A 56,885-nucleotide genomic window follows, 5' to 3' on the forward strand; every position below is an offset into this window, starting at 1 on the left:
AAGAGATTTACAGGCGCCGGCAGGAGACAGTTGAACGCAGCTTCGCTGATGCTAAACAACTACACGGTTATCGATATGCTCGCTACACCAGGCTTAATAGAGTGGCTGGTCAGTGTCTGATGGCTGCAACTGCCCAAAACATCAAGAAAATTGCTCAGATGGCGGCCTGAGCCTCTATTGAGCCCTCTCTACACTCCAAACCCCTTGCTTAGCCTCTGTAAATGCCCCAGTACGGTGTTTGCGAGGCTCAACCTAGATTCGAGAAACTCTCCGGCTTTTGGGTTAGCAATGCCCAGAAACAACAAACCCCAGCAAAAATGCCAGGGTTTGTCAGCGATCTGAAACCGGGGCCTTGGCTCCGGTTTTTTTATTTGCAGTACACAATTCTGGCTGTTAGCGTTGCAGCAGAAAATTCGTGGAGTGACCATGAAATACGCCAGCAATGTTTTTTTGGTGGGCCCCATGGGTACCGGCAAAACCACTATCGGCCGTCAGTTGGCCAGCCATTTGGGTATGTGCTTTATCGACCTGGATCAGGAAATTGAGGAGCGCTGCGGAGCGGATATCCCCTGGATTTTTGATGTGGAAGGTGAACAGGGTTTCCGGCGCCGGGAATCCCAGGTGCTGGAAGATCTGGTTGAGGAAAAAGGCATCGTGCTCGCCACTGGTGGCGGGGCAGTGCTGGCTGAGCAAAATCGCCAATTGTTGAAACAACATGGAGTCGTTATCTACTTGAGTTCCACACTTGAACAACTGCTGGAGCGAACCCAAAAAGACCGCAAGCGTCCGCTGCTGCAAGTGGATGATCCTCGCGAGGTATTGGAGCGCCTGATGCAAGAGCGGGAACCGCTGTATCAGGAGGTGGCGGATATTGTGGTCACTTCGCGCAACCAGCGTCCGCAGGTGGCTGCGGAAGAACTGGCGGAGCAACTACAGCCGTATCTTTAAGTACCACCTGAATCCGTGACTCCAGAGCGGCGCATAGTGCCAGCTCTTGATTCCACAGCGGTTTCAAAAATACCCACTTAACCTACGGGTGAAGCTAAGATTTTTCAATTCCACTGTGAAACCAATATCTTGCACTCTACACTCGCTCTGAAGTCACAGATTCAGGTACCTCTGTGGTAAAGTGGCGCCCCCAATAGCCGAGCCAATACGATCCGTATATGCGAACTCTTACCGTTGACCTGGCCGACCGCAGTTACCCGATAAAAATCGGTGCAGCGCTGTTGTCACAGCCAGATAGCTACACCCCCTATATCCGTGGTCGGCGCGCCTGTGTTGTCAGCAATACGACAGTGTCTCCTCTGTATCTGTCTGCTCTCAAAAACGCACTGTCAGATTATCAGGTGGATGAAGTCATTCTGCCGGATGGCGAGCCCTATAAAAACCTCGATACGCTCAACCAGATTTTCACCAACCTGCTGGAAAAACAACATAACCGCCAGACTACCCTGATTGCCCTGGGTGGTGGCGTGGTGGGTGATATGACCGGCTTTGCGGCGGCCTGCTACCAGCGGGGTGTAGACTTTATCCAGGTGCCCACCACTCTGTTGGCCCAGGTGGATTCATCCGTGGGGGGCAAGACTGCCGTCAATCACCCTATGGGTAAAAACATGATTGGTGCGTTCTACCAGCCCAAAGCGGTGATTATTGATACCGATGTGCTGGCGACTTTGCCAGCGCGCGAATATGTTGCCGGCGTGGCGGAAGTGATCAAATACGGTGCTATTAACGACGCCGATTTTTTTCAATGGCTGGAGGAAAACAGCCAGCAGTTGTTGAATCGTGATAAGGAAGCGCTGGCTTACGCCATCGAATGCTCCTGCCGCAACAAAGCGGATATCGTCAGCCAGGATGAGCGCGAAGGTGGTGTGCGAGCGCTGCTGAATTTTGGCCATACCTTTGGTCACGCTATCGAAGCGGCCGGGGAGTACAAGCAATGGCTTCACGGTGAAGCAGTGGCGGCCGGTATGGTGATGGCGGCGGATTTGTCGGTGCGCCTTGGTTGGCTGCCAGGCGAGCAGCTTGACCGCTTGCGCGGGTTAATAGAGCGATTCGGCCTGCCTGTGGCTGCACCGGCTCAGTTCGCCACTGACCAGCTGCTGGAACTGATGGCCGTCGACAAAAAAGCCACTGATGGCGGCCTGCGCCTGGTGTTGTTAAAAGCCATTGGCAGTGCGGTGGTCACCACCGATTACACCCGCGATCAGCTCTGCGAAACTCTCAATTCGGTGCGTAACTAATTCTGTATTCCTATGACTGAACTGTCTCCTGTTAAATCGAAATCTGTATTAAAAAATGACCGCTTTTTGCGCGCCCTGATGCGCCAGCCTGTGGATGTTACCCCTGTGTGGATGATGCGTCAGGCTGGCCGTTACCTGCCTGAATACCGTGCTACCCGCGCCCAGGCTGGCGACTTCATGTCTCTGTGCCAATCCCCGCAGCTGGCTTGTGAGGTGACACTACAGCCTTTGGAACGCTACGATCTGGATGCGGCGATCCTGTTTTCCGATATTCTCACCATTCCCGATGCCATGGGGCTGGAGCTGTATTTCGAAGCAGGGGAAGGGCCGCGGTTTCGCAAACCGGTCCAGAATGCTGCTGCCATTGAGCGCCTGGAAGTGACCAACACCGAACGAGATTTGTCTTATGTCACTGATGCGGTAGCGACCATTCGCCGGGAGCTGAATGGTCGGGTGCCGTTAATTGGTTTTTCCGGCAGCCCCTGGACACTGGCCACCTACATGGTGGAAGGTGGCAGCAGTCGCGATTGGGCGCGCACCAAGCAGATGTTGTACCAGCAGCCTGAAGTGTTGCACTTGCTGCTGTCGAAACTGGCAGACTCGGTCACTGAGTATCTCAATGCCCAGATTGCCGCCGGTGCCCAGGCGGTGCAAATCTTCGACAGCTGGGGCGGAGCGCTGTCACACAGTGCCTACCAGGAATTCTCCCTGGCTTACATGAAGCGCATAGTTGCCGGCCTTACCAGGCACTCTGAAGGCCGTGAGGTGCCGGTGATACTGTTCACCAAAGGCGGTGGCCAATGGTTGGAAATGATGGCTGACAGCGGCTGTCACGCTCTGGGGCTGGATTGGACCACCGATATTGGCCAGGCTCGCCAGCGAGTGGGGCAGCGTGTCGCCCTGCAGGGCAATATGGATCCGGCGGTGCTGTACTCATCACCAGAGCGTATTCGCCAGGAAGTAGGGCAGATTCTGGCCAGTTTTGACCACCACAATGGCCATATTTTTAACCTGGGCCACGGTATTACTCCTACGGTGGATCCCGCTTGTGCCGGGGCATTTGTTGACGCAGTTCACGAATTGTCTGCGAAGTATCACGCGGCTGCAGGCCAGTGAATCCCACTTAAGCATGAAATGTGACCGGTTGACTCTACTACCTTGTTTTGACTGTCTGACGCTCTACTCTTAGCGTTGTAAAGAAGTACTTTGCTGGTGGTATGTCCCACCGCAGAGTTGAACAGTCACTAAGATAGTCAGTTGCCATGAGTATCAAGCCGGTTCAAGTCAATGTGAACGAGCTGCAGTTGGGTATGTTTGTATCCGGGCTCGATCGACCCTGGACCCAGACGCCCTTCCCCATCCAGGGCTTTCTGGTTCGCTCAGCGCTGGATATTGAAAACCTGCGCGCCTACTGTGATTACGTCTACATTGACGTCACCAAAGGTCGCGCTGCGGCACCCGCAAAGCCCAGCCCGATTCCGCGCATTCACCGGGGCGAGGCGCCAGATAAAAAACTGAAATCTGCGCCTGCCCGGCCAACCGTTGCCAAATCAGCAGCTTCCGGGCGCCGTGTCGGCCAGGTTCCCCTGAAAGTACAGTACGGCGTCTATCGTACCGTAACGCCCATGCGCAAAGAGCTGGTTCAGGCCAACCGCGCGTTTAACACCCTCAAAGGTAACCTGAGCCTGTTTGCCAAGCAGCTGTCGAAAGGCAAGCAGATTGATTACGACACAGTACGCCGCTCGGTCAACTCCATGGTTGATAGTGTGCTGCGCTGCCCGGACGCCTTTACCTGGCTGATGCGCCTGCGCCGCAAAGACCAGGAAACCTACGACCACAGCTTGCGCTCCGCCTTGTGGGCAGTGCAATTTGCTCGTTTTATTGGCACTTCCAAAGAAGATATTCAGACACTGTGCACTGCTACTCTGCTCAAAGACATTGGCAAAATGCGTTTGCCCAAAGAGCTGCTCAAAAAGACCAATCGCAGTCCAGAAGAAGAACATCAATACCGCCGCTTTGTGGAATACGGTGTTGAGATGCTGCGCAATACCCACCAAGTAGAAGCGAAGGTCATTTCCGTAGTGCGTCACCACTGCGAGCGTTTTGATGGCAGTGGCTACCCGGAAGGTTTGATCGGTAGCAAAATTCCATTGTTGGCACAGATGTGTGGTATCGCCTCGGTGTACGATGCCATCTCCAACCCCCGCGAATCCGCCAAGCCGGTAGCTGCTTCCCGTGCCATCAGCCTGATCTACAACATGCGCGACCGTCAGTTCCGGGAAGACTTGGTACTGCAGTTTATTCAGTCGATTGGCCTGTACCCCACCGGCACCATGGTGGAATTGACCACTGGTGATATTGGTGTGGTTGTGGAGCAGGATCCAGATTCCCGTCTGACGCCGAAAATCGCCTTACTGGACAATCGTCAAGGTGAGGGTGAAAAAATCGTTGTTGACCTCAAGGATCAAAAGGCTGTTACAGCGGTCCTGGAACAGCGCCAACAGTTGATGCGCACGCCTGGCAAGGTGGCCATTGCCCGCGATCTGGAGCCCTCGCGTTTTGATTTTGATGTGTCAGACCTGACGCCGGAATTCCTGCAGCCCAAAGCAGAGTCCAGTGGTGGTGTTCTGGGCAACCTGAAAGATCGATTGCTGCGGCGTTAGGGGTTAACCTTACGCCGTCAGCCCCAACGCTTCCCCCATTTTTACCTCTTCTCCCTGGCCCAGCTGCTGATGCCAGTGCATGGCGTCTTTCTCGAACAACATGATGACCGTTGAGCCAAAGTTGAAATGGCCCAACTCGTCGCCTTTACTCAAGACAACCTCCGTTTCACCATCAAACGTTTGCTCGACCACAGTTCGTGGGTTGGGCGCATATTGGCCTTGCCAAACCGTGCCGATACCAGCCACCAGCATGGCCCCCACCAGAACGATAGCCACTTTGCCAGCCGGTGTTTGAAACAGGCACACCAGACGCTCGTTGCGAGCAAACAATCCGGGTATGTGGGTGGTGGTGGCCTTGTTGACTGAAAACAGGTGACCCGGAATATAACGGCTGTGAAGCAGCTGGCCGTCAACGGGCATATGCACCCGGTGGTAATCTTTCGGGGACAGATAAATGGTGGTAAAGGCGCCTTGTTCAAACAGATTGGCGTCCTGCTCGCAGCCCAGCAGAGTGTTGGCGCTAAACGTCTTGCCTTTTGCCTGTATCAGCTGGTCGCCCTGCAAATAGCCTATCTGACTGATGGCGCCATCCGCCGGGCTGGTGATGGTATTGCTGGCGCTGTCCAGGGGACGTGCCTCCGCTTGCAGCTGACGGGTAAAGAAAGCGTTAAAGCTGGCATATTTATCCAGGTCTTGCTCCAGCGCTTCTTCCACATTGATGCCATAAGCCGCCACAAAGCGTTCAATCAGCCAGCGCTTGAGCCACGGTGTTTCGCTGTCAGCCAGTTTGGCGATCAGTCGCGACAGACTGTGTTGGGGGAGTAAACGCTGCAGCGCAGCAAATAACTCGCCGGGTAGATTTTTCACGGCAGGGTTCTGCAAAGGGGTTGCCACAGTTACACCTCTACCGGCGTGTCGTCGCGGTTTCCCCAGTCAGACCAAGAGCCGGCATAAGCTCGTATGCGCGGGTAGCCGAGAATTTTTGCCACCAGATAGGTAAAGCCGGAGCGGTGGTGGGTCTGGCAGTGAGTGACAATATCTTTGTCGGTGGTGAGGCCCAACTGCTGCAGTATTTCTTTGGCGTCTTCCCGCAGGCGCAAGCTGCGGTTGGGATCCATCAGGCTGGTCCATTCGCAGTTGATGGCGCCAGGAATGCGACCGCCACGCTGAGCCAGCACTTTAGTGCCGTTATGCTCACCGGGGCTGCGAGCGTCCCAGATTGCAAAATCGTTGTTGTCCAGGCTGGCCATAATATCTTCGGCGCTGGTGAGCTGGCTCTGGTCGATAGTGACAGAAACCGGCTGGCTCTGCGCTTGATGGGGCTCGGTTTCGGTATCGAGACCTTCACTGCGCCAAGCGTGAATGCCGCCATTGAGGTAGGAATAACTGTGGTGGCCGATTACATCCAGTGTCCAGATCAGGCGCCCGGCCCAGCCGCCACCCTCGTCGTCGTAGCACACCACATGGGTGTGTTCAGACAGTCCCAGGCGGGAAAACAACGCGTCCAATTGCTGTTTGTGAGGCAAGCGGCCAGGGGCGGGTGGCTCTCCCAAAACAAGCTCTCTCGGAGCCACATGGACAGCCCCGGGAATATGCCCCAGGTTGTACTGCTCGTCGGAGCAGAGATCGACAATCAGCACGTTTTGGTCGTGCAAGTGTTGTTGAAGTTCTGTAGCTTCAAGCAGCAGGGATAAGGTCATGAAAGTGCTCAACATCGGTTAGCAATTAAGATCGCAGAGTATAGCAGTGAAGCGGATTTTGGAATTAGCTGCTCGCGCAATTTTTAGGGTCATACTATTTGGCTTTTGGTATTAACACCCTGAGCCAGTGAGGTTTCCAGACCTTTGGCCGCAGGGATAGCGGCCAAAGAGCGTACATGGACGTATTAACAGCGTGTCTGGAAACCTCACTGGCTCAGGGTTTGGGTGCATTGTGCTGCCCCCCAGTCTACAAACTCCCCAAAATCCGCCGGTAGCTTTCCAAACGCTGTGGAGAAATGTCGCCTCGTTGTTCCGCCGCCAGCAATGCACAACCCGGTTCCTGTTCATGGCGGCAGTCGCGGAATTGGCAATGGCCGAGCAGAGGGCGCAGCTCTACAAAACCCTCCGCTACCTGTTGGGGTTCCAAATGCCAGAGGCCAAATTCTCGAATACCGGGGGAGTCGATCAGACGGCCTGCGTGGTTGTCATTACTCAGGTTGAGATGAAACAATTTTGCAGTGGTGGTGGTGTGGGTACCTTTGGCCCGGGCTTCGGATAGTTCGCCGACCGCAGTGTCCACGCCCGGCAGTAATGCGTTGATCAGCGACGATTTGCCCACCCCGGATTGCCCCACAAAGACACTGGTTTTGCCAACCAGCATTTGCTTCAGAGGCTCTATTTCAAAGTCATCACCCGCTGCTGTTTTGGCGGAGAGTTTCAGCAGTGGGTAGCCAAGCTTTTCGTAAGGCTCGACCAGCTGCTCAATGGCGTTGCCATTATTGCTACTGAGAAGGTCGCATTTATTGAGCAACAAAATGGCTTCGATATTCTGATTTTCTGCCGCTACCAGATAGCGGTCAATCAGGTTGGCGAATGGCTCTGGCTCCGGTGCCACCACGATAAAAATGCGGTCGATATTAGCCGCCACCGGGCGCAGAGCACCGCGATTGTCTGGGCGGTAGAGAGCGGATTGGCGCGGCTGGGTGGCGACAATCACGCCATTATCATCACCGCTACTGTCGCGCCACACCACTTCATCACCAGTGACCACGCTGCCGATATTGGCGCGCAAAAAACAGCGTTTCAACGTACCGTGTTGCCCACGAGGCTCTACATCTGCCTGTGCACCATAGCGGGAAATGATTATGCCCGGCTGCTCTGGGCCCAGCTGGCTGTCGTCTGGCAACTGCGTTGTATCTTGCTGGGCTCGCCTGGCGCGTTGCTGTTGATTTTGTTGAACGCGGCGCTGTTGGTTTTTGGTGAGCTTGCGAGCCATAGATGGGGCTGAAAATTGCTGTAGGTTGAAACGCTAGGATATAGCATAATCCGGAGAAGGGATATGGAGACGCCGATGCTTGCCGACCTGTTGGAACAATTAAAAGACCTGCTGTTGCCACTGTCATTGATAGCGGTGGTGCTGTTGGGATTATGGTTTAGCCACTGGTTGCTGTTGCGCCGCTCTGGTGTCCATGCGGGCAACCATATGGCCCGTCAGCTGAGTTTTATGGTGTTGGTGGCGGTAGCGGTTGTGCTGATTATTCTCGCCCTGCCAGTGCCCCACGAAACCCGTAATCAGCTGCTCAGTCTGCTGGGTTTGGTGCTGACCGGTGTTATCGCGTTCTCTTCCACCACCTTTGTGGCCAATGTGATGGCCGGGCTGATGCTGCGTTCAGTACGCAGCTTTCGTACCGGGGATTTTATTCGCGTGGCAGAGCACTTTGGCCGTGTTACGGAGCGCGGTTTGTTTCATATTGAAATCCAGTCGGAAGAGCGTGACCTGATTACACTGCCAAATCTCTATGTGTCTTCCAATCCGGTGAAGGTTGTACACAGCAGTGGCACCATTGTTACCTGCGATCTGTCACTGGGGTATGACGTACCTCATTACAAAATAACGCCTTTGTTGAAGAAGGCGGCCAAGCAGGCGGGCTTGCAAGAGCCTTTTGTGCATGTGCGCGAGCTTGGTGACTTCGCTATCAGTTATCGAATTTGCGGGTTTTACGAAGAGGTGAAACAACTGCTCAGCAAGCGCTCGGAACTGCGCACGCTGGTTCTCGACAATCTTCACGGCGCCGGTATTGAAATTGTCTCGCCGACCTTTATGAACCAGCGTCAGGTGAACGAGGAACACTTTATTGCGCCCCCTCAACGGACAAAAACGGTTGACCTGAGCGACGCCAATGCCGAGACCATGATGTTTGATAAGGCGGAACGGGCGGAAAAACTGGAAGCGTTGCAAAAGGAATTGGCTCAGCTTCAGGACACGGTAAAAGCTGCCGAGTCTCAACAACAAATAACCACCGAAAATGGCGACCTGGCGGCCCAGAAGGATCGCATTGCCCTGCTGCAGCGCATTATCGAAGTGGCGGAAGAAAATGGAAAACAGCATGACTGAGCATCACAAAGACGATTTGAACCTGATATGGATCGATCTGGAAATGACCGGGCTGGATCCGGAACAGGATGTGATTATTGAAATCGCCACCATTGTTACAGACAAAAATCTCAATGTGTTGGCGGAGGGGCCGGTTATGGCTATCCACCAGCCGGACGAAATTATGAACGCCATGGACGACTGGAACACCCGCCAGCACGGCCAGTCTGGCCTTACTGAACGGGTGCGCGACAGCACCATTTCCAGTGCGGATGCGGAACGGGAAACCATCGCGTTTCTGGAAAATTATGTGGAAGCGGGCAAATCCCCCATCTGCGGCAACAGCATCGGCCAGGATCGCCGCTTTCTGGTTAAGTATATGCCGCAACTGGAAAATTACTTCCACTACCGCAATCTGGATGTCAGCACCATTAAAGAAATTGCCCGCCGCTGGCAGCCGGAATTGCTGGATGGCTTTCACAAAAAAGGCGCCCACCTGGCGCTGGATGATATTCGCGATTCTATTGAAGAATTGAAGTACTACCGGGAAACGTTTTTTAAATAGCTGCAGAACGACGGTTGTCGTGTTGTTTTAGTGCCCATTCAATATGTTCCCAAACCATTTCTGACACTTTCCCTCGTCTGGCTTCCAGGGCGATAATAATTTCCTTGGAACTTGGCGCATTACCCAAGCCCACCGCCAGATTTCGCAGCCAACGTTCATAGCCAATACGGCGGATAGGCGACCCGGCAGTGCGTTCCAGAAACTCCGCTTCTGTCCAATTAAACAGATCAACCAACCGGGTACTGTCCAATTGGTGGCGAGGTAAAAAATCCAGCTCCTGGCTGGCCTTGGCAAAGCGGTTCCAGGGGCACATGGCCTGGCAATCGTCGCAGCCAAACACTCGATTGCCCATGGGTTCACGAAACTCTTCCGGTATGGCGTCTTTGAGTTCGATGGTGAGGTAAGAAATACAGCGCCGTGCATCCAGAACGTAAGGCTCGGGGAAGGCATCGGTGGGGCATACGGTGAGGCAGGCTTTACATTTACCGCACTGATTCTGCTCAGTGGATTGATCAATGGGCAGTGGCAGGTTGGTAAAAATTTCCCCCAGAAAAAACCAGGAACCCGCGTGACTGTTCAATACCAGAGAATTTTTGCCTACCCAACCGAGCCCGGCTTTTTCCGCCAGGGCTTTTTCCATGACCGGTGCACTATCTACAAAGGGGCGCTGTTCCACGGAATGGGGCACGCTTTGTTCAATTTTTTGAGCCAGTTTGGCTAGCCGCTTGCGAATCAGCTTGTGGTAGTCCCGCCCCAATGCATAGCGGGAAATGTAGGCTTTGTCCGGTTGTTTGAGCACAGCAATCATATTGCTGTCAGCGGACAGGTAATCCATCCTTACGGAAATCACCCGCAGAGTGCCGGGGTGGAGATGCTCAGGGCGGTAGCGTTTGTCACCGTGGTCAGCCATCCAGCCCATTTCTCCCTGATAACCTTTATCCAGCCAATCCCGCAAACGCTGGCCTGCTTCGCTTAAATCCACATCGGTAATTGCCACCTGCTGAAAGCCTAGCTCCTGGCCCCAGGTTTTAATCTGTTGGGCCAGTTCGGTGTAATCAATGGCGGACGTATCTTTCATAGTGGAGTGAGCGAATGATATTGGCGAGGATATTATCATGGGGGATTCCGTATAATGAGCCTGACAATCTTGAGGGTAGGGCTTGGTTGTACTTTCTGCGACCGTGGCCAGCATGGATGCTGGCCTCGAGTCCCCAGAGATGGGTTCACGACGAGTCGCAGAAAGTACAACCGAGGCCTTGCCTGGCACCAAGCCTGAATTTAGATGAATCAAAAAAATGATAAATAACCAAATTGCCAACCAACTCTACCGCCCAAGCCAGGTTCGCGAACTGGATCGGGTGGCTATTGAAGAGCGTGGCATTCCCGGTTTTGAGTTGATGCAACGGGCGGGCAGGGCGGCCTTTGAATTGTTGCTGGAATGTTGGCCGAAACCTGAAAAACTGCATGTGTTCTGCGGTTCCGGCAATAACGCTGGTGATGGTTATGTGATAGCGGCGCTTGCTGTGCGGCAAGGGTTGCCGGTTCAGGTAATTTATCTGGGCGACCCGCAAAAACTGACGGGAGACGCTCAGCTGGCCTATGGCCATGCAATTGCTGCGGGTGTTCCCTGCCAACCGTTTGGCGAAGACAATTCTCTGCAAACTGGAGTTGTGGTAGATGCGCTGCTGGGCTCTGGTTTACATGGTTCGGTGCGGGAACCCTTTGGCAAAGCTATCCGGCAGATTAACTCCAGCCAGTTACCGGTGTTGGCGGTGGATATTCCTTCTGGCTTGTGCGGAGACAGCGGCGCTGAGTTGGGGTTAGCCGTACAGGCGGATGCCACCGTCAGCTTTATCGGCCACAAGCGCGGTTTATTTACCGGGCGCGGCCCGGCCCTTTGCGGCGAGGTATTTTTCGACTCTCTGGATGTGCCCGCAGATATTTACCAAAGTCAGCAACCTGTTGCGCAGTTGTTGGAATACGATCGATTGCGGCAACAGTTTCCACCCCGGCGACGAGACGCTCACAAAGGTGACTTTGGCCACCTCATGGTGATTGGTGGCGATAGCGGTATGGGCGGTGCGGTGATGCTGGCAGCGGAAGCCGCCTTGCGCTGCGGTGCTGGCCTGGTGAGTGTCGCCACCCGCCCGGAACATGTACCAGCGCTACTGGCGAGACGGCCAGAAGTGATGGCACTAGGGGTCAATTCCGGGCAGGAGCTGGTCCAACATTTGGCCAAACCCACGGTGCTGGTAATTGGCCCCGGCTTGGGTCAATCCCCCTGGTCGCAGCAATTGTTGCAAGCGGCGCTGGGTTGTGACTTGCCGATGTTGCTGGACGCGGATGCGCTTAATCTGCTGGCCCAAGGCCCACTGTCTTTTTCCAGCCACAATAATGACCGTGTGATTACGCCACACCCAGGGGAAGCGGCCCGTCTTTTGGGGGTTGAGACAGCGGCGTTACAAAAAGATCGCTTTAGTGCCGCCCAACAGCTTGTGAACCAAACCGGGGCGGTAACCGTTCTTAAGGGAGCAGGGACTTTGGTGTGCGATGGGGAAAACACCACAATTTGCACAGCAGGCAACCCTGGTATGGCCAGCGGTGGTATGGGAGATGTGCTTTCTGGAGTTATAGGTGCGTTGCTGGCCCAGGGTTTGGCGCCAATGGACGCTGCCCAATTGAGTGTTTACCTACACGCCGCGGCGGCAGACAAGGTAGCAGAACAACAAGGCGAGCTGGGCATGATAGCCAGCGACCTCTTTCAGCCGTTGAGGGACTTGTTTAATGAGGGAACGGGTTAATTGTTGATGGAATCGGTCGATACATACTTTGAGATAGTTGGCGAAGATTCAATGGTTGCCTTTGGAGAAAACCTCGGCAACCAATTGCAGGGCGGTGGTGTGGTGTTTCTGGAAGGTGAACTGGGCGCGGGGAAAACCACCCTGAGCCGTGGAATACTCGCTGCCTTTGGTCACGTTGGTGCAGTGAAAAGCCCTACCTATACGTTGGTGGAACCTTATCAATTTGATGACACCACAGTCTGTCATTTTGATCTCTACCGTTTGGGCGACCCGGAAGAATTGGAGTACATGGGTATTCGCGACTACTTTACGGAAGGTAATTTGTGTTTGGTGGAGTGGCCTGTGCGCGGCGAAGGCTTTTTGCCGGAAGCGGATTTGCGAGTGCGCATCAGTGTCGGTAAAGTGGGCTCTGGCCGCCGGGTTTGCGTGCAGGCGCAAACCGCCAGGGGCCAGCAAATAATAAACGGGTTGTCTCCTTGCTAAAAAGACGCATTACAGCTCAATTTGTTTTTCTTTGGCTACTGCTGTGTTCAGTTGCCTCTACCGCTTCCACTGTGGATGGCGTGCGGGTTTGGCGCTCGCCGGACAACACCCGTCTGGTATTTGACCTCAGCGCTGCAGTGGATCACCGTATCTTTACCCTGGAAAACCCCAGTCGCCTGGTCATCGATATCGAGGACGCTACCTCCAAAACCCGATTCGACAAACTGCCATTGTCCAACACGCCCGTATCTGCCATTCGCAGTGCTGCCAAAAAAGGTGGTGATTTACGGGTGGTTCTGGATTTAGGCAGCGTGGTGTCGCCGCGCAGTTTTACTCTCAAACCCAATAAGCAGTACGGCCACCGCCTGGTTATTGATCTTTACGACAAAGCCAAAGCGGCAAAAACTGTTAAAACTATTTCCGATGCGGTTAAAAACAAAGAGCGGGATATCGTTATTGCCATCGATGCCGGCCACGGTGGGGAAGACCCAGGAGCGCTGGGCAAACGTGGCATCCACGAAAAGCATGTGGCGCTGGCGATTTCCAAAGAGTTAAAGCGCATCGTCGATCGTGCTCCCGGCTTTCGTGGCGAGCTGGTACGCAGCGGGGATTACTACATTCCCCTGAAAAAACGCCGCGACATTGCCCACCGCATGCGGGCAGACCTGTTTGTTTCTGTTCACGCCAACTCGTTTACCTCGCCAAAACCCCGAGGAGCGTCGGTGTATGTGTTATCCACCAAAGGTGCTACCAGTGAAATGGCTCGTTATCTGGCCCGCAAAGAGAACAGCTCCGACCTGATCGGTGGCGTGGAAAACGTCAGCCTGAAAGACAAAGACGATGATCTGGCGCGGGTGCTACTGGATCTGTCCATGGACGCCACCTTGAACAGCAGCCTGGATGTGGCTTCAGAAGTGCTCAAAGGCATGGGGCGTATTTCCAAGCTGCACCAGAAAAACACCGAGCAGGCCAATTTTGTGGTGCTGCGCTCGCCGGATATGCCCTCCATTTTGGTAGAGACCGGTTTTATTTCCAATCCCAGTGACCGCAAGCTGTTGGTGCAAAGTGGTTTCCAAAAGAAAATGGCGAACGCGATTTTTACCGGTGTTCAAAGTTACTTTTACAAACGCCCGCTTGAAGGTACCTGGCTGGCGGCTAACCGCAATAAGGTAGAGCGGACCTACGTGATTGGTCGCGGCGACACTCTGTCGGAAATCGCCCAGCGCCATAAAGTCAGCGTTAAACGGCTGATGAGTTATAACGGCCTGAAAAGCAGTCGCATTCGCATGGGCCAGCGCCTTAAAATACCGGCTTCTTGATCCCATTGTCATCCTGAGCGCAGCGAAGGATCTCTTGGCCGCTACAACGTCGAGATCCTTCGCTGCTCAGGATGACATTAATCTGAAAGTTACTTATGTCCCAAATCCATAAACTTAGCCCCCGCCTGGCCAACCAGATTGCCGCCGGTGAGGTGGTGGAACGCCCCGCATCCGTTATTAAAGAATTGCTGGAAAACAGCATCGATGCCGGTGCCAACAGGGTGGATGTTGAAGTTGAGGCCGGTGGCGTTAAGCTGATGCGCATTCGCGACAATGGCAGTGGGGTGGATAAAGATGATCTGCCCCTGGCGCTGTCCCGGCACGCCACCAGCAAGATTGTTGAGTTGGAAGACCTGGAAGCGGTGCAAACCCTTGGCTTTCGCGGCGAAGCGTTGGCCAGTATCTGCTCCGTCTCGCGGCTCGCCATGACGTCGAATAGTAGTGAGGGGCAATCTGGTTGGAAGGCGGTGTCTGAAGGCCGGGAAATGGAAGTTAATCTGGAACCGGCTCCGCACCCCCAGGGCACGACGGTTGAAGTGCGCGATCTGTTTTTCAATACCCCGGCGCGGCGCAAGTTTTTGCGCACCGAAAAAACCGAATTCAATCGCATCGATGATGTGATGAAAAAGCTGTCCCTGAGCCATTTTGATGTGGCCTTTTCCCTGCGCCACAACAATAAGACCTTGTTCAATATGCGGCCGGCGGAAAACCAGCTGGAGCAAGAGCGTCGGGTGGCGCAAATCTGCGGCCCAGCTTTTATGGAACAGGCGGTCTATCTCGATATTAATCGTGGCGGTTTGCGTTTGTGGGGGTGGATGGGATTGCCCACCTTTTCCCGCAGCCAGGCGGATATGCAGTATTTCTTTGTTAACGGCCGCGCCATTCGCGATAAGGTGGTCACCCACGCGGTGCGCCAGGCCTATCAGGATGTGCTGTACCACGGCCGCCACCCGGCCTACGTACTGTTTCTGGAATTGGACGCCGCCGATGTGGATGTCAATGTACACCCTACCAAGCACGAAGTGCGTTTTCGCGACAGCCGTTCGGTACACGGCTTTATTTACAGCACGTTGAACCAGACGGTAGCGGAAGTACGCCCCGGTGAATCCCTGACTGCCAGCGAGGAACAGCTCACTCCCACCTCTGCCAATCCGGTATCAATTGCCGATAGCAACGACGGCTTGCGCAGTACCATCGGCCTGGGTTTGGGATACCGGCCGTCTGCGCCGTCGACTCAGCAGATTCAGGAGCAAGTAAGTCATTACGGTGCGCTGCACCAAGCTGCACCCGTAGCAGATCAGCCAGCCATTGCCGATACCGATGGCAGTGAGGAAGTTCCACCCCTTGGTTACGCCATTGCCCAGCTCAAAGGCATCTATATTGTGGCGGAGAACGCTGAGGGCATGGTGCTGGTGGATATGCACGCCGCTCATGAACGCATTACCTATGAGCGCATGAAGGTCGCCTACGAGCAGCAGGGCATGGCATCTCAGCCACTGTTGGTGCCAGAGACTCTGGCTGTGAGCCAGCGGGAGGCAGACAGTGCCGAACAGCACCACAGTGTTTTTGAAGCCCTGGGTTTTCAGTTGCAGCGGGCGGGCCCGGAAAGTCTGTTGGTGCGGGAAATCCCGGCACTGACTCGCGGTGCTGATGTGGAACCGCTGGTGCGAGATGTGCTCTCTGATCTGTTAGAGCACGGCAGCAGCGACCGCATTGCCGCCCACATTAATGAAATACTCGGCACCATGGCCTGCCATGGCTCGGTGCGCGCCAACCGCCGCCTGACCATTCCTGAAATGAACGCCCTGCTGCGGGACATGGAACATACCGAACGCAGCGGCCAGTGCAACCACGGCCGCCCCACCTGGACGCAAATGAGTTTGGCGGAACTGGATAAGCTGTTCTTGCGTGGACGGTGATGTTTTGCTGCTCGTAGCGATACCGCAACTGTTGTTTCAAAGTAATGGCTACTAAGGCCAGAGAAAACGTGACTGAATCCCCCCAAGCTATCTTCCTAATGGGCCCAACCGCCTCAGGCAAAACCGACCTGGCAGTGGCACTGTGGGATCATTTGCCGGTGGAGTTGATCAGTGTGGATTCGGCGTTGGTGTATCGCGGTATGGATGTTGTCAGTGCCAAGCCGGATGCCGCCACGCTGGCAAAGGCGCCGCACCGTTTGATTGATATTCGCGATCCAGGGGAAAGCTACTCCGTGGGGGATTTTGCCCGCGATGCCCGTCGGGAAATGGACGCCATCAGTGCCACCGGCAAAATTCCGCTGCTGGTAGGGGGTACCATGCTGTATTTTCGGGCACTGCTGGATGGCTTGGCAGAGTTGCCGCCATCCGACCCAGCAGTGCGCGCTGATATTGAAGCCCAGGCTGCGGAGCTGGGTTGGCCCGCCATGCATCAACGCCTGGCCGAGCTCGATCCTCAATCTGCCGAGCGTATTCACCCCAATCATTCCCAGCGCATCCAGCGGGCGTTGGAGGTCTGCCTGACTACCGGCAAGCCGTTCTCGCAACTTCTGGATCAGCAGGACAGTAGTTCTGTTCAGCCCATTACCGATAGCTACCAGATTACCCAACTGGCTATTGCCCCAAGGGATAGAGCGGTGCTGCATCAACGTATAGAAAACCGTTTTGAAACCATGATGGCGGATGGTGGTTTGGATGAAGTCAGGCAGTTGTTTGCGCGAGGTGATCTGCACCCGGATCTGCCGGCTATACGTGCTGTGGGCTATCGCCAGGCCTGGCAACACCTGAGTGGGGAATTAAACTACGACCAGATGGTCACAAAGGCCGTTGTTGCCACCCGGCAGTTGGCAAAGCGCCAGCTTACCTGGCTTCGCGGCTGGCAGGGCTTGAACTGGGTGTATACGGATACCCCACAGGGAGTGTCGCTAAGTTTCGACGAAATCCTGCAAAATGCCTTGAAAATTCTGAGAAACAGTCCCATATACAAGGGTAGTGGCTAGCGTTATCATAACTTTTCGCGACTTTTTACACCTTTAGCCGTGCAGATGACGTTTTTGGGTGCCACAATGACAGTTGCAACACATTGTTTTTATATTGCAGTTACCAGTAGCAAGCGGTTGGTTGGAGCTGTCGTCAGTTTATGACAACGGCCGATTTCTAAAAATAAGGAGAATCCCATGTCAAAGGGGCACAACTTACAAGACCCTTTCCTGAATGTCTTACGGAAAGAGCGTATCCCGGTTTCAATATTTCTGGTCAATGGCATCAAGCTGCAGGGGCAGATTGAATCCTTTGACCAATTCGTTGTTCTGCTGAAAAACACGGTCAGCCAAATGGTGTATAAACACGCCATTTCCACGGTCGTTCCGGCGCGCCCGGTTCGCCTGCCTCTTGGTGCTCCCACTCAGGGCCAGCAGGGCGGTGCGGATTACAGCCAGGGCCAGGCCGGCGCTGACTATAACGACTGAGTCTGAGTCTATAACCCCTATGGAGGCACTGGTTGTTCTTTGATCGCCCGGAATCCGGTGAACTGGCCATCCTGGTTCACCTTGATTTACACAGTGAAAATGAGCCGGAAGATCCCCGTGAATTTGAAGAACTGGTGCTGTCTGCAGGTGGTGACCCCGTTGACTTCGTCATGGGGCAACGCCAGAGCCCTCATCCCAAATATTTTGTCGGCACTGGCAAGCTCGAGGAGCTTGCCAGTTTGGTGCGTCACCACGACGCCAAGTTGCTGATTTTTAATCACAATCTTTCTCCCAGTCAGGAACGCAACCTGGAGCACCACCTCAAATGCCGGGTGCTTGATCGCACTGGTTTGATTCTGGATATTTTTGCCCAGCGTGCCCGTACCCACGAAGGTAAGTTGCAGGTTGAGCTGGCCCAGTTGCAGCACATGTCTACCCGCCTGGTAAGGGGCTGGACGCACCTGGAGCGCCAAAAGGGAGGTATCGGCCTGCGTGGCCCAGGTGAAACCCAGTTGGAAACCGACCGCCGTTTGCTGCGTGAGCGCATCAAGTCCATTCAGAAGCGTCTGGCCAAAGTACGCAAACAGCGTGACCAGGGGCGCCGCTCCCGGCGCCGGGCAGAAATCCCCACGGTTTCCCTGGTGGGCTACACCAACGCTGGCAAGTCCACGCTGTTTAACACTCTCACTACCTCTGAGGTGTACGCCGCCGACCAACTGTTCGCCACATTGGACCCCACCATGCGGCGGTTGGAATTGCCGGAAACCGGCCCGGTGATCCTCACCGACACGGTGGGTTTTATCAGCCACTTGCCCCACAAACTGGTGGAAGCGTTTCGCGCTACGCTGGAAGAAGCGGCCAATGCCTCGTTGTTACTGCATGTGGTGGATGCCGCCGATGAGGAACGCCACCGCAATATTCAGCGGGTTGGCGAGGTGCTGGAAGATATTGACGCCCACGAGCTGCCCAGCTTGCTGGTGTACAACAAAATCGACTTGTTGGAAGAAGGCCGGCCGCGCATTGACCGGGACTCCCGCGGAGTGCCTGTGGCGGTGTGGCTGTCGGCGCAAAACGGCATGGGCCTGGATTTGCTGCAAGACGCCATCCGCGAGCGAGTCGGCGCCCGTATGACCCACGGCGTCTATCTGCTTGAGCCACAACAAAGCCGCCTGCGCGCCCGCTTTTACCAGAATAATGCCGTGGTGCAGGAGCAAACCCTGGATAACGGCGATGTGAAGCTGGAAGTGCGTATGCCGGAGGCAGATTTCTTGCGCCTGTTGAAAAGTGAGCATCTGAATCAGGGCGACTTGGTGGAGCTGCCGGGTTTTGATGATCTGGCTCAAAGTGCTTGATTGCCAGTAGTGGGCGGGAAGCGAAGCATCGCTTTCAGACCCGCTGTAAATACTTCCATGTACGCTCTTTGGCCGCTATCCCTGCGGCCAACGGTCTGAAAGCGATGCTTCGCTCCCCGCTGCAAGGCTTGTCGTGTTATCTGGCAAACAAATCCCTCACAAACTCTTGAATTTCCAGATAGAATCCCCACCATCTTGTTAATACCTATCTAATACATTGACGGAGCTGAATATGGCCTGGAATGAACCCGGTGGCGGCCGTGACCGCGATCCTTGGGGTGGCAAAAACGGTGGCGATGGGCCGCCGGATCTGGACGAGGCGCTGCGAAAGCTGAAAGAGCGCTTTGGCGGGCTGTTTGGTGGCTCTGGCTCCGGTGGTGGCAAAGGCGTTAGCGGAGCCCTTGTGGGTGTAGTCATCGGAGTGGTTCTGGCAGTTTGGGCACTGATGGGCTTCTATCAAATAGACGCCAAAGAGCAGGCAGTGGTTTTGCGCCTGGGTAAGTTCCAGGAGGTCAAAGGCCCAGGTCTGCAGTGGAACCCGCCAATTATCGATTCGGTAACCAAAGTGCTGGTGACCGAGGAGCGTGAGTATCGCTCCAAGGGTTTGATGCTGACGCAAGACGAGAGCATTGTCAGCGTGCCGCTCACCGTTCAATACAATATTAAGGAATCCAAAGATTTCGTGTTGAACGTGAAAGACCCGGAAGTCAGTTTGCGCCATGCCACCGAAAGTGCTATCCGCCATGTGGTGGGTAGTACCACCACCAGTGATGTGTTGTCGGAAGGTCGTTCAGCGATGGCGGATGAAACCCGCTCCCGACTTCAGAAGTACCTCGACACGTACCAAACCGGCATGTACATCACCCAGGTGAACATCCTGGAAGCAGAGCCACCTACCCAGGTAAAAGCGGCGTTTGATGATGTGATTTCCGCCAAGGAAAACAAGGATCAATACAAAAATCAGGCAGAGGCTTACTCCAACGAAGTGATCCCCAAGGCCCGTGGTACCGCGCAACGCCTTATTCAGGAAGCGACAGCCTATCGTGACCGGGTGATTGCTGAGGCAGAAGGTCAGGCGCAACGTTTTGAAAAACTGTTGGTGGAGTACCAAAAAGCCCCGGAAGTAACTCGTCAACGTTTGTATATCGATACGGTTCAAGAAGTGATGGGCAATTCCACCAAAGTCATGGTGGATGTTGAAGGTGGTAATAACATGCTTTATTTGCCGTTGGATCGCCTGGTAGACGCACAACCAAAACCGAAGATAAATACCAGTGAAGGTAGCGTTCTCGATAATCCAGAAATTCTCAATCTGATCGATCAGGTTGTTCAGCAAAGGCTGCGTGAGCAGAGCAGCAGCAACCGTCGTGGAGGCCGCTAATGAAAGTGTCACACATAATTGCCATTGTGGTGCTGGGCTTGATTGCCATTAACAGTGTTTACCGGGTACAGGAAACCGAAAAAGCGGTATTGCTGGAGTTTGGTAAAATTGAAGATGCCAATTTGCAGCCAGGCCTGCATTTTAAAATTCCCGTTGTTCAGGAAGTGAAAATTTTTGACGCTCGGGTGTTGACCTTGGATGCTAAGCCGGAAAGCTACTACACCATCCAGAAAAAACGCCTGGACGTAGATTCTTTTGTGAAGTGGCGCATCAATGATGTGGAGACTTATTACAAAGCCACTGGTGGTGTTGAGCAAACCGCCATGAACCGTCTGCAAGCTCGTGCCAACGATGGCTTGCGTAACGAATTTGGTAAGCGCACTCTGCACGAAGTGGTATCCGGTGAGCGTGACCAGTTGATGGAGTTGCTGACGGTGGAACTGAACCAGGCGGTTCAGCAGGACTTGGGTATTGAGGTAGTGGATGTTCGTGTTAAGAAAATCGATTTCCCTCAAGAGGTTAGTGGTCCGGTTTATGACCGTATGCGTACTGACCGTGAAAAAGAAGCCCGTCAGTACCGCTCAGAAGGTAACGAGGAAGCGGTAAAAATTCGTGCCGACGCCGATCGTCAGAAAGTGGTAATTGAGGCGGAGGCCTACCGAGAGGCGGAGCAGTTGCGCGGTGATGGCGACGCCAAGGCTGCTGGTATCTATGCGGACGCTTACAACAAAGACCCAGAGTTCTACGCTTTTCTGCGCAGCCTGGAAGCCTACAAGCAATCCTTCGCCAACAAAGGCGATATGATGCTAGTGGATCCGGACAGTGAATTCTTCCGTTACTTGAAGGATTCCAAAGGCAAGTAATCCTGAATACGTTTGGGTGAAAAGAGGTGGTTTCGGCCACCTCTTTTCTTTTGGCCAGCAATCCAGCCTATGCTAGAATCGCGCAACCGGGTAACCCCGGTTTTTTTGTGGGTAAAGTAAGCCGGGACGGTGATCAAAGGGGCAATGCGGTTTAATGAGCTTTTGGCAAAGTCTGTTGCAAGCGATCTGTCTGATGTTGGTATTGGAGGGGATTATTCCTTTTCTGGCGCCGGATCGCTGGCGCAATATGGCAAAAATGCTGGCTCAGGTGGATGACCGTTCAATGCGCATTATGGGGCTGGTGAGTATGTTGATAGGCGCCGGCCTGTTGTTTTTGATTCGTTGATTATCAAGCGTTTTTACCTGCAATTTCATATTCAATTTCTTTGGAGCATCTGAACACGATGGGAAAGAATGTAGTCGTGCTGGGCACCCAGTGGGGTGATGAAGGCAAGGGCAAAATTGTTGACCTGCTGACCGATCGGGCCTCTTTGGTCGCTCGTTTTCAGGGTGGCCATAACGCTGGCCATACCCTGGTGATTGACGGGGTAAAAACTGCCCTGCACCTGATTCCCTCCGGCATTTTGCGTGACGATGTTTCCTGCGTCATTGGCAACGGTGTGGTGCTGGCTCCGGATGCCTTGCTCAAAGAAATGGCCATGCTGGAAGAGCAGGGCGTTCCCGTGCGCCAACGCCTGAAAATTTCTCCTGCCTGCCCGCTGATCCTGCCTTATCACGTTGCCCTGGATCAGGCTCGTGAAGCTGCCCGCGGCTCCCGCAAGATTGGCACCACAGGCCGTGGCATTGGCCCGGCTTACGAAGATAAAGTGGCCCGCCGTGGTTTGCGTTTTGGCGACTTGATGCATCCGCAGCGCTTTGCGGAAAAGCTCAAAGTGGTTATGGAATACCACAACTTTGCACTGGCCAACTATTACAAAGTGGATAGCGTTGATTATGAGCAAACCCTGGATCAGGCACTGGCCTGGGGCGAGGAGTTGAAGCCGCTGCTGGGGGATGTGACTGATATTCTCCACAGTGCTCGCGAGACCGGTGAAAATATCCTCTTTGAAGGTGCCCAGGGTTCCCTGTTGGACATCGACCACGGTACTTATCCGTTTGTGACCTCATCCAACACCACCGCTGGTGGCACCGCCACCGGTTCCGGTTTTGGCCCCCTGTACCTGGATTACGTGCTGGGTATTACCAAGGCGTACACCACCCGTGTTGGCTCCGGGCCATTTCCCACAGAGTTAGGTTGTGATATCGGCAGGCATCTGGGCGAGAAGGGCCATGAGTTTGGTACCACCACTGGTCGTGAGCGTCGCTGTGGCTGGTTTGATGCGGTGGCGGTAAAACACGCTATCCGTATTAATAGTATTTCCGGCCTCTGCCTGACCAAGCTGGATGTTCTTGACGGCCTGGAGAGCATCAACATTTGTGTTGGCTACCAGGATGCTTCCGGTAATGCTTTGACCATGCCCAACGATTCTGATGACTGGGCGCAGGTGGTGCCGGTGTATGAAGAAATGCCCGGTTGGAGTGAAAACACCTTTGGAGTGAAGTCTCTGGATGAGCTGCCTCAGGCAGCCCGCGACTACATTCAACGCTTGGAACAGCTAGTGGGAGCCCCCATCGATATTGTTTCGACCGGGCCGGATCGAGTGGAAACCATTTTGTTACGCCACCCGTTTGAGTAAATCCAACACTCTTCTGACAAATAATCACCCACAAAAAAACCTGCTTTATCAGCAGGTTTTTTTGTGGGTGATTATTTGTGCTAATTAACGTGAGTTTTCACCACATTGCTGAACCACGGATTCAATGATTGCGCTGTCCAGCTTGTCGCAGGGCAATTCAATCAGCGGCGCCTGTTCCAGCGCAGTTTTAATCACCCCAAGATCGCGGTTGTCACTCACCACCACAACGATCAAACCCGCTTCCAGCAGTGGCTTCAGAGCAACCGGCGAATCGTTGTTCAGATCCAACAGGAAGGTGTGAAATCCCTGGCGGTGCAGTGCCAACTCCACGCGGTGAGCGCCGGACAGGCAGTTGCTCCATATGCAGCGGCTGCTGTGAGGCTTGATGGCGGAGCGCATCTGCTGGGTTACCGCGCTGGCGAACTGATCCACATTGTCACTGGCGGTGTTATTGACTATTTGGGAAATCATGCCGGCACCAACCGTGGCATTGGTCAGGCGATCGATAATCACAAAACTGCCGGTAGTTCGGTTGCTGCCGTAGGTGTCGTGAATTACCGCTTCTGTAAGGCTGACGTGGGCTTCGCCAATGCCATTGAGAGGCAACTGCTCGGCATCTTGCTGCTGCAGGCTGTTGATATCCAGCTGCCAGTCCAGTGACGAAATAGTACCGCTGGTGTAACGGGTGCCAATTTTGAAATCGTAGCGCTTGCCGGGCGTCAGGGCGTCTTCATTCATCCACACAATGTGGGCTTTGAATTCGTCGCTCACCGCTCCGTGGTGTTCCGGGTCTACAAGCTGGTCACCGCGAGAAATATCAATTTCGTCATTCAGGGTTACCGTGATGGCCTGACCGGGAATAGCACTGGTTACCGGGCGGTCGCCCACCAGAATTTCCTTCACGGTGCTGGTTTGCCCGGAGGGCAGTGCAGTCACCAGCTGACCGGTGTGCAACTCGCCGGAGGCCAGAGTGCCGCAGTAACCACGAAAGTTCAGGTGAGGGCGGTTGACGTATTGCACAGGCATGCGCATTGCCTGCTGTTCCGGTGTGGTGCTGACATCGATGTGATTCAGCAGCTCCATCAGGGTTGGCCCTTGATACCAGGGCATATTGATACTGCCCTGAACCACGTTGTCGCCGGCCAGTGCAGAAAGGGGGACAAAATGGCTTTCCACATCGGGGAAGCGCTGCGCCAATGCCAGGAAATCACTTTGAATCTGTTGGAAAGTCGCCTCGCTGTATTCCACCAAATCCATTTTGTTGATTGCCACCACAAAGTGGCGAATACCCAGCAGTGAACAGATGTAACTGTGGCGCCGGGTTTGTGCCTGCACACCGTAGCGAGCGTCAATCAGCAGAACCGCCAAGTCCGCCGATGATGCACCGGTGGCCATATTGCGGGTGTACTGCTCGTGCCCAGGAGTGTCAGCGATAATAAATTTGCGTTGATCGGAGGAAAAATAACGGTACGCCACATCGATGGTAATACCTTGCTCGCGCTCCGATTGCAGGCCATCTACCAGCAGTGCCAGGTCGGCACTGTCACCGGTAGTGCCAACAATTTTGCTGTCTTTGGCGACGGCGGCCAGCTGATCCTGATAAACCGTTTTCGAGTCGTGCAGCATGCGTCCAATCAGAGTGGACTTGCCGTCGTCGACGCTGCCGCAAGTAATAAAACGCAGCAAATCTTTTTGCTCGTGTTGTTGCAAGTACGCTTCAACGTTGGTTTCAATCAGGGCGGTATGAGCGTTCATTGGTATGACCATTTAGTTGATGTGCGGATATTTTTATGGGCGCTTTTTATAAAAACCGTTTCGTAAAAAAATTGATCTGTCAGAACGATTTGTCAGAAATAGCCTTCGCGTTTTTTCTTTTCCATGGACGCGCTCTGATCGTGATCGATCGCTCGCCCGGAACGTTCCGATGTTCTCGCCACCAGCAGTTCCTGGATAATTTCCGGCAAGGTGGTGGCCTGTGAACTGACGGCACTGGTGAGCGGGTAGCAGCCCAGAGTTCTAAAGCGCACCCACTCCTCGCGAAGCTGTTCGTTGGGTCGTGGTTCCAGGCGTTCGTCATCCACCATAATCAGAGAATCGTCCCGCTCTATAACCGGCCTTGGCGCCGCGTAGTACAGCGGTACAATTTCTATATTTTCCTTGTAGATGTATTGCCAGATATCCAGTTCTGTCCAGTTGGACAGCGGAAAAACCCGGATCGATTCACCCTGGTTGCGACGGCCGTTGTACAGCTTCCACAATTCCGGGCGCTGGTTTTTTGGGTCCCAGCGATGGTGCTTGTCGCGGAACGAATAAACTCTTTCCTTGGCACGGGATTTTTCTTCATCGCGCCGCGCGCCGCCAAAAGCAGCATCAAACTGATACTTGTCCAGCGCCTGCTTAAGCGCATCGGTTTTCATAATGTCGGTGTATTTGCTGCCGTGCTCAAACGGGTTAATGCCGGCGGCCAGGCCTTCCTGATTAGTATGCACCAGCAGTTCCATGCCCGCTTCTTTGGCGGCGCGGTCACGGAATTCAATCATCTCCCGAAACTTCCAGGTGGTGTCAATGTGCAGCAGGGGAAACGGCGGCTTTCCTGGAAAGAAGGCTTTTTTCGCCAGGTGCAACATAACCGCAGAGTCTTTACCAATGGAGTACAGCATCACCGGGTTTTCAAACTCGGCGACCACTTCACGAATAATGTGTATGGATTCCGCCTCCAGCTGTTGCAGGTGAGTGAGCTTCTGCTGACTGAGTGATACAGCGGAGTTGGCGTTGTACGACGTCATGTTGAATCCTGAAAAACTGTGTCTAAAATTTTTGATCTGTTATTGACCTAAAATCAGGGCTTGCCCAAATAGTGCTCGATACTGAATTAAAGTTATTCAGCTATCAGCAGGGTGGCATTTATATCAATACTTGAAAAATTCTGGGAATGACTTGCAGTTCTAAAGTTAGATCAAAAGGCTATGCAACTATTAACCAGTCAATCGAATAGTTCTCCTGAACTATTCGATTGGCGCCCAGCTACTGTGTCTATTTAAGGGGAAAAGTGGCGATGCTGCGCACTTACATAGATAAGAAAGTCTTGATTTTACTGGGCTCGCGCCGTCTTTGACGGCGGCGGCACATCCCTGTGCCGCATTATTAACCGGAACATAATGTTTGCCGGGTTAATAATGATCAGGGCCTTTTGATGCTATATTTTCAGTTGTTGCTTTGATGGGTAAATAGTGAAAGGTTCTTGGGTTATAACCGAAAATCATTCTTTTTTTTCTGACGCCGTTGGTATAAAAGCGCGCTCATTATGAGGTTGAAAGTATGTTTAAGCATATTCGTGACGATATAAATAGTGTGTTTGCGCGTGATCCGGCGGCGCGCAATGCCGCTGAGATTCTTCTTCTGTATCCCGGTTTGCACGCAATATGGTGGCACCGGGTGAGTCACTGGCTGTGGAATAAAAAGGTTCGCTGGCCGGCGCGCATACTTTCCAATATTGTGCGTTTGCTGACCGGTGTGGAAATTCACCCGGGTGCTACGGTGGGGCGTCGCTGCTTTATTGACCATGCCAGCGGTGTGGTTATTGGCGAAACCGCAGAGTTGGGAGACGACTGCACCCTGTACCACGGTGTGACCCTTGGGGGCACCAGTTGGGGTAGCGGCAAACGTCACCCTACGCTGGGTAATAATGTGGTTGTTGGTGCTGGTGCCAAAATACTGGGCCCGATTACGATTGCCGATGGCGCCCGTGTTGGCTCAAACTCCGTGGTGGTTAAAGAAGTGGCGGAAGGTACCACGGTAGTTGGTATTCCCGCTCACGTGGTGAAGGAAAAGAAACCTGAAAAAGCAGACCCGAAATCACGTGTGGAGCAACTGATTGGTTTTCGCGCGTACGGCGAGATTGACGATACTCACGGTGACCCTGTAGCCCAGGTGGTAAGCAATATTTTGCGTCATTCCCGCGCCCTGGAGCTGCAAGTTCGCTGTCTGCAACAAGCCTTGGACGGTGCCGGTATTGATTCCACACGTACCGCTATTCCCGGTATTGATGCGGCGGATTTTTTGCGCGAGGAAGAATCATCCCCTGGGTATGTCATTTAGACAGCCCTTTGTCATCACGAGCCGCGCAGTGGAGCGGCTCGCGATGATAAGGTTCCGCACTCCCATATAACACCTCGTTATTTCCCTATCGCTTTTATTTCGTTCTGTTGTGTCAGAGGCCTGTCTAAGGTTACGCCTCTAATATTTATAGTGGCCACAGGTTTTGGTTATGTCTTCACAAATTTTGCAACAACTGTCGGGACCGTTGAGCAACGACCAGGTTGAAATTATTCGCACTGCCGTCGGCGATTTATCCGTTGAGCAAACCCAGTGGTTGAGCGGTTATTTGGCCGGTTTGGCTGCCGCTCGCCAAGGCGAAGCGGGAACCCAGGGCGCGGCATTCGGCGCCCGTGAAGAGGTTGCTGAACAGCCACAGATAACGGTTCTTTTTGGTTCCCAAACTGGCAATGCCAGTGGTGTTGCCAGCGCTTTGTATGGGCAGTTGGAGGCAGATGGCTTTCAGGTAAAACTGGAAGATATGGCCGACTACAACCCCCGCAACCTTAAAAAAGAACAGTACATTGCTCTGGTAGTCAGTACTCAGGGTGAAGGTGATCCGCCGGACGATGCGCTGGCATTTCATGAATTTTTGTTTTCCCGCAAAGCGCCAAAACTGGAAAACCTTAAATTCAGCGTGATGGGTTTGGGGGATTCCAGCTATGAGCAGTTTTGCCAGACTGCGAAAGAATTTGATGAGCGTTTGGCAGAGCTCGGTGGTGAGCGCACACACAGCCGCATCGACGCCGACGTGGATTACAGTGGCGAACAAAAACAGTGGATTGAACAGTGGCAGTCGGTGGCCGAACAACTGCAAAAAACCGTTGCTCGCCCGAAATTGAGTGTGGTTGGTGGCGCCGATGTGGCACAGCCACAGTGGAGCAAATTCCAGCCTTTTACCGCCGAAGTGATCAACAGCATTTGCATTACGGGTCGCGGTTCCGGAAAAAACATTCAGCACGTAGAAATTTCCCTGGAGGAGTCCGGTCTGCACTATCAGCCGGGTGACGCACTGGGTGTGTGGCCGCAAAACAACACTGATCTGGTGGATGAAGTATTGCAATTGACGGCGCTGGACGGTGACGCCAACGTTCAGGTAGACGATGCTGAAACCACTCTGCGCGATGCCCTGACCAATCAGCGTGAACTGACCCAGGTGTCGAAAAAGTTTCTCGAGCAGTTAGCTACGGACAATGAACAGTTGCAGCAGTTGCTGGAAGGCGACCGCAAGGATCTGATCGCGTTTATGCAAAATACCCAAGTGGTGGAATTACTGGCTCTGGTTTCCCGTGATTGGCAGCCACAGCAGCTGGTGGATCAACTGCCAGGCATTACGCCGCGCCTGTATTCCATTGCCTCCAGTACTGATGCAGTCGACGAAGAAGTACACCTGACGGTGGGTCTGGTTGCCGATGAGCGCGATGGCCAGGTTCGTTTTGGTGCCGCGTCTCGCTTCCTGGCGGATATCAGTGAAGGGGATTCTGTGCGGGTTTTTGTGGAGCACAACCGTCACTTTAAACTGCCAGAAAACGGTGATACTCCGATTATTATGGTGGGCCCTGGCACCGGTGTGGCACCGTTCCGTAGTTTTATGCAGCAGCGCGATGCCAACGGCGACAGCGGCGATAACTGGCTGCTGTTTGGCAACCCCCACTTCCATACTGATTTCCTTTACCAGACCGATTGGCAGGGTTGGCATAAATCCGGCTTGCTGACACGCATAGACCTGGCCTTTTCCCGGGATCAGAAAGACAAAATTTATGTGCAGGATCGCATGGCAGAAAACGCAGCGGATTTGTATCAGTGGTTGCAAAACGGTGCACACTTTTACGTGTGTGGTGACCAGAAAAATATGGCCAAGGCGGTGGATGAAACACTGCACCAAATTGTCGCTGAACAAAGTGGCCAAGGCGACGACTACGCCGCTGATTATTTGAAACAGCTGAAGCGCGATGGTCGTTACCAACGGGATGTGTATTAATTCCTTCAGCAATGAAGGTGGCAAGCAAACGCACTGTATAGCTATGAGTATAGTAGCTAGCTAGATTTGAGAAGTTGAAGTATGAGTGAAAAAGTTGAATTGGCTCCGACGGAAGGGCTGAAAGAAAGAAGCCGCCACCTGCGCGGTACGTTGGTGGAAAGCCTGGGTGATGCCATTACCGGCGCCATTCGCGAAGAAGACCTGCATATCCTCAAGCATCACGGTACCTACCAGCAAGACGACCGGGATATGCGCAATGAGCGCCGCAAGCAGTTTTTGGAGCCGGCCTACAGCTTTATGATTCGCGCCCGTATGCCAGGTGGTGTCTGTACTCCCCAGCAGTGGCTGGCCATGGATGATATTGCTCAGGAGTTTGGCAACAACACTTTGCGCCTGACCACTCGCCAGACGTTCCAGTTTCACGGTGTGATCAAGGATCACCTGCGGCCCACATTCCAGCACATGCACTCCGTTCTGGTGGACGCCATTGCCGCTTGCGGTGACGTCAACCGCAATGTGATGTGTAACCCCAACCCGGTGGAAAGCCAGGTTCACGAAGAGGTGTACCAGTGGGCGGTGAAAATTTCCGAACACCTGTTGCCCAACACCAACGCTTACGCGGAAGTATGGCTGGACGGTGAAAAGGTAGATGTGGAAACCGAGAAAGAGCCCATCTACGGTGACACTTACTTGCCGCGCAAATACAAAACGGTAGTGGCGGTTCCCCCGTACAACGATGTGGATATCTACGCCCACGATATGGGTTTTATTGCCATTATCGAAGACGGCGAATTGAAAGGCTTTAACGTCACTGTTGGTGGTGGCCTTGGCATGAGCCACGGTGACCCGGAGACCTTTGCTCGCCTGGCGGACCTGATCGGTTTCTGTACCCCGGATCAGGTGCTGGAAGTGTCGGAAAAAATTCTCACCATCCAGCGAGATTACGGCGACCGTGTAAATCGCCGCCTGGCACGCTTTAAATACACTATCGCCAAGCACGGCATTGAGTGGTTTAAAAAGGAACTCAACGACCGTTTGGGTTACGACCTGCAGGCAGCGCGGCCGTTTGAATTTATCAGCAACAGCGACCGCTACGGCTGGGTGGAAGGTTACGATGGCCGCTGGCACGTCAACCTGTTTATTGAGAATGGCCGCATTAAGGATGGCGATGGTTTGCAGCTGATGACCGGCTTGCGAGAAGTTGCGAAGGTGCACAAAGGCGATTTACGCATTACCCCCAACCAGAACATCATTATCGCCAATATCGCCCCCCAAGATCGGCCGCAGATTGAAGCGCTGATGGAACAGTACGGTCTTCTCGATGGTACAACCACTTCAGCTGTGCGCCGCAACAGCATGGCCTGTGTGGCATTTCCTACCTGTTCCCTGGCAATGGCGGAAAGCGAACGCTACCTGCCCAGCCTGGTGAGTAAAGTAGAGCAGCAATTGGTTGAGCACGGTTTGCAGGACGAAGAAATCACCGTGCGCATGCAGGGTTGCCCCAACGGTTGTGGCCGGGCTGTGTTGGCGCAAATTGGCTTTATTGGCAAAGGCCCTGGCAAGTACAACATGTATTTGGGTGCCGGTCGCTGGGGACAACGCTTCAGCGCCCTGTACCTGGAAAACATCGACGAAGCGGAGATTCTCGCTGAGCTGGATGGGCTGTTTGGCCGCTTTGCTGCAGAGCGCCAGCCAGCTGAACCATTTGGTGATTTTGTGATTCGCGCTGGCATTGTGGCAGAAAACAGTGAGCCAGCGGCTTTCCACAATGAAATGAAACGCGTTGATGTCGTGGAAGTTTGATCATGTCATTGCGAGCCGCCTTTCCTGCTAAGGACAATGGCGGCTCGCAATGGTTACAAGGATATAGACTCTCTCAAGCCTGCTGAATCAGCCGATACGGCAATTGTTTTTCGTCAATGCAGGTGATCACTTTGTTGTCCCGATATTCCTGAATCGCTTGATCCACCAGCTCCCGCTGTAAGTGTGGCGCCAGCATGGCGATAAAGTCGTAGGTAAAATTGCTCAGATACAGGTCTTCACGAAAGCCGATCCAGGTAGTGTAGGTGGGCAGTATGTCGTGGGTGCTGATGGCCACAAGATCGTTGTCCTGCACCGGGTGGTAGGCCATGTTGGCCACAAAACCGATACCAAGTCCTTCGCGCACGTAAGTTTTGATCACGTCTGCGTCTCGGGCGGTGATGGCGATATTCGGCTCCAGCCCGGCCTTTCGAATTGCATCCACCAGAGTCGAGCGGTCCGTTGAACTGAACAGGTAAGTCACAATCGGGTAGCGGACGATGTCTTCCAGCTCCGGTTGATCCAGCTTCGCCAGAGGGTGGTCGCGAGGTATCAGCAGAGCCTGATCCCAGTAATAGCAGGGCAGGGTGACCATATTGTTGCGCCGTGGCTTGGCGCTGCTGGCGATGGCAAAGTCCACGTGGCCGGTTTTCAGCCACTCGTCAATTTGATCATTGGTGCCCTGGTGCAGATCCAGCTGTACATCCGGGTAAAGCTCGCGGAATTTGCTGAAGATATCCGGCAGCACATAGCGGGCCTGAGTATGGGTGGTGCCAATGGTGAAGACGCCGCCGTGCTCATTTTGCAGGTCGTCCGACAACTGCTTGATATTGTCCACTTCACGGAGAATATTCTTCGCCTTCACCAGTACCTGCTCGCCGGCCTCGGTAATGCCATCAAGGGTCTTGCCGCTGCGGGAAAACAGCCGCAGGCCAAGTTCTTCCTCAAGCAGTTTCAGCTGCTTGCTGACCCCTGGCTGCGAGGTGTACAGCTGTTCAGAGGCGGCGGTAATGTTGAAACCGTTTTCGGCAATGGCAACAAAATAGCGCAGTTGCTGCAGTTTCATAAACAGGCTCTCACGAACAGCGGTGTTTGCGCGCTGTCGGGTAGTGGCGTAAAAAAGCCACCTGGCCGAGGCCCGGTGGCAGTCAATGTGTTGCATTGCCCGGATGGCAGAACGTTGCCCTCAAGGAAGGGGCGGTTTTTTAACATGAACAAATGTTTCATATCAAACAGTATAGAGTGTTAATAACGAAAAAATATTAACAAATAAGAAGAGATTATTTTTTTATAGTTCCCCCGGTAGCTACATTGGCCCGACCTTTATTTTGGCAGTAGCAGTGCCTTATGAATTATTTTCCTCTTTTCGCCAACCTTCGTAACAAGCCTGTTCTTGTGGTTGGTGCTGGCAACATCGCCTGTCGCAAAATTGAACTGTTGCGCAAAACCGGCGCCCACATAAACGTAGTGGCCAAAGCCGCTTGTGAGCAGGCTTTGCAGTGGCACGATGAGGGTGTTATCTCCCTGCGTTTGGGGGAATTCCAAACTTCCGACCTGGACGGTCAATGGCTGGTGGTTGCCGCCACAGAAAATTCTGCGGTGAACTGCGCTGTAGAACAAGCAGCAGTTGAGCGGCAGCTATTGGTGAATGTGGTGGACGATCGCGAACTGAGCCACTTTGTAGTGCCTTCCGTGATCGATCGCCACCCGGTTCAGGTGGCCATCTCAACCGGTGGCGAAGCGCCGGTACTGGCCCGCAGCCTGCGCGCTCAGTTGGAAGCCCAGTTGCCGTCTTCACTGGGTCGCCTGGCCACTCTGATGGGCCATTGGCGCGATGCGGTCAAACAAAAACTCAAGCGCCCCGGGCAACGACGGCAGTTTTGGGAGCAGGTTTTGGCCTCGGCTGTTCCCCAATTGGTCTATCAGGAACAAGATCAGCGGGCAGAAGCCAGTATGCTGCGCCTGCTCAACAGTGATGACAGCCCTGAGCGCGATAATAATGGCCCTGAGCGTGGCCACGTCAGTCTGGTAGGCGCCGGCCCTGGCGATCCGGAGCTGCTCACCATCAAAGCCCTGCAGCGTATTCAGACTGCCGATGTGGTGTATTACGACAACCTGGTCAGCGATGACGTGTTGGAGTTGATTCGTCGCGATGCTGACCGCGTCTACGTCGGCAAAAAGGCCGGTGCGCACAGTTGCAGCCAGAGCCACATACAGGAACAACTGCGCGACGCCGCTCTGGCGGGCAAGCGGGTAGTGCGCCTGAAAGGGGGGGATCCTTTTGTGTTTGGGCGCGGCGGTGAAGAACTTGAAGTGCTGGCAGAAGCAGGCGTCAGCTTTGATGTAGTGCCGGGAATTACAGCAGCGGCGGCTACTGCCGCCTATACTGGTATACCACTGACCCACCGCGATTATTCCCACTCTGCGATTCTGGTGACCGGTCACGGTAAATCGGCGCAGGGGGAAGACAGCAGCGACGTGGATTGGCAGGCATTGGCTCGCAGCAAGCAGACCCTGGCTATCTATATGGGTCTTAAAAAGTCTCCCGTGATTGCTGAGCAGCTGATCGCCCACGGTCGTTCGCCGCAAACACCACTGGTGATTGTCGAGCGGGCCACCACTGACAAGCAGCGCCAGATCAGTGGTGTACTCAAAGACTTGCCGCAACTTGTCGAGAGTCATGGGGTCGAATCCCCCGCCATGATTTTGATTGGCGAAGTCTGCCAGCTGGCAGGGCGCTACGCCTGGTTTGGTGATCAGCCTGTTGATGAGCAGCTTATAGATGAGAGTCAGCCGGTTAAACAACAAGCCTCCGGCTTTTAACCTGAATCCAATCTTGCGGACTCAGGCTTAATTCAACTAACAATAAGGGTACTGAAATGATTTACGACAATATTCTGCAAACCATTGGTCGCACTCCGGTTGTTAAGGTCAATCGCCTGGGGCCTGACCATGTCAATCTGTTTGTCAAAGTGGAATCGTTTAACCCCTTGGCATCGGTAAAAGACCGCCTTGCTATTGCCATCGTCGAAGACGCAGAGCGCAAGGGAATTTTGAAACCGGGCCAGACTATTATCGAAGCCACATCGGGCAATACCGGTATCGCCCTGGCTATGGTGGCGGCTGCCAAGGGTTATCCCTTTGTTGCCACCATGGTTGAGACCTTTTCTGTAGAACGTCGCAAATTGATGAAGGCTCTGGGCGCCAAAGTGATCCTGACGCCAGCGGCGGAGCGGGCCAGCGGTATGGTACGCCTTGCGGAAGAACTGGCGGAGAAAAATGGCTGGTTCCTGGCCCGTCAGTTTGAAAACCAGGCCAACCCGGAATATCACCGCAATACCACGGCCCCGGAAATTCTGCGCGACTTTGCCGGCCAGCGCCTGGACTACTTTGTTAGTGGCTATGGTACCGGTGGCACCATTACTGGTGTGGGTGAAGTGCTGAAAGTGGCTCGCCCGGAAGTCAAAATTGTCGGTACTGAGCCGGAAGGTGCCGCTTTGCTGGCAGGTAACGAGTGGCAGCCACACAAAATTCAGGGCTGGACGCCGGACTTTATCCCCGAAGTGATGAATCGCGATGTGATTGATGAGGTCATTCCGGTGAATGACACCGTGGCTCGCGATACCGCTTTGGCACTGGCCCAGCAAGAAGGTATTTTCGTGGGTATTTCCGCCGGTGGTACGTTTGCCACCGCCTTGAAAGTGGCAGAAACGGCACCGGCTGGCAGCAACATCCTGGCCATGTTGCCGGATACCGGCGAGCGTTACCTGAGTACCTTCCTGTTTGATGACATCAGTGAAGAGTCCGACGACCTGTGGCTGCAACAAGTGACTGGTCAGTAAGTTGTTGTATGGCAGCCTGGCTCAGTCTGGGCTGCCGTTTATGCCCCAGGTTTAAAGCAAGCATTTTTTCTGTTGAGTTTTCCCATGTCCCTGACCCAAAAAACCGCCCAGCTGGTGGCTCGCCTTGGCGAAATCGCTAGCGAACATCGCCCGGTTGCCCTTGCCAACAGCCTCAGTATTGAGGATATGGTGCTTACCCATCTGATCCTGGAAAACAAGATTCCGGTGGAGATCTTTTCCCTGGATACCGGTCGCCTCCATGAGGAGACCCTGAAAGTGATCGATGATGTGCGCGAGCGCTACGGCTATCGTATTGCGGTGTACTATCCGGATGCGGAAGAACTGCAGGCCTATGTGGCAAATAACGGCGTCAATGGCTTTTATAACTCTGTGGAGCAGCGCAAGGGTTGTTGCCATGTGCGCAAGGTGCGCCCACTGCAGAGAGCCCTCAAAGGCAAGCAGGCGTGGATTACCGGCATGCGCCGCAGCCACGGGGAAACCCGCACCGACCTACAGGAAAAGCAGTGGGACAGTGGCAACGGTTTGTGGAAGTACAATCCACTGGCCGATTGGCAGGAAAAGGAAATCTGGCAGCTGATTCGCGATAACCAGATTCCCTACAACAGCCTTTACGACAAGCACTACGCCAGTATTGGCTGCCAGCCCTGTACCCGTTCCATCACCATGGGCGAGGACGTGCGTGCCGGGCGTTGGTGGTGGGAAGACCCGCAAAACAAGGAGTGTGGGCTCCACGTTGAAGCGACCCCAATCAGTATTTTGCCCGCCGATGATTCACCGGCCGAAGTAGGCCAACGCTCTTATGATGGCGGTGATCAGGGGTAGGCAGTTGTCATCCTGAGGAGGCGAAGCCGACGTGAGGATCTCACAACCATGAGACTTGTGAGATTCTCACGTCCGGGTACCCACCCCAGAATGACATGAAAGTATTAAAATGGTCGTCTGATTTTTCAGGCACCAACCATGAGCCAATTTCACTACCAACCACCGCAAAATCCACTGGATATTGTCCATGTGGATGACCACCTTATTGTGCTCAATAAACCTTGCGGCCTGCTGACCGTGCCAGGCCGTTTGCCTGAGCACAGGGATTCTCTGGCCCTGCGGGTACAGCAGCAATACTCCGGCGCTTTGGTGGTGCACCGCCTGGATATGGATACTTCCGGCATTGTGGTGATGGCCTTAAACCAGCAAAGTCATCGTCATCTCAGTCGTCAGTTTCAGGATCGGCATACCCAAAAAGCCTACTACGCCTGGGTATGGGGGGAGGTGGCCGAGCACAGAGGCAGCGTTGACCTGCCGTTAATTTGCGACTGGCCCAACCGCCCACTGCAAAAAGTGGATCATGAAAACGGCAAACCTTCCCTGACCCACTGGCAGCGCCTGGCTGTTCGCCAGGTTTGTACATTGCTGGAACTACAGCCGCACACTGGGCGCTCTCATCAGCTGCGGGTGCATATGCAGGCCATCGGCCACCCCATACTGGGTGACCGCTTCTACGCCCACACACAGGCCCTGGAAGCAGCGGATCAGCTGCAATTGCACGCCGCCAGGTTGGCGTTAGATCACCCTGTCAGCGGTGAATTGATGACCTTTGAGGTGCCGCCGCCGTTCGAATTGGGTTAGCGGTCGATAATAAAAAACCCGCCACGCGTTATTTGTACAGTGACGGGTTTTTACAGGTGGTAACAACCTCTTTGATCTATGAGGCAGCCAATGAAGGGTAGATTTAGCCTGGATTGTTTGAATCGGCTTTGGTTGGGTCAACGCTGCTCATTGCCTAAGCATTGCCCTTGTGGCCAAAGTAACGCTGAATATTGGCGCTATCGAAAATAACCGACATTACCTGAATATCACACTGATACTTCCGGTAAAAGATAATGTGCCGCCCATATTCATGGCGATGGTAACCTTTCCGAAGGTCATCACATTTGCGTCCCATATCGGGATTGTCGGCCAATAGTTGCAAAGTGTTTTCTAAACCTTTGTCATATTTTTCCGCTTGAGACACTCCCCATTTTGAGGCGGTATAGAGGAATATTTCTTGGACTTGTTTCTCAGCGCGTTTTGAATAGTAGAAATTATTTGCCATTAAACTGTTCTTTAGCCTCGGCAATAATTTCAGCATGGGTACGCCTGCTCATTCCGCTTCCTTCTGCGGCGATCAGCTCTTGCTCAAGAAACTTATGAGTGGCTTGAAGTTCCGCTTCTTCCTTTTCCAAGAGCCTCAGCCCTGCGCGAACAGCTTCACTTGTGTTGCGATAACGGCCACTGGCTTTGAGCTGTTGTAAGAAACCATTGAAGTGATCGCCAAGATCAACGCTTGTATTTGCCATGATAAAAACCTTTCAAATTGTTACCCTTCAAAAGCTACCAATATTTGGTATTTTCGTCAATTGGTCAAATTTTAGACAAGTGCGGCCAATATTAAACACTACGTCCACACACAGGCCCTGGAAGCAGCGGATCAGCTGCAATTGCACGCCGCCAGGTTGGCGTTAGATCACCCTGTCAGCGGTGAATTGATGAACTTTGCGGTGCCGCCGCCGTTCGAATTGGGTTAGCGGGCGACAATAAAAAACCCGCCACGCGTTATTTGTACAGTGACGGGTTTTTACAGGTGGCGCACCCGGCGCGATTTGAACGCGCGACCTTCGGCTTCGGAGGCCGACACTCTATCCAGCTGAGCTACGGGTGCAGTGAAATGAGCGCGCATGATACTGATATTGGCTGGGGGAGTCTATCTCTGCGGTGGCATTTCACCGGCACAGGTTTGGCGCTATAATCCGCCCCTGACAGAAGTTAAGTGGGCCTGGCCCACCAGTAAGCCACGATCATAATAACAGCGTTTTGGAGCTGAAAATGAGCCAACTGAAATCTTGGGGTGTATTGCTGATTGCCGCAGTGCTGGTCGCTTGTGGGTCTGACAAACAGACGGAATACTCAGCTGAACAGGAAAAAGCCATTGCTGAGCGCATTGCGCCCGCTGGCGCCTTGGCGATGGAGGGCGACCCCATTGCGTCGGCACCGGTTGCAGCGCCGAGCAATTCAGGGCCGCGCTCCGGCGAAGACATTTACAAAAAATCCTGCTTTGCCTGCCATGCTACTGGTGCTGCCGGTGCCCCCAAATTGGGTGATGCGGGCGCCTGGGCCGATCGCATCGCTCAGGGCATGGATACTCTGAATGACCACGCCTGGAACGGTTTTAAAACCATGCCCGCCAAAGGTAACTGTTTTGACTGCTCTGAAGAGGAAATCCAGGCAGCGGTTCAATATATTGTGGATGGTAGTCAGTAAAAGCGATAAGCCTCGCACAGAACCTTCAAAAGCCTCCTTCGGGAGGCTTTTTTGTGGCTGAACTTTCATTTCTGTACCCGGTCTTAGCGGTATCGTTTTACGACAGCAATTGGACGTTCTATGCTTAATAAAAAATTTTTGTTGGTGTTCGCTGCAGCAAGTGGAATTCTGCTTCAAGCCTGTAATGTGGACACTGGTGGTATCCATGCCAATGTACAAACAGGCTCTATAGCCAGCAAAGGTGATTTTCAAATGCCCGATGATGAAACCTTGAAACAGACACTGACGCCACTGCAGTATCGTGTTGCCCGGGAAGATGGCACCGAACCGGCATTTCGCAATGAATACTGGGACAACCACGAACATGGCATCTATATAGATGTCGTATCCGGCAGAGCGTTGTTCAGTAGCCTGGATAAATACGATTCCGGCAGCGGTTGGCCCAGTTTTACCCGGCCCATCGACAGTGATGAAATTGTCGAAAAACGCGACTTCAATTTCGGCATGGTGCGTACCGAAGTACGCAGCCACACCGCCGATTCCCACCTTGGCCATGTGTTTGAAGACGGCCCAAAAGACCGTGGTGGCCTGCGTTACTGCATCAATTCGGCGTCGATGAACTTTGTGCCACTGGCTGATATGGCGAGCCGGGGTTACAGCCAGTACCTGCAGCCATTTGCCGATGCCGGTCTGGTCGAGCTGCCGGAAACCAAGGTTGAAGTGGCCTATTTGGCTGGTGGTTGCTTCTGGGGTATGGAAGAAATCATTCGTGCCATTCCCGGTGTACTCAATACCGAAGTAGGCTACACAGGCGGCGATCTGGCGAATGCTACCTACGACGATGTGAAAAAGGGCAACACCGGCCACGCGGAAAGCATCAAGGTAGAATTTAATTCAACCGTGTTGAGTTTCGATGTGTTGTTGCGAGACTGGTTTTTCAAAATGCACGACCCCACCACGGAAAATCGCCAGGGCAACGATATTGGCAGTCAGTACCGCAGCGCCATTTTTTACCATTCAGATGCCCAGAAAGCGGCTGCGGAACAAGTGATCAAGGAAGTGGATGCCGCCGGTAAATGGCCTAAAGCCATTGTTACCGAAGTAACTGCTGCCGGGGATTTCTGGGCGGCGGAAACCTACCATCAGGATTATTTGCAGAAGTATCCCAATGGTTACACTTGCCATTGGATCAGGGATTGAATTTTAACTCGTCATTGCGAGGCGCCTCGCAATGACAGATAGCTACCCAGCCTCGGTTTCCACCGGGGCTTTTTTGATCCAGCGGCCAAAAAATACCCCGGCTTCAAACAGCAGCCACATGGGTACTGCCAACAGACATTGAGAAATGGGGTCTGGGGGTGTCAGCAGCATGGCCACCACAAAACAGCCCACTACAATATAGGGGCGCTTGCTCACCAGTTTTTTTGGGGATATGGCGCCGGAAAAAATCAGCAGCATGGTGGCGATGGGAATTTCAAAGGCGATGCCAAAGGCAAAAAACAGCTTGAGGGCGATTTCCAGATAGCTGGTAATGTCTGGTGCCATCTGGATGCTCAGCGGGCCGGTGCTGGTAAAAAACAGCCACACCAGCGGGAAGATCACGTAGTAGGCGAACGCCACACCGGCGTAAAACAGCACAATGCTGGACAGCAGAATAGGCATCGCCATTTTGCGTTCACGGCTGTAAAGGCCGGGGGCGATAAACCCCCACAGCTGGGAAAGTATGTAGGGCACCGCAATAAAAATGGCCACCGCAAAGGTCAATTTCAGGGGAGCAAAAAATGACGCAGTAATGTTGGTGGCAATCATGGTGCTGCCTTCCGGCAAGGCAGCTCGCAGAGGTGCAGAGACAAACTCGTAAATGTCGTTGCTGAAGGCAAACAGCCCGGCAAACAACAGCAGGACCACCAGCAGAATTCTCAGCAGGCGATCGCGCAGCTCAATCAGGTGTGCCACCAGCGGTTGTTTGTGCTGATCCTGTTCGGCGGCTTCGCTGTTGGAAGGTTCGTCGCTGCTCATGGGTTTTTAGGTGTGTGGCCAGGTGGGTCGGTATTGGTGGTGCTGTCTTCTGGCTTGTCATCCCGCGGCAGGGGCTCGAAGTGGTGGCCTTCAGGGTTGCTCTGCTCCACCATTTTTTCCATTTCTTTTTTACTGGCTTCCAGTTGCCGCAGTATTTCTTCGTTGTGCAGCTGACGGCGCACTTCGTCCAGCTGGAATTCGTTCTCAATTCCTTGTTTGATATTGCCCAGACTGCGCTTTAAACGGCCGATCCACAGGCTGATGGCGCGCACGACTTCTGGCAGGCGCTTGGGGCCGATGACAATCAAGCCAAGCACAGCTATTACCAGGAGTTCGGCACCACCAATATCAAACATAGTGAATTACGAATTTTTTTCTTCGGCTTTTTCCGCTGCACTGGTGTTTTCTTCCACGGATTCGTTTTCCGTTTCTTCCAGTTGCTTGGGATCGTCGTTAACTGCGCTTTTAAAGCCTTTTACGGCGCCGCCCAGGTCGCTACCGATAGAGCGCAGTTTTTTGGTGCCGAAAATCAGCGCCACAATAATCAGGATAATGAGTAATTCTTGCCAACCAAAACCCATGACCTTTCCCCTTAATCGTTGTTTATTTGATTGCCGCGCGCGGCTTTTTCGTCGTGCCCGGAAGTGCCAAAGCGGCGTTGTAGTTCATTCAATACAGACTCTGCATTTTCCCCAAGGTGAGACAGCATTACCAGCGAGTGGAACCACAGGTCGGCAGTTTCACCAACCAGATCACGGTTATCGCCGCTGTGGTGCGCATCTTTAGCGGCAATAATCGCTTCGGTGGCTTCTTCGCCGACTTTTTCAAGAATCTTATTCAGCCCCTTGTGATGCAAGGACGCCACGTAGGAACTGTCCGGGTCGGCACTGCGGCGCTGGGCCAAAATGCCATCAAGCTGTTGCAGAATATCGTTGCTCATCGCTTATGTTCTTAAAAAATTATGTTCTCAATAGATGTCTTTGGGGTCTTTCAGAATCGGGTCGGCATCTTGCCATTCACCATTTTCCAGCGGGCGAAAAAAACAGGATTCTCGACCGGTGTGGCAGGCAATACCGCCCAACTGTTCCACTTGCAGCAATACGGTGTCGCCGTCGCAATCCAGGCGAACTTCTTTTACCTGCTGCACATGACCGGAGGATTCGCCTTTGCGCCACAGTTGCTGGCGCGAACGCGACCAGTATACGGCCTGCTTTTTCTGCACGGTAAGCAACAGGGATTCTGCATTCATCCAGGCCATCATCAACACCCGGCCGCTGGCCGCGTCCTGGGCGATGGCGGGCACCAGGCCGTCAGTGTTCCATTTCACAGATTGCAGGAAAGTTTGCTGGCAAGAATCCACGGGTTTATTTCTCAACGGTTTCACAGTGGCGTGATTATGACACAGTTAGGACAGCAGCCAGAGCAACACCAATGGCCGTACCAATCAGCACCCCAATCAGTAAATTCAACAGCGGGCGCCGCCGCTGCGGTGGCCGGGATGTGGCAAGGGTGTTTTCCAAACGTTCTATCTGCTGCAGAGAGCGATACACCATCTGGGGAATCTGTGGGAAGTGCTCCAGCCACTCCGGGCCGTAGCGTTTTATTTTTTCCAGTAACGCAGACGGGCTGACACGGCGTTTCAGCCAACGTTCCAGAAACGGGTGGGCGGTGGCCCACAAATCCAGATCCGGATGCAGTTGACGACCCAGGCCTTCCACGTTGAGCAGGGTTTTCTGCAGCAGCACCAATGATGGCTGCATTTCCATATCAAAGCGGCGTGCAGTGCGGAACAGGCTCACCAGGATATGGCCGTAGGATATTTCGCTCAGTGGGCGCTGGAATATCGGCTCACAAACCGCGCGAATGGCACTGGTAAATTCATTGATAGGGGTTTGCTCTGGTACCCAACCAGAGAGCACGTGCAGTTCCGCCACCTGGCGGTAGTCGCGGCGGAAAATAGCCAGCAGGTTGCGCGCCAGGTAGTACTGATCGTTGTCGCTCAGAGTACCCATAATGGCGCAATCCACCGCCAGATAACGAGGCTGGTTGGGCTGGCTGGCATCCACAAATATGTTGCCAGGGTGCATGTCGGCGTGGAAAAAGTTGTGGTCGAACACCTGGGTAAAAAAGATTTCTACCCCCCGTTCCGCCAGGGCTTTAAAGTCGGTTTTTTGTTCGCTCAATGCCGCTACGTCGGTGACCGGCGTGGCGTAAATACGCTCGGTAACCATGACCTGTTCGTTGCTGTAATCCCAGTACACTTCCGGTACATACAGCAGCCCGCCCAGTTCGGCAGTGTCAAAGTTGCGTCTCAGCAGTGAAGTGTTGGCGGCTTCGTGTTGCAGGTTAAGCTCGTCGAGGATGGTGGTACGGTAATCCTGAACGATTTCTTCCGGGCGCAGACGACGCCCTTCGGTCGTTCGCGCCACCAGCGCGGCCACGGTTTCCAGCAATAGCAAATCCTGTTCGATGGTTTTTTCAATGCCGGGGCGAATGGCTTTGACCACCACTTCGGTACCGTCTTTCAAGGTGGCGGCGTGCACCTGGGCCACGGACGCGGAGGCCAGCGGCTTGCGGCTGAAATGGCCAAACAGGTTATCGACGCTGTCACCAAGGGCGGCTTCAACAATATCGGTAAATTGTTGGGGTTCAAACGGTGGTACGTTGTCCTGCAGCTTGTCCAGCTCGCTGACAATGTCGGCGGGCACCAGGTCTGGCCGGGTGCTCAACAGCTGGCCAAACTTCACAAATACCGGCCCCAGTTCTTCCAGAGCCAGGCGCAGGCGTTCGCCTCGTGAGCGTTTGGGTTCCGGCAGCAGCTGCGCTGGCTTAACCAGCAGTTTCAGGGCAGGCGGCAGCTTTTGATCGTTGAAAAACGTATCCAAACGGTGGCGCTGGAATACACGTATGATTTTTGCCAGGCGGCGAATGCGTCTCACTCGGACTCTCCCTGTCGTTCAGCAAGTTGTTGCTGAATGCGCCGCACACGGGCGTTGAGGCGCTCCAGATCGCTGCTCAGAGTACGAACGCCACTGGCAAACTGACTCATCTCCTCAGAGTTGGGGGTGAGTTGGGCTTCATCTTTTAAAAAGTTTTCCGCCACCGCTACAACCCGTGGCCGCGCTTGCTGCTGCCAACGGTGGGTGGCTTTGGCTGTTTTGATGGCCAGGTGTGCGGGTAGCTCGCCGATGATTTGCGCCAGCGCACCCTCCCAGTCGATATCCAGGTCGGAAAGAATGGCTTTTAGTTTTTGCAGGCGATCCAGCTGGCCGCGCACTTCCACGCCGCGCCCGGTGATGGTGTCACCCTCTGCCAGTGCCATGGCAATCAGGTCATTGGCAGAGCCTTTCACCACCACATCTGCCTCGCCTTCCAGTTCGCTATAGAGGTTGATCTGCTCACCACCACTGACCACGGTAAAGCCCAGATTGGGAGCGGTGATGTCTATGCGCAGGCAGGTGATGCCCATCTCCGAGAGCCGCTGACGGGTGGCCGGGTCGTGTTGCAGGGCGCGGTTAATCAGGATTTCGACACCGGCGAGGGCGCTGCTTTGTAGCTGTGCAATCAAGCCTTAAAGCCCCGGTGCAGGGCGACAATGCCGCCGGTCATGTTGTGGTAGCTGCAGTTGTCGAAGCCCGCATCTTGCATCATTTCCTTGAGGCTTTCCTGATCCGGGTGCATGCGGATGGATTCCGCCAAATAACGGTAACTATCGGCGTCGCTGGCCACCAGCTCGCCCATTTTCGGCAGCAATTTAAAGGAATAGAAATCGTAGGCTTTGCCCAACAGCTCGCTGGTAGGCTTGGAGAATTCCAGCACCAACAGGCGCCCGCCGGGTTTCAGCACCCGCAACATGGAACGCATGGCCAGGGCTTTGTCGGTGACATTGCGCAGGCCAAAGGCGATGGTGATGCAGTCAAAGCTGTTGTCCGGGTAGGGCAGGTATTGGGCATCTGCCTGGGTGAAATGAATGTTGCCGGCAACACCACTGTCCAGCAGCTTGTCGCGGCCCACTTTGAGCATGGAGTCGTTGATATCCGCCAACACCACCAGACCGTCTTCGCCGACGATGCGAGAGAACTTGGCGCTCAGGTCGCCAGTACCACCGGCGATATCCAGTACATGATGACCTGCGCGCACTCCCGATAACTCAATGGTCAGGCGCTTCCACAGACGGTGGATGCCGCCGGACATCAGGTCGTTCATCAGGTCGTACTTGGCAGCCACGGAGTGAAATACATCCGCCACCTTGCCCGCTTTTTCCTCGGTTTTGACGGTTTCAAAACCGAAGTGGGTAGTGTTGCTTTGGCTATTGGATTCGCTCATGGGTTGAGTGCCTAAAAGTTTGGAGGCTGATTGTACTATGGAAGTGGGGGTAGTGCTGTAGTTCGATTATGGTGGCGATCAGTATGCGGCGGTAATATTCCTGACACGCCGTGGATACATCCCTGTAGGCTCTTCTGCGGCATCCTTGCCGCAGACGGTCAGGAATATTGCCACCGCATACTGATCTTCATATTTGGCGTCGGCAGTGCTCAATTACCGTCATTGCGAGGAGCCCGCAGGGCGACGCGGCAATCTAGTGGCTTTTACCCGAAGACTCTGGATCGCCGCGCTTCGCTCGCGATGACGCCATTCTTACAGATTCCGTTGGAATAATTTGAGGGCTTTGCTATGTTGCTCCCTTAATAAGGGAGTTGAAGTGTTAAAAAAACTGAGTCGTTTGAATTAACTGTTATACCTTATGAAAGATTTAGATAAGCTCGAAGACGAAGTATATAACGAAGAAACTTTCATTCTATTCTTGGAAGCCCTTGCTGCTGACAGACTAGATGAGGAAGAAAAAGAGAAGGCTAATCCAAGTAATCCATATGATAGAGGTCATAATGGATGGGAGCATGGAACTATTGGGCAGTATCTTGATGCGTCTGCTGCATGGGCAAACTCATCAATTAATGGATTGCCACTCATGCCAAAAGAGATTAATCCCTGGAAGCGTATGGCGCAAATATTACACGCAGGAAAAATATACGAGTGAGGTATAACAAGTTGCTGTATCGGACGCGCAAGTGGCGCCCGTGTTTGAAGTGTCTATGTGTCATGAGCACTATTGAGTGAATTGTATTTTGGTTGGGGATGATTGCGAATGTGCTCATGATCTTTGGAACAGGCTAGTCGAATAGAGACCATATTGGCAGGCTGGCTGGTGATTGGGGAACCGGTTTTATACCCCGATCACGATCTGGCTGACAATCCCAATACTTAGCCATTCCTGCAACTGCCCAGCCATTACTTCACCCACCTGTTGTTCGGGCATAACCGTCGCCGCTTGCTCACACAAGTCGGCAAAGTTGCCGCCGCGCAGTGCCAGTTGCAGGCTGTTCCATTCAAGGGGCTCGCAGGAACGGAATTCTGACAGTCGCTCGATGCTGCGCCACATCAGCCACAGGCTGTCCGGTTGTTCTGTGGCAGGTTCTGGTGCCTGTTCGGCGCGCAATTGTTGCCAGCTTTCCACACTGTTCCAGCGGGCGTTAAAGAGTTGCACACTGGGGTGCAGCCGCAGTTGCATGTTTGGCCACTGTTCCGGGGCTAATTGCTGCAATTCTGTGAGTGTGGAGCGGGGTACTTCCGGGGCGTCGAATACGTCCAGCAGCAGGCGTTCAAAAGCGGCGATTTCGGCAATGATCGGGTGGTTTTTAAAAGGCTCTGTAGTGGCCAGATAAGTGGGCAGTTGGTTGGCAAACTGACGCAGGGAGCGATAGTGGGAAGGGTGTTGCTGGGTGTAACCGGCGACCATTTCTTCGAACAGATCGTCCCCCAGGTAGAGGCCGAGTATTTCGTGGTCGTTGTCGATGGCCTCTCGCAGGCGCAAGCGGTAGGCATTGCGGTAAATGCCGAGGCGGGTATCCGCACCCAGCTTGTCGTCATCCAGCACCAGGTTGTTGATGCTGCCCTGGCCTTCGGTCAGGTAGGCCATAAAGCGTTTTTGCAGTTCGATCAGTTGCGTCACGCCAATGCGGCTCCGTGATTTGTGATCAGGTCTTGTGCGGGCAATTGCTGCTGGGCAATGGTTTTGGCCTGTTGCAGTTCTGCGTAGAGTTCTTCGAAAGAGGGAATGTTGTCGTCCCGCTCGATCATGGTGCTGACTGCGCCAAAGCGTTGCAGGGCTTTGCCGTACAGGTGCCACACCGCATCCGGTACGTCGTGATCGTGAGTGTCGATCACGTAGTCGCCGTAGTCGGAGTGACCGGCGAGGTGAAATTGTTGCACCCGCTTGGGGTCGATGCCCTGCAGGTAAAGGTCGGGGTCGAAGCCGTGGTTGCGGGCGCTCACATAGATGTTGTTGATGTCCAACAGAATCAGGCAGTCCGCCCGGTCTGCCACCGCCTGCAAAAACTCCCATTCCTCCATCACCGAATCCCGGTAGCTGAGGTATGAGGAAACATTCTCTACCAGTATTTGCTGGCCGAGAAAATCTTGCACCTGGCGAATGCGGGCGGCCATATGCTCGATGGCTTCTTCCGTATAGGGCATGGGCAGCAGGTCATGGCTGTTGACGCCGCCCTGAGAGGTCCAGCACAGATGGTCGGAGAGCCAGCGGGGTTGCACTTCGGCGGCCAGGGTTTTCAAACGCCGCAGGTAATCCATGTCCAGCGGATCGGTGGAACCCAGTGACAGGGACACCCCGTGCATCACCATCGGGTAGCGTTCGCGCACCTGGTGAAGGTAGTACTTGGGCTTGCCGCCGCCGATCATAAAGTTCTCGGAAATCACTTCGAACCAGTCGATGTCTGGCTGGTGATCGAGTACATGCTGGAAGTGGTTGGTGCGCAGCCCCAGGCCGAAACCGAGAAACTGTCTGTCCATGGATATGTCCTGATGCATAAAATGAGAATACCACCGGGCGAACCCGGTGGTATAGGACTTAACCTGAATCCGTGACTCCAGAGCGGCGCATAGTGCAAGCTCTTGATTCCACAGCGGTTTAAAAAATACCCACTTAACCTAGGGGTGAAGCTAAGATTTTTCAATTCCACTGTGAAACCAATATCTTACGCTCTGCATCCACTCTGAAGTCACGGAATCAGGTTTGATACAACAATAAAGCGGCGATCAGGGGCCGACTTTACCGCCAATATCCGCGCAGGCTTTTGCGGTGGTGGCGACAAAACCGTGGCCTTTGCAGCTGGCGTGGCCAGCACAGGCGTTTTCGGCGGTTTTGCAATCGTTGTGGCCTTTGCACACATTAACGCCGTAGCAGTGCACCAGGTCGGCTTTTTTAACGGTGCCGCGCCAGGCATCTTTGACGGTGCCGCCAACGTCCACACAGGCTTTGGTTGGCATGGCAACAAAACCGTGGCCTTTACAGCTGCCGTGGCCGGCACAGGCATTTTCTGCGGTTTTGCAGTCGTTGTGGCCTTTACACACGTTGGCGTTGTAACAGTGTGCCAGGTCGGTGGTGGCAGAGTGGTTGCCAGCAAAGGTGGCACCAGCGGTCAGTGCGCTAGCGGCGGCTACTGCCAGAGCAATGCCGGTGCGTTTGGCGATTTCAGGTTTGTTCATGATAGCTTTCTCCATAGTGTTTTATACAGAAGAAGGAGGGATGTAATGCATAACTATAATAAGCCGACCGGTCGGTCGGCTAACAGATAAGAGAGCAGGGCGAGAGTAAAGTTCCGTAAAGGACGAGTTTTATTTGCTGTGGGTCAGATAACCCACCAGCGGGTCGCCGCCGGTGTAGTTTTCCAGGCTGGAGAGAGAATCGATGAACAGGTAAAACAGTTCCGCCTGTGAACAGACATCCAGTTTGGCGTAGCTGTTTTTGCGGTGCAGCTTGACGGTTTCTGGTGAGATGCCCAGTTTTTCGGCAATGGAACGAGTGGAGTGGCCGTGCAGGAACAGTTGCACCACCTGGGTTTCCCGGTCGGTGAGTATGGAGCGGCCAAAGTTGTCCAAGGCGCTTTCCAGCTGGTGAGGCAGGTTGGTGTTGTCACCATTGACGATTTTTTGCCCCCAGTGCTGGCGACAGAGTTCGGCAATCAGAGGGGTGATTTCTTCCAATACCTGAACATCGCGCCGGTTGATGCCCTGACTGGTCTGGGTGCGACCCAGAGCGATGTTGATACCAATGCCTTCGCCCAGACTCAGGTTGTAGCCAAACTCATCCGTCAGGCCGGTGTAACGGTAGTAGCTGCGGTAGTATTCGCTGCTGCCAAAGCCGTTGGGAACAATATTTTTAAGGCGGTAAAAACCGTTGACTTCATTGTCGGCAATAGCGCGAAAGCAGGGGTCAAGCAGGTAGGCGCCTTCCATAAAACGTACTACGTTCACTTCCCGTTCTGAAGAAGGTAAGTCGTTGTATGCCAGCAGCGGCTTCTGGTTTTTACGGTACAGCAGTACCAGGGCGTTATTAAACGATACCAGCCGTTTCAATACAGCGACCAATTGGCCCGGAAAGGAGTCTGACCCCAGAGTGGGGAGAAGTGAGGCTACCGCTTCGCTAAAAACATCAAGGTCGCTACGCATCGGGCAATCTTATCTGCAATGCCGTTGCGTTGGCAATTATTTGACGGTATTCATTTTGTTGCTGGTGAATAGAATAATGGAATGGCACTGGGGCCATTCCATTATTGGGGTTCGGTTTACGCCGCTTTGTCTGGGCGCTGCCACTTACCCTGCTCTTCCATATCCTTCATGGTGGCCTCAATAGCCTTCCTTAAGGTATTGACGATAAAGTCCACATCGTCGCGGTCAATCACCAACGGTGGTGACATCACATTCAAATTGACAATGGGTCGCACAATCAATCCCAGAGCGTCGGCGTGGTTGGCAACGCATTTGCCAATGTCCAGTTCATCGGGAAACAGTGCCTTGGTTTCTTTATCTTGCACCATCTCTACGCACACCATCAGGTGCGAACCGCGCACATCGCCAACAATCGGCAGATCTTTCAGGGTGGCAACCTGCTGTTGGAAGTAGGGGCCCAGCTCCTTAACATGGCTGAGGAGATTTTCCCGTTCCATGATTTCGATATTTTTCAGGGCCGCCGCGCAAGCAACCGGGTGCGCAGAATAGGTATAACCATTGGCAAAACAGCGGCCGCTATCGGCTTTTGCGATTACCTTGTGAATACGGCTGGAATAGATGCAGGCGCCCAAGGGTTGGTAGCCGGAAGTGATGCCCTTGGCGCTAATGATAATGTCCGGCTGAATATCAAAAAGAGTTTTGCTGGTGAACCATTCTCCAAGGCGACCAAAAGCAGTAACCACTTCATCGGACACGTACAGAATGTCGTGTTTCTGGCAAAGCTCCCAGGTTCTGCGTTGATAGCCTTTGGGTGGCACGATCACCCCTCCGGCACCAAGAATGGGTTCGGCGAAAAATGCAGCTACTTTATCCGCGCCCAGCTCGTTGATTTTGTCTTCCATTTCTTCAATCAGGGAATCGAGAAAATCCGCTTCATTCATGCCCTGTGGTGCCCGGTAGTAATTGGGGGAAGACAGGTGGTGGATGGTGTCGCGGATAAAGTCGAATTCTTCCGGGTGATCGCCGGGCTTACCGCCAATAGACATAGCCGCGTAGGTGGTGCCATGGTAAGAATTAATTCGCGACAGGATGTGTTTTTTCTCATGCAGGCCGCGACAGTTCTGGTAGAACTGAATCAAACGGTAAGCTGTATCCACAGCTGTGGAACCGCCACAAGTGAACATGGTGTGATTCAAATCACCCGGTGCCAGCTCCGCCAGCTTTTTTGCCAGGGTGGCGGCGGGTACGTTGGTGAGATCAACAAAAGCGCTGGCATAGGCCATTTTTTTGGTTTGTTCGGCAATGGCTTCTACCATCTCGTCTCGACCAAGCCCGATGTTGGTGCACCACAAACCGCCGACGGCATCCAGGTATTTATTGCCATCGGTATCGTAAATGTAGGCACCTTCAGCAGCGGCAATAGGGAGCGCGCCTTCCTCAGGAAAAACATCCAGAAGTTGCCAGGGGTGTGTGTGATGATTTTTGTCAGCTGTATTGATTTCAGTGCTGTCAAATTCATTAAAGTCTACGTTAACGGTCACGGTTTTATTGCCTCTTTACTCAGTGTTTTGTGAGCTTATTGGGAGGGGTTGATCTGTGGTTATACCCTGTTAAGGGAGGTGTAAATATTTTTTAAAAATACAATTAATTTTGCAAAAAATATTGTTAAGAATTTTCATGCTCAGCCTTTCTAACCAAAAACTCTCCCAATGCCATGGTGATGATGGCCCCTAAAAACACCGGCCATTGCATGCCTTCTGCCGGCGTCCAGATAAACAGAAATAGCGCCAGCGCTATAACAAATAAACAGCTGTAGGCAGCGATCCGGGCGAACAATTTGCCGCCGGGGACTCGAAAGGGACGGTGACGTTGTGAATCCATTTTTCTGAGTTTTAAAAACGCCAGCATCATGCCCACATAGGTGAGCAGAAAGATAACCGCACTGAACGAAAATAATGACCAGAACAGGTCTTCGTTTGATGAGGCGATCAGGCCGTAAAACAGTAATACCAGTGTGCTGACCACACCCATGGCAATGGCTGCCCCCATAGGCGTGCCGTTACGCGGATGGGTTTTGCCCAGTATTTTGGGTAGCTCACCATCCAGGGCCGCTTCCGCCATGGCTCGGTTGCAACCCATTGCCCAGGTCACCCCATTGGATAAAAACGTGTAGAGCGCCGCGATGCCCAGAACGGTGACAAACGCAATTCCCAGCGAGCTATCGCCAAAGAAAAGGGTCAATGTATCCACCAGACCTTCAACCAGATTGACATCGGCCACCGGTACAGCGGCCAGTATTGCCAGTGTTCCCAGTACATAAAACAGCAAAATGATGCAGCCGGAAAACAGTGTGGCTCTGGGCAAGTCTCTGGCGGGGTTTTTAATTTCATCGGCACTGGCAGACATCAGCTCAAACCCCAGCATGCCGTAAATGATAGCGGGGATGTATTCCAGGCTGCCGCTCCAGGTAGGCGTCAAGGTCTCCCAGGAAATGCGATTGGCCATGCCGTTTTCCTGAACATAATTCAAGCCGCCGATAATTAGCGTGATGAAAATAATCAGTTTGAGAATGGCGCCCACATTGGGCACCCACTTGCCAACTTTTAATGTGACGATGTTGACGATCACAGAAACCCAGGACAGCACAATGCCGATAATGATTTGTCCCGCAAGAGACAACTCGGGGGCGAACAGTTGTTTGAATACACCGGCAAATAAAATAAATATGGATGGGTTCCACAGCGCGGTGTTGACCCAATAGGCCCAGGATATTCGCGACCCCCAACGCTTTCCGTAGGCGTTCCTCACCCAGGCGTATACACCGCCTTGTTCCGGGTAGGTAGTGCCCATTTCAGCGCTGATCAAGCCGAAGGGTAGAAAGAAAATAACCGCGAGAAATAACCACCAAAACAGGCTGGATACACCCACGGAAGCGGCCGCGGCCAGAGTGTCCAGCAACAAAATTGCCGACACGGTAAACAGTGTCAGGTCTCTGGCTTTGAGTGTTTTTATGTGATTGATGGACATGCGCATACCCGGCAAATTAAAAATATTTTTTGAGCTCTTATGTGCCGTATGTTGGCGCACTCTCAGCTCGACGTTTAATTACCTTAGCGTTATTCGGCTTTGACGATACCCTACCTGATGGGGATATATCCCCTGTTCTTTTAACGGTGACATCGTGTTTACACAACTTGTTTACAAAGCAACGCCGACCAAAAAAACGTCGGCTTAAAAAATTCCGTTATTTTTGGAGGATAACCCGATCATGAAGCACGTTCACAAGCCGTTGTACTCTGCAATGCTTCTCGCTGGCGCTGCCTGTGCCGTACCAAATGCCTACGCCGATGTGCTGGAAGAGGTGGTTGTCACCGCGCAAAAACGCGCGCAATCCGTAAACAGTATTGGTGTTTCTGCCAATGCATTTTCCGGCAATCAGCTCAGCGATCTCGGCGTGGATAACGCTGTTGATCTGGGTGCAGTTACGCCGGGCTTAATTGCGGTGAACGTAACTTCCGGTGGTACTCCTGTATTTGCCATTCGCGGTATCGGCCTGGATGATTTCAGCCCCAATAATACCAGTGGTGTGGGTGTTTATACCGACGAAGTATTTGCCAGTAACCCGGCATTTTTGGGTGGGCAGCTGTTTGATGTGGAGCGTGTGGAAGTCTTGAAAGGCCCACAGGGAACACTCTATGGAAAGAACACTACCGGTGGTGCGATCAACTTTATCAGCAACAAACCCACCGATGAATTTGAAGGTTCTTTCGAGGCCAGCTACGGGCGTTTTAACACCCTGGAAATGACGGGAGTGGTCAGCGGTGCCTTGTCCGATACAGTGCGAGGCCGCCTGAGTGCCAATTTTATCGACAGTGACGGTTGGCAAACAGACGTTGCCACCGGCCAGGAATTTGGCAGCGACGAACGCTTTGCCATTCGCGGCATTCTGGATTTTGACCTTGGTGAAACCGGCAGTGCCATGCTCAAGGTGTATCACAGCCAGGACAGCTCCAAACCGGTTTCTCCCGATGTGCAAGGCCTGGGGGATTTCTTTGGCGACCCTTCCTTTGATGCACTCAACTCTCCGTCAGATCCCAGCTTGGTGACTGCCGGTGACCTGATTGTGGATCGCGATGAAGATGGCAGTGGCGTATCCCTGCACCTGCAATACGAAATGGAAAACTTCGACTTTATTTCCATTTCCGCGTTGGATCAGTACGACCGTCAGGTGGTGGATAACTACGGCGGTTCTGCAGCGGCGATTCTGGATTTGTTTCAGGACAACGAAATGGATCAATGGTCCCAGGAATTTCGCCTGGTGAGCAATGGCGACGGAGATTTTACCTGGGTGGCCGGGGTGAATGTTTCCAATGAGGAAGTGACCGTTGTCGATACCTTTGACGATTCCTATTTGGTGACCGATTCCACCAATATCAGCTTTGTGTTTGATCCGGCGGATGTGGCTGAGCAGGGTCTTGATTTACTCACCGGGGATTACGTCCAGGAAACCGATTCCTACGGGCTGTACCTGCACACCGAAACCCAGTTAAACGACGTGCTGAAACTCACTGTGGGCGCGCGCTACTCATACGACGACCGTTCATTTAACGGTGTTGCCACCAACAGCGATGCTGCCGGCTCATTCAACGATGTCATCACCTCGTTGAATGAAAGCCAGACAGACAGTGCCTTTACCGGAAAGGTCGGCCTGGACTGGAACGCCAGCGAAGATGTGTTGGTATATGGCAGTGTGTCTACCAGCTACAAAAGCGGCACTTACTACGGCGCCGCGGTATTGGACGATGTGGGCTGGGCCTACGTGGATCCGGAAGATGTCACCGCCTTTGAAGTGGGTTTCAAGGCCACTTTGCTGGATGGAGCCATGCAGTTTAATGGTGCCGCCTTTATGCTCGATTACGAAGATCGCCAATCCCTGATCAGTTTGGTGGTGGACGACTTTAGTAACTTTCTGGGCTTTCCGGTAGTGGACACCACACTGGTTAATGTGCCGGAGTCTGAAAGCCGCGGCTTTGAGCTGGATTTGACCTGGGCGGCCACCGACCAATTGAGCATTGTTGCCGGTGTGGGTTACCTGGATAGCGAAGTGACCCGCGCGCCCACCGCTGCTGATATGCGTGGCATCAACCCGGACCCCAGTGTCAATGATCAGGCGACTATCGACGGTACCGGTTTTGTGGATGCCCTGGCGGGGCCGCTGACCGCCGGGTCGGTGCTTTCCCAGGCGCCAGAGTGGAGTTATAACGGTCTGGTGGCTTATGAGATTCCTCTCGACGATGAGATGAGCATCACCCTGCAAACCAGCTACAGCCGTGTGGATAGCCAGGTAGCGCAGCTGGCGGATGCCAACGCCGAGTACGGGCCGGTGAAATCACTGGATGCGCAGATTACTCTGGAGCAGGTGGACGGTTCCTGGGAAGTGGCGTTATTCGGGAAAAATATCACCGATAACGATTCGGAAACCTATTCGTTCAGCAGCTTTGCTGGCCGCTCGGTATACCGCCAGAAACCGGCAACTTATGGTGTTAAGTTCAAATACCTGTTTCAGTGAGTGCCCCTGAACAGCTAGCACCCTTCTGATAAACCCTCTGCGCCCCGGCAGCATTCCGCTGTCGGGGCGTTGCCTTCTTTAGTAACCCTAGTACCGCCGGGTAACGATGTAATCAGCTACCGCGCGCAGGCCATCGGCCCGCTGGTCAAACTCAGACAGAGCGTCCAGGCTGTCGCTGTATAGCTGTGCGGCTTTTTGTTTGGCGCCTTCCAGCCCCAGCAGCGACGTGTAGGTAGGTTTGTTGAGAGCCTGATCGGCGCCCTGGCGTTTCCCCAGCACAGCGGTGTTGCTTTCCACATCGAGAATATCGTCCTGCACCTGAAAGGCCAGGCCCACAAGGCGACTGTATTTTGCCAAGGCGGTTAGCTGGCTGGCAGAGGCGCCAGCGCTGAGGGCGCCCAGCTGGATACTGGCATCGATTAAAGCACCGGTTTTCAGGTGGTGCATTTGTTCCAATTGCTGCAGGGAAAGGGTCTGGTCAACCGCCGCCAAGTCAATAGCCTGACCTGCCACCATACCCTGGGCGCCTGCCGCCTGGGTCAATTTGGCGATCATTTGCAGGGCTTGCTGCGCCGGGGTGTGGTCGAGCTGGGTTAGCTGTTCAAAAGCCAGCGCCTGCAGAGCATCGCCGGCGAGAATGGCGTTGGCCTCGCCAAAGCGCACGTGGCAGGTAGGATTGCCCCGGCGCAGGTCGTCGTCGTCCATGGCGGGCAGGTCGTCGTGAATCAGCGAGTAGGCGTGGATCAATTCCAGAGCACAGGCCGCCCGGTCGGTGTCCGTATTTATATCGCCCACTGCCATTGCCGCGCCATAAGCGAGCATGGGGCGCACCCGCTTGCCGCCATTAAGTACGCTGTACTCCATGGCCTGGTGCAGTGAGTTGGCATCAGCATGGGCGCTCAGGCAATGGTTAAGGGCCGCGTTGACCCGCTCCAGAGTGATTGCCTGGAGTTGTTCCAGTGGTGAGGTCATTGGTTGTCGGGGTCGAAAGGTTGCTCGCTGAGTTCGCCGTTTTCCCCACGGGTGAGAATGGCCACTTTCTGTTCCGCTTCCGCCAGCGCCTGTTGGCATTGGCGGGTAATCTGGATGCCTTGCTCAAAAGCCTTGAGGGACTCCTCCAGGGACATTTCGCCCTTTTCCATGTCGCTGACCAGGGCTTCCAATTGACCTAGTTGTTTTTCAAAATCAATGGCTTTGCTGGAGCTGGATGATTTTTTGCCGGCCACGGTAACTCTCTGTTTTCTGAAAGCCTGCCACCCTAACGGAGCCATATCCATGGGTCAATCCATCGATGATAAAAAGCGCCGTAGTGGTGGGGGTAGGAAATAGATTACAAAAAAATCAGAATTTTACCGATAGTATCCCGTCGCCCACATTGGCACACTGGCTTGGCACTGAAGCACACCATCATGGATGTTCCCCTCCCACGGATGACACGGATGTTTTGTAAGGTGGCTCCACGGTTGGAGACTATACTGCTTTAAACCCCCAGGCTCGCGCTTGGGGGTTTTTCTTTTTCTGGTCTGTATGCTTGACAGTGTCTGCGGTGCAGGTATGCTGAGGGTAACTGTCACGCGGCGGCCTGCTGCCGCTTTGCAACAGGAGGTGCTACCTTCTTCAGCATCCCACAACAGCGTCGATGGCACCGGCCATTATCCGCTATCAGCCACCGGGCTCAACAGCCCGCTGCTTACAGTCTTCTTTGCGCTTTCACAAAACTATTTAACGTCTTTTTTAGAAAACCCCGCCTGGATTGTCCGGCGGGGTTTTTTATTTCCAGCACAATTGAAAATCCAGGAGGAGTGACGCTGTGCAACCGATGATCCTGCGCCTTAATCTGGCAGGCCAGCCCATTGAGTGGCTGGGTTGGCAAGACGCGGTCTGTATGTACTCGCGAGAGCTGGTGAAATGGACAATGGGGGATGTCGTGCAACGGGTGCACGGTGGTTATTCCCGTTTTACCGGCGAGCGTACTGTGGTGGAACTGCCCAGCATTATGGCTTGTGGCGGCGAACGCATGGCCCAGCCGCGCAGGAGTTACCCGCTGAGTAACCGGGCATTGTTTGTGCGCGATGCCTACCTGTGTATGTATTGCGGCCGCGACTTTGAGGCCAGCGAGCTCACCCGTGATCACATCCGCCCCACCTCGCGCGGCGGTAAAGACTGCTGGAAAAACGTGGTGTCCGCCTGCCGGCGCTGTAACCAGCACAAAGCGGACTATCTGCTGGAAGAAATTGGTATGGAACTGATTGCCCTGCCGTACCGCCCCAACAACGCCGAATACCTGGCGCTGATTAACAGCCGACGGATACTGGGGGATCAGATGGAGTTTCTGCGCGGGCAGTTCTCCAAGAATGCGAGGTGGTTGTAAAAAGCTGCGGGCGGCGAGCAGATCAAGCGTGATTGCTATCCTGAGCGGCGCTCATTTGAAGGAACCGTCATCCTGAGTCGCGCAGCGACGTGAGGATCTCACAACTATCAGAGCCTGAGATCCTCACGTCGGCTACGCTTCCTCAGGATGACGAGTGGCTGGATTTGCTCGCAGCCCGCGGCTCGTGGCCCGATGCGAATTCATAACACCGCTCCACCTTAACAACTTCCACTTTATACCGCTCATACCACCGCTCTCGCCCAAGCTGCTGCGCTTCCATGTGCTCACTATTGGCCTTCCAGTTTTTAATGGCGTCCAGTGATTGCCAGTAGGATATAGTGATTTCTGTTTCGCCTTCGCAGGCGCTTTCCATACCGATATAGCCCGGTTGCTGTTCTGCCAGTTGGCGCATGCGCTCTGCAGTGCGACTGTACTGGTCGCCTTTGCCGGCGGCGGTGGGTGTGGCGGTAAAAATAAC

Annotated in this window: 56 protein-coding genes, 1 tRNA gene and 1 pseudogene (1 of these 58 running past the window's edge); 31 read left to right on the forward strand and 27 right to left on the reverse strand. The window is 53.7% G+C overall.

Annotated features, from left to right (window positions below):
* From QSV34_RS09275 to QSV34_RS09295, 5 genes are all read left to right on the forward strand, one after another.
* Positions 1-170, forward strand: a 170-nt coding sequence (locus QSV34_RS09275) for a transposase (RefSeq protein WP_289151995.1), incomplete at its 5' end; no start/stop codon positions are given.
* Between the two features lie 241 nt (positions 171-411).
* Positions 412-948: a shikimate kinase AroK gene (aroK, locus tag QSV34_RS09280; protein WP_289154210.1), complete on the forward strand. Its 537-nt coding sequence runs from the start codon at positions 412-414 to the stop codon at positions 946-948.
* A gap of 218 nt (positions 949-1,166) precedes the next feature.
* Positions 1,167-2,246 carry a 3-dehydroquinate synthase gene (gene aroB / locus QSV34_RS09285; protein ID WP_289154035.1) on the forward strand — a complete coding sequence of 360 codons (1,080 nt, stop codon included), beginning with the start codon at positions 1,167-1,169 and terminating at the stop codon, positions 2,244-2,246.
* A gap of 12 nt (positions 2,247-2,258) precedes the next feature.
* Positions 2,259-3,362: a uroporphyrinogen decarboxylase gene (gene hemE, locus QSV34_RS09290; RefSeq protein WP_289154036.1), complete on the forward strand. Its 1,104-nt coding sequence runs from the start codon at positions 2,259-2,261 to the stop codon at positions 3,360-3,362.
* A gap of 146 nt (positions 3,363-3,508) precedes the next feature.
* On the forward strand, positions 3,509-4,909 hold the full coding sequence (locus QSV34_RS09295; protein ID WP_289154037.1) for a cyclic di-GMP phosphodiesterase: 1,401 nt from the start codon (positions 3,509-3,511) through the stop codon (positions 4,907-4,909).
* A gap of 9 nt (positions 4,910-4,918) precedes the next feature.
* Here the strand turns inward: QSV34_RS09295 and asd are convergent, their stop codons facing one another.
* The 3 genes from asd to rsgA form a co-directional block, all read right to left on the reverse strand.
* A complete protein-coding gene (gene asd, locus QSV34_RS09300; RefSeq protein WP_289154039.1) occupies positions 4,919-5,776 on the reverse strand; it encodes an archaetidylserine decarboxylase in 858 nt (285 codons plus the stop codon).
* A gap of 29 nt (positions 5,777-5,805) precedes the next feature.
* Positions 5,806-6,609 (reverse strand): rhodanese-like domain-containing protein, encoded by an 804-nt coding sequence (locus tag QSV34_RS09305; protein ID WP_289154041.1) that lies wholly within the window; start codon positions 6,607-6,609, stop codon positions 5,806-5,808.
* 247 nt (positions 6,610-6,856) lie between these two features.
* Positions 6,857-7,885 carry a small ribosomal subunit biogenesis GTPase RsgA gene (gene rsgA / locus QSV34_RS09310; protein ID WP_289154042.1) on the reverse strand — a complete coding sequence of 343 codons (1,029 nt, stop codon included), beginning with the start codon at positions 7,883-7,885 and terminating at the stop codon, positions 6,857-6,859.
* Between the two features lie 63 nt (positions 7,886-7,948).
* Here rsgA and QSV34_RS09315 point away from each other — a divergent pair, with 63 nt between their 5' ends.
* Positions 7,949-9,004 carry a mechanosensitive ion channel family protein gene (locus QSV34_RS09315; protein ID WP_289154044.1) on the forward strand — a complete coding sequence of 352 codons (1,056 nt, stop codon included), beginning with the start codon at positions 7,949-7,951 and terminating at the stop codon, positions 9,002-9,004.
* Positions 8,997-9,548 carry an oligoribonuclease gene (orn, locus tag QSV34_RS09320; RefSeq protein ID WP_289154045.1) on the forward strand — a complete coding sequence of 184 codons (552 nt, stop codon included), beginning with the start codon at positions 8,997-8,999 and terminating at the stop codon, positions 9,546-9,548. Before QSV34_RS09315 ends, orn begins: the two co-directional genes overlap by 8 nt.
* On the opposite strand, the gene queG is transcribed toward orn, so the two are convergent.
* Entirely contained in the window at positions 9,541-10,626 is a 1,086-nt protein-coding gene (gene queG / locus QSV34_RS09325; protein ID WP_289154048.1) for a tRNA epoxyqueuosine(34) reductase QueG, read from the reverse strand. The two genes, orn and queG, sit on opposite strands and share 8 nt — an antisense overlap.
* Before the next feature lie 217 nt (positions 10,627-10,843).
* On the opposite strand from queG, the gene QSV34_RS09330 reads away from it, so the two are divergent.
* The 11 genes from QSV34_RS09330 to QSV34_RS09380 all read left to right on the forward strand — a co-directional run bounded on the left by QSV34_RS09330 (position 10,844) and on the right by QSV34_RS09380 (position 22,889).
* Positions 10,844-12,349 (forward strand): NAD(P)H-hydrate dehydratase, encoded by a 1,506-nt coding sequence (locus tag QSV34_RS09330; RefSeq protein ID WP_289154050.1) that lies wholly within the window; start codon positions 10,844-10,846, stop codon positions 12,347-12,349.
* 6 nt (positions 12,350-12,355) lie between these two features.
* Positions 12,356-12,832 (forward strand): tRNA (adenosine(37)-N6)-threonylcarbamoyltransferase complex ATPase subunit type 1 TsaE, encoded by a 477-nt coding sequence (gene tsaE / locus QSV34_RS09335; protein WP_502929005.1) that lies wholly within the window; start codon positions 12,356-12,358, stop codon positions 12,830-12,832.
* The gene (locus tag QSV34_RS09340) at positions 12,826-14,151 is read left to right on the forward strand and encodes an N-acetylmuramoyl-L-alanine amidase (protein WP_289154051.1); all 1,326 of its coding nucleotides are present in this window, start codon (positions 12,826-12,828) and stop codon (positions 14,149-14,151) included. Before tsaE ends, QSV34_RS09340 begins: the two co-directional genes overlap by 7 nt.
* A gap of 95 nt (positions 14,152-14,246) precedes the next feature.
* On the forward strand, positions 14,247-16,070 hold the full coding sequence (gene mutL, locus QSV34_RS09345) for a DNA mismatch repair endonuclease MutL (protein WP_289154052.1): 1,824 nt from the start codon (positions 14,247-14,249) through the stop codon (positions 16,068-16,070).
* A gap of 44 nt (positions 16,071-16,114) precedes the next feature.
* Positions 16,115-17,128 carry a tRNA (adenosine(37)-N6)-dimethylallyltransferase MiaA gene (gene miaA, locus QSV34_RS09350; RefSeq protein ID WP_289154053.1) on the forward strand — a complete coding sequence of 338 codons (1,014 nt, stop codon included), beginning with the start codon at positions 16,115-16,117 and terminating at the stop codon, positions 17,126-17,128.
* A gap of 177 nt (positions 17,129-17,305) precedes the next feature.
* Positions 17,306-17,596: an RNA chaperone Hfq gene (gene hfq / locus QSV34_RS09355; RefSeq protein WP_289154054.1), complete on the forward strand. Its 291-nt coding sequence runs from the start codon at positions 17,306-17,308 to the stop codon at positions 17,594-17,596.
* A gap of 32 nt (positions 17,597-17,628) precedes the next feature.
* Positions 17,629-18,948 (forward strand): ribosome rescue GTPase HflX, encoded by a 1,320-nt coding sequence (gene hflX, locus QSV34_RS09360; RefSeq protein WP_289154055.1) that lies wholly within the window; start codon positions 17,629-17,631, stop codon positions 18,946-18,948.
* 232 nt (positions 18,949-19,180) lie between these two features.
* Entirely contained in the window at positions 19,181-20,329 is a 1,149-nt protein-coding gene (gene hflK, locus QSV34_RS09365) for an FtsH protease activity modulator HflK (protein WP_289154057.1), read from the forward strand.
* The gene (hflC, locus tag QSV34_RS09370; RefSeq protein ID WP_289154059.1) at positions 20,329-21,192 is read left to right on the forward strand and encodes a protease modulator HflC; all 864 of its coding nucleotides are present in this window, start codon (positions 20,329-20,331) and stop codon (positions 21,190-21,192) included. Before hflK ends, hflC begins: the two co-directional genes overlap by 1 nt.
* Positions 21,193-21,346: 154 nt before the next feature.
* Entirely contained in the window at positions 21,347-21,538 is a 192-nt protein-coding gene (locus QSV34_RS09375; protein WP_289154061.1) for a DUF2065 domain-containing protein, read from the forward strand.
* A 58-nt stretch (positions 21,539-21,596) separates the two neighbouring features.
* Positions 21,597-22,889, forward strand: coding sequence for an adenylosuccinate synthase (locus QSV34_RS09380; RefSeq protein ID WP_289154063.1), 1,293 nt, complete (start codon positions 21,597-21,599; stop codon positions 22,887-22,889).
* A gap of 375 nt (positions 22,890-23,264) precedes the next feature.
* Here the strand turns inward: QSV34_RS09380 and cysN are convergent.
* Positions 23,265-24,644, reverse strand: a pseudogene (gene cysN, locus QSV34_RS09385) (sulfate adenylyltransferase subunit CysN); the annotation flags it as partial.
* 92 nt (positions 24,645-24,736) lie between these two features.
* A complete protein-coding gene (cysD, locus tag QSV34_RS09390) occupies positions 24,737-25,675 on the reverse strand; it encodes a sulfate adenylyltransferase subunit CysD (protein WP_289154067.1) in 939 nt (312 codons plus the stop codon).
* A 532-nt stretch (positions 25,676-26,207) separates the two neighbouring features.
* Between cysD and cysE the strand changes: the two genes are divergently transcribed.
* The 3 genes from cysE (at position 26,208) to cysI (ending at position 30,768) form a co-directional block, all read left to right on the forward strand.
* Positions 26,208-26,987 carry a serine O-acetyltransferase gene (cysE, locus tag QSV34_RS09395; protein WP_289154069.1) on the forward strand — a complete coding sequence of 260 codons (780 nt, stop codon included), beginning with the start codon at positions 26,208-26,210 and terminating at the stop codon, positions 26,985-26,987.
* A gap of 169 nt (positions 26,988-27,156) precedes the next feature.
* Positions 27,157-28,965 carry an assimilatory sulfite reductase (NADPH) flavoprotein subunit gene (locus QSV34_RS09400; protein ID WP_289154071.1) on the forward strand — a complete coding sequence of 603 codons (1,809 nt, stop codon included), beginning with the start codon at positions 27,157-27,159 and terminating at the stop codon, positions 28,963-28,965.
* A gap of 81 nt (positions 28,966-29,046) precedes the next feature.
* Positions 29,047-30,768 (forward strand): assimilatory sulfite reductase (NADPH) hemoprotein subunit, encoded by a 1,722-nt coding sequence (gene cysI / locus QSV34_RS09405; protein WP_289154074.1) that lies wholly within the window; start codon positions 29,047-29,049, stop codon positions 30,766-30,768.
* Between the two features lie 73 nt (positions 30,769-30,841).
* On the opposite strand, the gene QSV34_RS09410 is transcribed toward cysI, so the two are convergent.
* The gene (locus tag QSV34_RS09410) at positions 30,842-31,831 is read right to left on the reverse strand and encodes a LysR substrate-binding domain-containing protein (protein WP_289154076.1); all 990 of its coding nucleotides are present in this window, start codon (positions 31,829-31,831) and stop codon (positions 30,842-30,844) included.
* A 281-nt stretch (positions 31,832-32,112) separates the two neighbouring features.
* Here QSV34_RS09410 and cysG point away from each other — a divergent pair, with 281 nt between their 5' ends.
* The 4 genes from cysG (at position 32,113) to QSV34_RS09430 (ending at position 36,251) form a co-directional block, all read left to right on the forward strand.
* A complete protein-coding gene (gene cysG / locus QSV34_RS09415) occupies positions 32,113-33,588 on the forward strand; it encodes a siroheme synthase CysG (protein WP_289154078.1) in 1,476 nt (491 codons plus the stop codon).
* Between the two features lie 56 nt (positions 33,589-33,644).
* Positions 33,645-34,607 (forward strand): cysteine synthase A, encoded by a 963-nt coding sequence (gene cysK, locus QSV34_RS09420; protein WP_289154080.1) that lies wholly within the window; start codon positions 33,645-33,647, stop codon positions 34,605-34,607.
* An 84-nt stretch (positions 34,608-34,691) separates the two neighbouring features.
* Positions 34,692-35,450: a phosphoadenylyl-sulfate reductase gene (locus QSV34_RS09425; protein WP_289154082.1), complete on the forward strand. Its 759-nt coding sequence runs from the start codon at positions 34,692-34,694 to the stop codon at positions 35,448-35,450.
* Positions 35,451-35,588: 138 nt separating this feature from the next.
* On the forward strand, positions 35,589-36,251 hold the full coding sequence (locus QSV34_RS09430; protein ID WP_289154085.1) for an RluA family pseudouridine synthase: 663 nt from the start codon (positions 35,589-35,591) through the stop codon (positions 36,249-36,251).
* Positions 36,252-36,405: 154 nt separating this feature from the next.
* Here the strand turns inward: QSV34_RS09430 and QSV34_RS09435 are convergent, their stop codons facing one another.
* The 3 genes from QSV34_RS09435 to QSV34_RS09445 all read right to left on the reverse strand — a co-directional run bounded on the left by QSV34_RS09435 (position 36,406) and on the right by QSV34_RS09445 (position 37,323).
* Entirely contained in the window at positions 36,406-36,717 is a 312-nt protein-coding gene (locus QSV34_RS09435) for a type II toxin-antitoxin system RelE/ParE family toxin (RefSeq protein ID WP_289154086.1), read from the reverse strand.
* Complete coding sequence (locus QSV34_RS09440; RefSeq protein WP_289154087.1) at positions 36,707-36,961, reverse strand: type II toxin-antitoxin system ParD family antitoxin; 255 nt, start codon at positions 36,959-36,961, stop codon at positions 36,707-36,709. Before QSV34_RS09440 ends, QSV34_RS09435 begins: the two co-directional genes overlap by 11 nt.
* Before the next feature lie 285 nt (positions 36,962-37,246).
* Positions 37,247-37,323, reverse strand: a tRNA-Arg gene (locus QSV34_RS09445).
* Between the two features lie 164 nt (positions 37,324-37,487).
* On the opposite strand from QSV34_RS09445, the gene QSV34_RS09450 reads away from it, so the two are divergent.
* Positions 37,488-37,922, forward strand: coding sequence for a c-type cytochrome (locus tag QSV34_RS09450; RefSeq protein WP_289154091.1), 435 nt, complete (start codon positions 37,488-37,490; stop codon positions 37,920-37,922).
* 120 nt (positions 37,923-38,042) lie between these two features.
* Positions 38,043-39,122: a bifunctional methionine sulfoxide reductase B/A protein gene (locus QSV34_RS09455; protein ID WP_502929007.1), complete on the forward strand. Its 1,080-nt coding sequence runs from the start codon at positions 38,043-38,045 to the stop codon at positions 39,120-39,122.
* Between the two features lie 42 nt (positions 39,123-39,164).
* Here the strand turns inward: QSV34_RS09455 and tatC are convergent, their stop codons facing one another.
* Genes tatC through ubiE form a run of 8 tightly spaced genes read right to left on the reverse strand, consistent with a single transcriptional unit; the run spans position 39,165 to position 44,267 of the window.
* Complete coding sequence (gene tatC / locus QSV34_RS09460; RefSeq protein WP_289154093.1) at positions 39,165-39,941, reverse strand: twin-arginine translocase subunit TatC; 777 nt, start codon at positions 39,939-39,941, stop codon at positions 39,165-39,167.
* A complete protein-coding gene (gene tatB, locus QSV34_RS09465) occupies positions 39,938-40,297 on the reverse strand; it encodes a Sec-independent protein translocase protein TatB (RefSeq protein WP_289154094.1) in 360 nt (119 codons plus the stop codon). The genes tatC and tatB overlap by 4 nt, the downstream gene beginning before the upstream one ends.
* 6 nt (positions 40,298-40,303) lie before the next feature.
* Complete coding sequence (gene tatA / locus QSV34_RS09470; protein WP_289154097.1) at positions 40,304-40,522, reverse strand: twin-arginine translocase TatA/TatE family subunit; 219 nt, start codon at positions 40,520-40,522, stop codon at positions 40,304-40,306.
* A gap of 11 nt (positions 40,523-40,533) precedes the next feature.
* Positions 40,534-40,881: a phosphoribosyl-ATP diphosphatase gene (locus tag QSV34_RS09475; protein WP_289154099.1), complete on the reverse strand. Its 348-nt coding sequence runs from the start codon at positions 40,879-40,881 to the stop codon at positions 40,534-40,536.
* Positions 40,882-40,908: 27 nt separating this feature from the next.
* Entirely contained in the window at positions 40,909-41,316 is a 408-nt protein-coding gene (gene hisI / locus QSV34_RS09480; RefSeq protein ID WP_502929008.1) for a phosphoribosyl-AMP cyclohydrolase, read from the reverse strand.
* A gap of 19 nt (positions 41,317-41,335) precedes the next feature.
* Positions 41,336-42,880, reverse strand: coding sequence for a ubiquinone biosynthesis regulatory protein kinase UbiB (gene ubiB, locus QSV34_RS09485; RefSeq protein ID WP_289154100.1), 1,545 nt, complete (start codon positions 42,878-42,880; stop codon positions 41,336-41,338).
* The gene (locus tag QSV34_RS09490; protein WP_289154103.1) at positions 42,877-43,509 is read right to left on the reverse strand and encodes a ubiquinone biosynthesis accessory factor UbiJ; all 633 of its coding nucleotides are present in this window, start codon (positions 43,507-43,509) and stop codon (positions 42,877-42,879) included. Before QSV34_RS09490 ends, ubiB begins: the two co-directional genes overlap by 4 nt.
* A complete protein-coding gene (ubiE, locus tag QSV34_RS09495) occupies positions 43,506-44,267 on the reverse strand; it encodes a bifunctional demethylmenaquinone methyltransferase/2-methoxy-6-polyprenyl-1,4-benzoquinol methylase UbiE (protein ID WP_289154105.1) in 762 nt (253 codons plus the stop codon). The genes QSV34_RS09490 and ubiE overlap by 4 nt, the downstream gene beginning before the upstream one ends.
* 418 nt (positions 44,268-44,685) lie before the next feature.
* Between ubiE and QSV34_RS09500 the strand changes: the two genes are divergently transcribed.
* Positions 44,686-44,979 (forward strand): DUF7660 family protein, encoded by a 294-nt coding sequence (locus QSV34_RS09500; protein WP_289154107.1) that lies wholly within the window; start codon positions 44,686-44,688, stop codon positions 44,977-44,979.
* A gap of 186 nt (positions 44,980-45,165) precedes the next feature.
* Here the strand turns inward: QSV34_RS09500 and QSV34_RS09505 are convergent, their stop codons facing one another.
* The 6 genes from QSV34_RS09505 to QSV34_RS09530 all read right to left on the reverse strand — a co-directional run bounded on the left by QSV34_RS09505 (position 45,166) and on the right by QSV34_RS09530 (position 51,494).
* Complete coding sequence (locus tag QSV34_RS09505; RefSeq protein WP_289154110.1) at positions 45,166-45,951, reverse strand: HvfC/BufC N-terminal domain-containing protein; 786 nt, start codon at positions 45,949-45,951, stop codon at positions 45,166-45,168.
* Entirely contained in the window at positions 45,948-46,808 is an 861-nt protein-coding gene (gene bufB, locus QSV34_RS09510) for an MNIO family bufferin maturase (protein WP_289154112.1), read from the reverse strand. The genes QSV34_RS09505 and bufB overlap by 4 nt, the downstream gene beginning before the upstream one ends.
* Positions 46,809-47,054: 246 nt before the next feature.
* A complete protein-coding gene (gene bufA2 / locus QSV34_RS09515) occupies positions 47,055-47,504 on the reverse strand; it encodes a BufA2 family periplasmic bufferin-type metallophore (RefSeq protein WP_289154113.1) in 450 nt (149 codons plus the stop codon).
* Positions 47,505-47,633: 129 nt separating this feature from the next.
* Positions 47,634-48,467, reverse strand: coding sequence for a LuxR C-terminal-related transcriptional regulator (locus tag QSV34_RS09520; RefSeq protein ID WP_289154115.1), 834 nt, complete (start codon positions 48,465-48,467; stop codon positions 47,634-47,636).
* 116 nt (positions 48,468-48,583) lie between these two features.
* Positions 48,584-50,008: an aminotransferase gene (locus QSV34_RS09525; RefSeq protein WP_289154117.1), complete on the reverse strand. Its 1,425-nt coding sequence runs from the start codon at positions 50,006-50,008 to the stop codon at positions 48,584-48,586.
* Positions 50,009-50,132: 124 nt separating this feature from the next.
* On the reverse strand, positions 50,133-51,494 hold the full coding sequence (locus tag QSV34_RS09530; protein ID WP_289154118.1) for an APC family permease: 1,362 nt from the start codon (positions 51,492-51,494) through the stop codon (positions 50,133-50,135).
* Between the two features lie 241 nt (positions 51,495-51,735).
* On the opposite strand from QSV34_RS09530, the gene QSV34_RS09535 reads away from it, so the two are divergent.
* Positions 51,736-54,036 (forward strand): TonB-dependent receptor, encoded by a 2,301-nt coding sequence (locus QSV34_RS09535; protein WP_289154121.1) that lies wholly within the window; start codon positions 51,736-51,738, stop codon positions 54,034-54,036.
* Between the two features lie 87 nt (positions 54,037-54,123).
* Here the strand turns inward: QSV34_RS09535 and QSV34_RS09540 are convergent, their stop codons facing one another.
* Entirely contained in the window at positions 54,124-55,008 is an 885-nt protein-coding gene (locus tag QSV34_RS09540; protein WP_289154123.1) for a polyprenyl synthetase family protein, read from the reverse strand.
* The gene (locus tag QSV34_RS09545; protein WP_289154127.1) at positions 55,005-55,262 is read right to left on the reverse strand and encodes an exodeoxyribonuclease VII small subunit; all 258 of its coding nucleotides are present in this window, start codon (positions 55,260-55,262) and stop codon (positions 55,005-55,007) included. The genes QSV34_RS09540 and QSV34_RS09545 overlap by 4 nt, the downstream gene beginning before the upstream one ends.
* Before the next feature lie 328 nt (positions 55,263-55,590).
* Between QSV34_RS09545 and QSV34_RS09550 the strand changes: the two genes are divergently transcribed.
* Together QSV34_RS09550 and QSV34_RS09555 are read left to right on the forward strand one after the other, a co-directional pair.
* Positions 55,591-55,842 carry a hypothetical protein gene (locus QSV34_RS09550; RefSeq protein WP_289154128.1) on the forward strand — a complete coding sequence of 84 codons (252 nt, stop codon included), beginning with the start codon at positions 55,591-55,593 and terminating at the stop codon, positions 55,840-55,842.
* Positions 55,843-55,855: 13 nt separating this feature from the next.
* A complete protein-coding gene (locus tag QSV34_RS09555) occupies positions 55,856-56,407 on the forward strand; it encodes an HNH endonuclease (protein ID WP_353738378.1) in 552 nt (183 codons plus the stop codon).
* 142 nt (positions 56,408-56,549) lie between these two features.
* Here QSV34_RS09555 and QSV34_RS09560 read toward each other — a convergent pair whose 3' ends face one another.
* On the reverse strand, positions 56,550-56,885 hold the 3' portion of the coding sequence (locus QSV34_RS09560) for an antibiotic biosynthesis monooxygenase family protein (protein WP_289154131.1). It continues 12 nt past the right edge of the window; only the last 336 of its 348 coding nucleotides appear in the window; the start codon falls outside the window, past its right edge; its stop codon occupies positions 56,550-56,552.

The sequence above is a fragment of the Porticoccus sp. W117 genome, assembly GCF_030341905.1.
GTDB lineage: Bacteria > Pseudomonadota > Gammaproteobacteria > Pseudomonadales > Porticoccaceae > SCSIO-12696.

Coding starts and splice junctions, on each gene's coding strand:
- QSV34_RS09315 (WP_289154044.1), top strand. CDS start 7,949: ATGGAGACGCCGATGCTTGCCGACCTGTTGGAACAATTAAAAGACCTG.
- cysG (WP_289154078.1), top strand. CDS start 32,113: ATGAATTATTTTCCTCTTTTCGCCAACCTTCGTAACAAGCCTGTTCTT.
- tatB (WP_289154094.1), bottom strand. CDS start 40,297: ATGTTTGATATTGGTGGTGCCGAACTCCTGGTAATAGCTGTGCTTGGC.
- hflK (WP_289154057.1), top strand. CDS start 19,181: ATGGCCTGGAATGAACCCGGTGGCGGCCGTGACCGCGATCCTTGGGGT.
- hfq (WP_289154054.1), top strand. CDS start 17,306: ATGTCAAAGGGGCACAACTTACAAGACCCTTTCCTGAATGTCTTACGG.
- QSV34_RS09500 (WP_289154107.1), top strand. CDS start 44,686: ATGAAAGATTTAGATAAGCTCGAAGACGAAGTATATAACGAAGAAACT.
- QSV34_RS09305 (WP_289154041.1), bottom strand. CDS start 6,609: ATGACCTTATCCCTGCTGCTTGAAGCTACAGAACTTCAACAACACTTG.
- hemE (WP_289154036.1), top strand. CDS start 2,259: ATGACTGAACTGTCTCCTGTTAAATCGAAATCTGTATTAAAAAATGAC.
- tatC (WP_289154093.1), bottom strand. CDS start 39,941: ATGAGCAGCGACGAACCTTCCAACAGCGAAGCCGCCGAACAGGATCAG.
- QSV34_RS09380 (WP_289154063.1), top strand. CDS start 21,597: ATGGGAAAGAATGTAGTCGTGCTGGGCACCCAGTGGGGTGATGAAGGC.
- hflC (WP_289154059.1), top strand. CDS start 20,329: ATGAAAGTGTCACACATAATTGCCATTGTGGTGCTGGGCTTGATTGCC.
- QSV34_RS09295 (WP_289154037.1), top strand. CDS start 3,509: ATGAGTATCAAGCCGGTTCAAGTCAATGTGAACGAGCTGCAGTTGGGT.
- aroB (WP_289154035.1), top strand. CDS start 1,167: ATGCGAACTCTTACCGTTGACCTGGCCGACCGCAGTTACCCGATAAAA.
- QSV34_RS09330 (WP_289154050.1), top strand. CDS start 10,844: ATGATAAATAACCAAATTGCCAACCAACTCTACCGCCCAAGCCAGGTT.
- cysE (WP_289154069.1), top strand. CDS start 26,208: ATGTTTAAGCATATTCGTGACGATATAAATAGTGTGTTTGCGCGTGAT.
- bufB (WP_289154112.1), bottom strand. CDS start 46,808: ATGGACAGACAGTTTCTCGGTTTCGGCCTGGGGCTGCGCACCAACCAC.
- QSV34_RS09400 (WP_289154071.1), top strand. CDS start 27,157: ATGTCTTCACAAATTTTGCAACAACTGTCGGGACCGTTGAGCAACGAC.
- QSV34_RS09555 (WP_353738378.1), top strand. CDS start 55,856: ATGATCCTGCGCCTTAATCTGGCAGGCCAGCCCATTGAGTGGCTGGGT.
- tatA (WP_289154097.1), bottom strand. CDS start 40,522: ATGGGTTTTGGTTGGCAAGAATTACTCATTATCCTGATTATTGTGGCG.
- QSV34_RS09450 (WP_289154091.1), top strand. CDS start 37,488: ATGAGCCAACTGAAATCTTGGGGTGTATTGCTGATTGCCGCAGTGCTG.
- orn (WP_289154045.1), top strand. CDS start 8,997: ATGACTGAGCATCACAAAGACGATTTGAACCTGATATGGATCGATCTG.
- cysI (WP_289154074.1), top strand. CDS start 29,047: ATGAGTGAAAAAGTTGAATTGGCTCCGACGGAAGGGCTGAAAGAAAGA.
- rsgA (WP_289154042.1), bottom strand. CDS start 7,885: ATGGCTCGCAAGCTCACCAAAAACCAACAGCGCCGCGTTCAACAAAAT.
- QSV34_RS09430 (WP_289154085.1), top strand. CDS start 35,589: ATGAGCCAATTTCACTACCAACCACCGCAAAATCCACTGGATATTGTC.
- QSV34_RS09425 (WP_289154082.1), top strand. CDS start 34,692: ATGTCCCTGACCCAAAAAACCGCCCAGCTGGTGGCTCGCCTTGGCGAA.
- tsaE (WP_502929005.1), top strand. CDS start 12,356: ATGGAATCGGTCGATACATACTTTGAGATAGTTGGCGAAGATTCAATG.
- ubiE (WP_289154105.1), bottom strand. CDS start 44,267: ATGAGCGAATCCAATAGCCAAAGCAACACTACCCACTTCGGTTTTGAA.
- QSV34_RS09475 (WP_289154099.1), bottom strand. CDS start 40,881: ATGAGCAACGATATTCTGCAACAGCTTGATGGCATTTTGGCCCAGCGC.
- QSV34_RS09540 (WP_289154123.1), bottom strand. CDS start 55,008: ATGACCTCACCACTGGAACAACTCCAGGCAATCACTCTGGAGCGGGTC.
- QSV34_RS09410 (WP_289154076.1), bottom strand. CDS start 31,831: ATGAAACTGCAGCAACTGCGCTATTTTGTTGCCATTGCCGAAAACGGT.
- QSV34_RS09535 (WP_289154121.1), top strand. CDS start 51,736: ATGAAGCACGTTCACAAGCCGTTGTACTCTGCAATGCTTCTCGCTGGC.
- cysD (WP_289154067.1), bottom strand. CDS start 25,675: ATGACGTCGTACAACGCCAACTCCGCTGTATCACTCAGTCAGCAGAAG.
- cysK (WP_289154080.1), top strand. CDS start 33,645: ATGATTTACGACAATATTCTGCAAACCATTGGTCGCACTCCGGTTGTT.
- mutL (WP_289154052.1), top strand. CDS start 14,247: ATGTCCCAAATCCATAAACTTAGCCCCCGCCTGGCCAACCAGATTGCC.
- QSV34_RS09440 (WP_289154087.1), bottom strand. CDS start 36,961: ATGGCAAATACAAGCGTTGATCTTGGCGATCACTTCAATGGTTTCTTA.
- QSV34_RS09530 (WP_289154118.1), bottom strand. CDS start 51,494: ATGTCCATCAATCACATAAAAACACTCAAAGCCAGAGACCTGACACTG.
- bufA2 (WP_289154113.1), bottom strand. CDS start 47,504: ATGAACAAACCTGAAATCGCCAAACGCACCGGCATTGCTCTGGCAGTA.
- queG (WP_289154048.1), bottom strand. CDS start 10,626: ATGAAAGATACGTCCGCCATTGATTACACCGAACTGGCCCAACAGATT.
- QSV34_RS09520 (WP_289154115.1), bottom strand. CDS start 48,467: ATGCGTAGCGACCTTGATGTTTTTAGCGAAGCGGTAGCCTCACTTCTC.
- miaA (WP_289154053.1), top strand. CDS start 16,115: ATGGCTACTAAGGCCAGAGAAAACGTGACTGAATCCCCCCAAGCTATC.
- QSV34_RS09435 (WP_289154086.1), bottom strand. CDS start 36,717: ATGGCAAATAATTTCTACTATTCAAAACGCGCTGAGAAACAAGTCCAA.
- QSV34_RS09550 (WP_289154128.1), top strand. CDS start 55,591: ATGCTGAGGGTAACTGTCACGCGGCGGCCTGCTGCCGCTTTGCAACAG.
- QSV34_RS09375 (WP_289154061.1), top strand. CDS start 21,347: ATGAGCTTTTGGCAAAGTCTGTTGCAAGCGATCTGTCTGATGTTGGTA.
- QSV34_RS09455 (WP_502929007.1), top strand. CDS start 38,043: ATGCTTAATAAAAAATTTTTGTTGGTGTTCGCTGCAGCAAGTGGAATT.